At 73.0% G+C, this 56,175-nt stretch carries 55 protein-coding genes (1 of these 55 running past the window's edge); 42 read left to right on the top strand and 13 right to left on the bottom strand.

Annotated features, from left to right (window positions below):
- Positions 1-62: 62 nt before the first annotated feature.
- Complete coding sequence (locus ACYVDA_RS15235) at positions 63-1,343, bottom strand: HNH endonuclease signature motif containing protein (RefSeq protein ID WP_460819268.1); 1,281 nt, start codon at positions 1,341-1,343, stop codon at positions 63-65.
- A 252-nt stretch (positions 1,344-1,595) separates the two neighbouring features.
- On the opposite strand from ACYVDA_RS15235, the gene ACYVDA_RS15230 reads away from it, so the two are divergent.
- From ACYVDA_RS15230 to aqpZ, 8 genes are all read left to right on the top strand, one after another.
- Positions 1,596-2,132, top strand: coding sequence for a TetR/AcrR family transcriptional regulator (locus tag ACYVDA_RS15230; RefSeq protein WP_460819267.1), 537 nt, complete (start codon positions 1,596-1,598; stop codon positions 2,130-2,132).
- On the top strand, positions 2,129-2,611 hold the full coding sequence (locus ACYVDA_RS15225) for an FBP domain-containing protein (RefSeq protein WP_460819266.1): 483 nt from the start codon (positions 2,129-2,131) through the stop codon (positions 2,609-2,611). The genes ACYVDA_RS15230 and ACYVDA_RS15225 overlap by 4 nt, the downstream gene beginning before the upstream one ends.
- 130 nt (positions 2,612-2,741) lie before the next feature.
- Positions 2,742-3,362: a dihydrofolate reductase family protein gene (locus ACYVDA_RS15220; RefSeq protein ID WP_460819265.1), complete on the top strand. Its 621-nt coding sequence runs from the start codon at positions 2,742-2,744 to the stop codon at positions 3,360-3,362.
- A 19-nt stretch (positions 3,363-3,381) separates the two neighbouring features.
- Entirely contained in the window at positions 3,382-4,614 is a 1,233-nt protein-coding gene (locus tag ACYVDA_RS15215) for a D-arabinono-1,4-lactone oxidase (protein WP_460819264.1), read from the top strand.
- A 60-nt stretch (positions 4,615-4,674) separates the two neighbouring features.
- Positions 4,675-5,289, top strand: coding sequence for a sulfite oxidase-like oxidoreductase (locus ACYVDA_RS15210; protein WP_460819263.1), 615 nt, complete (start codon positions 4,675-4,677; stop codon positions 5,287-5,289).
- 7 nt (positions 5,290-5,296) lie between these two features.
- The gene (locus tag ACYVDA_RS15205; RefSeq protein WP_460819262.1) at positions 5,297-6,010 is read left to right on the top strand and encodes an FAD-binding oxidoreductase; all 714 of its coding nucleotides are present in this window, start codon (positions 5,297-5,299) and stop codon (positions 6,008-6,010) included.
- 154 nt (positions 6,011-6,164) lie between these two features.
- Positions 6,165-6,332: a hypothetical protein gene (locus ACYVDA_RS15200; protein WP_460819261.1), complete on the top strand. Its 168-nt coding sequence runs from the start codon at positions 6,165-6,167 to the stop codon at positions 6,330-6,332.
- 117 nt (positions 6,333-6,449) lie between these two features.
- Positions 6,450-7,235 carry an aquaporin Z gene (aqpZ, locus tag ACYVDA_RS15195; protein ID WP_460819260.1) on the top strand — a complete coding sequence of 262 codons (786 nt, stop codon included), beginning with the start codon at positions 6,450-6,452 and terminating at the stop codon, positions 7,233-7,235.
- Positions 7,236-7,251: 16 nt separating this feature from the next.
- Here the strand turns inward: aqpZ and ACYVDA_RS15190 are convergent, their stop codons facing one another.
- The gene (locus ACYVDA_RS15190) at positions 7,252-7,935 is read right to left on the bottom strand and encodes a M23 family metallopeptidase (RefSeq protein ID WP_460819259.1); all 684 of its coding nucleotides are present in this window, start codon (positions 7,933-7,935) and stop codon (positions 7,252-7,254) included.
- Between the two features lie 458 nt (positions 7,936-8,393).
- On the opposite strand from ACYVDA_RS15190, the gene ACYVDA_RS15185 reads away from it, so the two are divergent.
- Together ACYVDA_RS15185 and ACYVDA_RS15180 are read left to right on the top strand one after the other, a co-directional pair.
- The gene (locus ACYVDA_RS15185) at positions 8,394-8,756 is read left to right on the top strand and encodes a hypothetical protein (protein WP_460819258.1); all 363 of its coding nucleotides are present in this window, start codon (positions 8,394-8,396) and stop codon (positions 8,754-8,756) included.
- A 28-nt stretch (positions 8,757-8,784) separates the two neighbouring features.
- Entirely contained in the window at positions 8,785-10,107 is a 1,323-nt protein-coding gene (locus ACYVDA_RS15180) for a M20/M25/M40 family metallo-hydrolase (RefSeq protein WP_460819257.1), read from the top strand.
- Between the two features lie 10 nt (positions 10,108-10,117).
- Here the strand turns inward: ACYVDA_RS15180 and ACYVDA_RS15175 are convergent, their stop codons facing one another.
- Together ACYVDA_RS15175 and ACYVDA_RS15170 are read right to left on the bottom strand one after the other, a co-directional pair.
- Complete coding sequence (locus tag ACYVDA_RS15175) at positions 10,118-10,363, bottom strand: DUF5703 family protein (RefSeq protein WP_460819256.1); 246 nt, start codon at positions 10,361-10,363, stop codon at positions 10,118-10,120.
- Positions 10,360-11,322 carry an aldo/keto reductase gene (locus ACYVDA_RS15170; RefSeq protein WP_460819255.1) on the bottom strand — a complete coding sequence of 321 codons (963 nt, stop codon included), beginning with the start codon at positions 11,320-11,322 and terminating at the stop codon, positions 10,360-10,362. Before ACYVDA_RS15170 ends, ACYVDA_RS15175 begins: the two co-directional genes overlap by 4 nt.
- A gap of 89 nt (positions 11,323-11,411) precedes the next feature.
- Here ACYVDA_RS15170 and ACYVDA_RS15165 point away from each other — a divergent pair, with 89 nt between their 5' ends.
- Positions 11,412-12,239 carry an undecaprenyl-diphosphate phosphatase gene (locus ACYVDA_RS15165; RefSeq protein WP_460819254.1) on the top strand — a complete coding sequence of 276 codons (828 nt, stop codon included), beginning with the start codon at positions 11,412-11,414 and terminating at the stop codon, positions 12,237-12,239.
- A gap of 3 nt (positions 12,240-12,242) precedes the next feature.
- Here ACYVDA_RS15165 and corA read toward each other — a convergent pair whose 3' ends face one another.
- Entirely contained in the window at positions 12,243-13,223 is a 981-nt protein-coding gene (corA, locus tag ACYVDA_RS15160; protein WP_460819252.1) for a magnesium/cobalt transporter CorA, read from the bottom strand.
- A 39-nt stretch (positions 13,224-13,262) separates the two neighbouring features.
- On the opposite strand from corA, the gene ACYVDA_RS15155 reads away from it, so the two are divergent.
- The 4 genes from ACYVDA_RS15155 to mshC are packed head-to-tail and all read left to right on the top strand — an operon-like array spanning position 13,263 to position 16,719.
- Positions 13,263-13,988, top strand: coding sequence for an MSMEG_4193 family putative phosphomutase (locus ACYVDA_RS15155; protein WP_460819251.1), 726 nt, complete (start codon positions 13,263-13,265; stop codon positions 13,986-13,988).
- A gap of 10 nt (positions 13,989-13,998) precedes the next feature.
- The gene (locus ACYVDA_RS15150; RefSeq protein WP_460819250.1) at positions 13,999-14,610 is read left to right on the top strand and encodes a DUF3090 family protein; all 612 of its coding nucleotides are present in this window, start codon (positions 13,999-14,001) and stop codon (positions 14,608-14,610) included.
- Positions 14,611-14,626: 16 nt separating this feature from the next.
- Positions 14,627-15,412, top strand: coding sequence for an SCO1664 family protein (locus ACYVDA_RS15145; RefSeq protein WP_460819249.1), 786 nt, complete (start codon positions 14,627-14,629; stop codon positions 15,410-15,412).
- 26 nt (positions 15,413-15,438) lie between these two features.
- Positions 15,439-16,719 (top strand): cysteine--1-D-myo-inosityl 2-amino-2-deoxy-alpha-D-glucopyranoside ligase, encoded by a 1,281-nt coding sequence (gene mshC / locus ACYVDA_RS15140; RefSeq protein ID WP_460819248.1) that lies wholly within the window; start codon positions 15,439-15,441, stop codon positions 16,717-16,719.
- A gap of 1 nt (position 16,720) precedes the next feature.
- On the opposite strand, the gene ACYVDA_RS15135 is transcribed toward mshC, so the two are convergent.
- Entirely contained in the window at positions 16,721-17,578 is an 858-nt protein-coding gene (locus tag ACYVDA_RS15135; RefSeq protein WP_460819247.1) for a PAC2 family protein, read from the bottom strand.
- 206 nt (positions 17,579-17,784) lie between these two features.
- Between ACYVDA_RS15135 and metH the strand changes: the two genes are divergently transcribed.
- Both metH and ACYVDA_RS15125 read left to right on the top strand, forming a co-directional pair.
- Positions 17,785-21,585, top strand: coding sequence for a methionine synthase (gene metH, locus ACYVDA_RS15130; protein ID WP_460819246.1), 3,801 nt, complete (start codon positions 17,785-17,787; stop codon positions 21,583-21,585).
- A gap of 31 nt (positions 21,586-21,616) precedes the next feature.
- Positions 21,617-22,282 (top strand): HAD family hydrolase, encoded by a 666-nt coding sequence (locus ACYVDA_RS15125; RefSeq protein WP_460819245.1) that lies wholly within the window; start codon positions 21,617-21,619, stop codon positions 22,280-22,282.
- A 51-nt stretch (positions 22,283-22,333) separates the two neighbouring features.
- Here ACYVDA_RS15125 and ACYVDA_RS15120 read toward each other — a convergent pair whose 3' ends face one another.
- Positions 22,334-23,218, bottom strand: a complete 885-nt coding sequence (locus ACYVDA_RS15120) for a RecB family exonuclease (RefSeq protein ID WP_460819244.1) — start codon at positions 23,216-23,218, stop codon at positions 22,334-22,336.
- Between the two features lie 84 nt (positions 23,219-23,302).
- Between ACYVDA_RS15120 and ACYVDA_RS15115 the strand changes: the two genes are divergently transcribed.
- The 15 genes from ACYVDA_RS15115 to ACYVDA_RS15045 all read left to right on the top strand — a co-directional run bounded on the left by ACYVDA_RS15115 (position 23,303) and on the right by ACYVDA_RS15045 (position 40,253).
- Positions 23,303-24,469 carry a M50 family metallopeptidase gene (locus ACYVDA_RS15115; protein WP_460819243.1) on the top strand — a complete coding sequence of 389 codons (1,167 nt, stop codon included), beginning with the start codon at positions 23,303-23,305 and terminating at the stop codon, positions 24,467-24,469.
- A gap of 44 nt (positions 24,470-24,513) precedes the next feature.
- Positions 24,514-25,545, top strand: a complete 1,032-nt coding sequence (locus tag ACYVDA_RS15110) for a tRNA (adenine-N1)-methyltransferase (RefSeq protein ID WP_460819413.1) — start codon at positions 24,514-24,516, stop codon at positions 25,543-25,545.
- 140 nt (positions 25,546-25,685) lie between these two features.
- Positions 25,686-27,428: a proteasome ATPase gene (arc, locus tag ACYVDA_RS15105; protein ID WP_460819241.1), complete on the top strand. Its 1,743-nt coding sequence runs from the start codon at positions 25,686-25,688 to the stop codon at positions 27,426-27,428.
- Positions 27,429-27,480: 52 nt separating this feature from the next.
- Positions 27,481-28,989, top strand: a complete 1,509-nt coding sequence (gene dop, locus ACYVDA_RS15100) for a depupylase/deamidase Dop (RefSeq protein WP_460819240.1) — start codon at positions 27,481-27,483, stop codon at positions 28,987-28,989.
- 109 nt (positions 28,990-29,098) lie between these two features.
- Positions 29,099-29,299 carry a ubiquitin-like protein Pup gene (locus ACYVDA_RS15095; protein ID WP_460819239.1) on the top strand — a complete coding sequence of 67 codons (201 nt, stop codon included), beginning with the start codon at positions 29,099-29,101 and terminating at the stop codon, positions 29,297-29,299.
- A gap of 6 nt (positions 29,300-29,305) precedes the next feature.
- Complete coding sequence (prcB, locus tag ACYVDA_RS15090; protein ID WP_460819238.1) at positions 29,306-30,148, top strand: proteasome subunit beta; 843 nt, start codon at positions 29,306-29,308, stop codon at positions 30,146-30,148.
- Positions 30,145-30,915: a proteasome subunit alpha gene (gene prcA / locus ACYVDA_RS15085; RefSeq protein WP_460819237.1), complete on the top strand. Its 771-nt coding sequence runs from the start codon at positions 30,145-30,147 to the stop codon at positions 30,913-30,915. Before prcB ends, prcA begins: the two co-directional genes overlap by 4 nt.
- Before the next feature lie 34 nt (positions 30,916-30,949).
- The gene (gene pafA, locus ACYVDA_RS15080) at positions 30,950-32,311 is read left to right on the top strand and encodes a Pup--protein ligase (protein WP_460819236.1); all 1,362 of its coding nucleotides are present in this window, start codon (positions 30,950-30,952) and stop codon (positions 32,309-32,311) included.
- Positions 32,308-33,264, top strand: coding sequence for an FKBP-type peptidyl-prolyl cis-trans isomerase (locus ACYVDA_RS15075; RefSeq protein ID WP_460819235.1), 957 nt, complete (start codon positions 32,308-32,310; stop codon positions 33,262-33,264). Before pafA ends, ACYVDA_RS15075 begins: the two co-directional genes overlap by 4 nt.
- Before the next feature lie 17 nt (positions 33,265-33,281).
- A complete protein-coding gene (locus ACYVDA_RS15070; RefSeq protein WP_460819234.1) occupies positions 33,282-34,277 on the top strand; it encodes a helix-turn-helix transcriptional regulator in 996 nt (331 codons plus the stop codon).
- Entirely contained in the window at positions 34,274-35,239 is a 966-nt protein-coding gene (locus ACYVDA_RS15065; protein ID WP_460819233.1) for a helix-turn-helix transcriptional regulator, read from the top strand. Before ACYVDA_RS15070 ends, ACYVDA_RS15065 begins: the two co-directional genes overlap by 4 nt.
- Positions 35,240-35,314: 75 nt before the next feature.
- Positions 35,315-35,629: a Sec-independent protein translocase subunit TatA gene (tatA, locus tag ACYVDA_RS15060; protein ID WP_460819232.1), complete on the top strand. Its 315-nt coding sequence runs from the start codon at positions 35,315-35,317 to the stop codon at positions 35,627-35,629.
- Positions 35,630-35,648: 19 nt separating this feature from the next.
- Entirely contained in the window at positions 35,649-36,485 is an 837-nt protein-coding gene (gene tatC / locus ACYVDA_RS15055; protein WP_460819231.1) for a twin-arginine translocase subunit TatC, read from the top strand.
- A gap of 36 nt (positions 36,486-36,521) precedes the next feature.
- Positions 36,522-37,394 carry a diacylglycerol/lipid kinase family protein gene (locus ACYVDA_RS15050; RefSeq protein WP_460819230.1) on the top strand — a complete coding sequence of 291 codons (873 nt, stop codon included), beginning with the start codon at positions 36,522-36,524 and terminating at the stop codon, positions 37,392-37,394.
- Positions 37,395-40,253 carry a DEAD/DEAH box helicase gene (locus ACYVDA_RS15045; protein ID WP_460819229.1) on the top strand — a complete coding sequence of 953 codons (2,859 nt, stop codon included), beginning with the start codon at positions 37,395-37,397 and terminating at the stop codon, positions 40,251-40,253.
- On the opposite strand, the gene ACYVDA_RS15040 is transcribed toward ACYVDA_RS15045, so the two are convergent.
- Positions 40,250-41,254 carry an NAD(P)/FAD-dependent oxidoreductase gene (locus tag ACYVDA_RS15040; protein WP_460819228.1) on the bottom strand — a complete coding sequence of 335 codons (1,005 nt, stop codon included), beginning with the start codon at positions 41,252-41,254 and terminating at the stop codon, positions 40,250-40,252. The genes ACYVDA_RS15045 and ACYVDA_RS15040 overlap by 4 nt on opposite strands.
- Before the next feature lie 103 nt (positions 41,255-41,357).
- Between ACYVDA_RS15040 and ACYVDA_RS15035 the strand changes: the two genes are divergently transcribed.
- Positions 41,358-41,939, top strand: coding sequence for a helix-turn-helix domain-containing protein (locus ACYVDA_RS15035; protein WP_460819227.1), 582 nt, complete (start codon positions 41,358-41,360; stop codon positions 41,937-41,939).
- 62 nt (positions 41,940-42,001) lie between these two features.
- On the opposite strand, the gene ACYVDA_RS15030 is transcribed toward ACYVDA_RS15035, so the two are convergent.
- The gene (locus tag ACYVDA_RS15030; RefSeq protein ID WP_460819226.1) at positions 42,002-42,952 is read right to left on the bottom strand and encodes a 5'-3' exonuclease; all 951 of its coding nucleotides are present in this window, start codon (positions 42,950-42,952) and stop codon (positions 42,002-42,004) included.
- 83 nt (positions 42,953-43,035) lie between these two features.
- On the opposite strand from ACYVDA_RS15030, the gene ACYVDA_RS15025 reads away from it, so the two are divergent.
- The gene (locus ACYVDA_RS15025) at positions 43,036-43,473 is read left to right on the top strand and encodes an Lrp/AsnC family transcriptional regulator (RefSeq protein ID WP_460819225.1); all 438 of its coding nucleotides are present in this window, start codon (positions 43,036-43,038) and stop codon (positions 43,471-43,473) included.
- Here the strand turns inward: ACYVDA_RS15025 and ACYVDA_RS15020 are convergent.
- Positions 43,470-44,732 (bottom strand): GAF domain-containing protein, encoded by a 1,263-nt coding sequence (locus ACYVDA_RS15020; protein ID WP_460819224.1) that lies wholly within the window; start codon positions 44,730-44,732, stop codon positions 43,470-43,472. The two genes, ACYVDA_RS15025 and ACYVDA_RS15020, sit on opposite strands and share 4 nt — an antisense overlap.
- A gap of 141 nt (positions 44,733-44,873) precedes the next feature.
- On the opposite strand from ACYVDA_RS15020, the gene ACYVDA_RS15015 reads away from it, so the two are divergent.
- Complete coding sequence (locus tag ACYVDA_RS15015) at positions 44,874-46,763, top strand: NAD(P)-binding domain-containing protein (protein WP_460819223.1); 1,890 nt, start codon at positions 44,874-44,876, stop codon at positions 46,761-46,763.
- Between the two features lie 63 nt (positions 46,764-46,826).
- On the opposite strand, the gene ACYVDA_RS15010 is transcribed toward ACYVDA_RS15015, so the two are convergent.
- Positions 46,827-47,828 (bottom strand): DNA topoisomerase IB, encoded by a 1,002-nt coding sequence (locus tag ACYVDA_RS15010; RefSeq protein WP_460819222.1) that lies wholly within the window; start codon positions 47,826-47,828, stop codon positions 46,827-46,829.
- A 31-nt stretch (positions 47,829-47,859) separates the two neighbouring features.
- Between ACYVDA_RS15010 and ACYVDA_RS15005 the strand changes: the two genes are divergently transcribed.
- On the top strand, positions 47,860-48,330 hold the full coding sequence (locus ACYVDA_RS15005; protein ID WP_460819219.1) for an SRPBCC family protein: 471 nt from the start codon (positions 47,860-47,862) through the stop codon (positions 48,328-48,330).
- A gap of 19 nt (positions 48,331-48,349) precedes the next feature.
- Here ACYVDA_RS15005 and ACYVDA_RS15000 read toward each other — a convergent pair whose 3' ends face one another.
- Positions 48,350-49,234 (bottom strand): hypothetical protein, encoded by an 885-nt coding sequence (locus tag ACYVDA_RS15000; protein ID WP_460819218.1) that lies wholly within the window; start codon positions 49,232-49,234, stop codon positions 48,350-48,352.
- Between the two features lie 14 nt (positions 49,235-49,248).
- Complete coding sequence (locus ACYVDA_RS14995) at positions 49,249-50,661, bottom strand: KamA family radical SAM protein (RefSeq protein ID WP_460819217.1); 1,413 nt, start codon at positions 50,659-50,661, stop codon at positions 49,249-49,251.
- 117 nt (positions 50,662-50,778) lie between these two features.
- Here ACYVDA_RS14995 and kdd point away from each other — a divergent pair, with 117 nt between their 5' ends.
- The 6 genes from kdd to ACYVDA_RS14965 all read left to right on the top strand — a co-directional run.
- Positions 50,779-51,822: an L-erythro-3,5-diaminohexanoate dehydrogenase gene (gene kdd / locus ACYVDA_RS14990; RefSeq protein WP_460819216.1), complete on the top strand. Its 1,044-nt coding sequence runs from the start codon at positions 50,779-50,781 to the stop codon at positions 51,820-51,822.
- A gap of 2 nt (positions 51,823-51,824) precedes the next feature.
- On the top strand, positions 51,825-53,390 hold the full coding sequence (kamD, locus tag ACYVDA_RS14985) for a lysine 5,6-aminomutase subunit alpha (RefSeq protein WP_460819215.1): 1,566 nt from the start codon (positions 51,825-51,827) through the stop codon (positions 53,388-53,390).
- A complete protein-coding gene (kamE, locus tag ACYVDA_RS14980; RefSeq protein ID WP_460819214.1) occupies positions 53,387-54,160 on the top strand; it encodes a lysine 5,6-aminomutase subunit beta in 774 nt (257 codons plus the stop codon). The genes kamD and kamE overlap by 4 nt, the downstream gene beginning before the upstream one ends.
- Complete coding sequence (gene kal / locus ACYVDA_RS14975; protein WP_460819213.1) at positions 54,157-54,600, top strand: 3-aminobutyryl-CoA ammonia lyase; 444 nt, start codon at positions 54,157-54,159, stop codon at positions 54,598-54,600. Before kamE ends, kal begins: the two co-directional genes overlap by 4 nt.
- A gap of 436 nt (positions 54,601-55,036) precedes the next feature.
- On the top strand, positions 55,037-55,855 hold the full coding sequence (locus ACYVDA_RS14970; RefSeq protein ID WP_460819212.1) for a polyprenol monophosphomannose synthase: 819 nt from the start codon (positions 55,037-55,039) through the stop codon (positions 55,853-55,855).
- A gap of 35 nt (positions 55,856-55,890) precedes the next feature.
- A protein-coding gene (locus tag ACYVDA_RS14965) for an FxsA family protein (RefSeq protein ID WP_460819211.1) crosses the window boundary here: on the top strand, positions 55,891-56,175 show its 5' portion. It continues 276 nt past the right edge of the window; 285 of the gene's 561 nt are visible here — the first part of the coding sequence; it begins with the start codon at positions 55,891-55,893; the stop codon falls past the right edge of the window.

Below are 56,175 nucleotides of genomic sequence, written 5' to 3'. Positions count from 1 at the left end.
AGCAGGGCGCTCTGCGCCCGTCGTCGAGGCCACGGTCGTGTGGCGTTGGAGCGGAGCGTGGCTCACTCGCGCCGGTGGAAGCGGATGGTGCCGTCGGGGTGCCGTTCGTGGCGGTAGGCGGGGTCGTGGACTCGTCTGTGGTGGTGGCCGCAGAGGAGGCGTCCGTTGGCGAGGTCGGTCGCTCCGCCGGTGGACCAGGGCTGGTCGTGGTGGGCGTGGCACAGGGCGGGTGGGGTGGTGCAGCCGGCGGCGGTGCAGTGCTTGTCGCGCTGCTGCAGGGCGATGCGCTGCTGGGCTGAGTAGAGGCGTCGGGTGCGGCCGGCGTCGAGCGGGACCGAGGCGCCGCCCAGGACCAGGGGGATGACGCCGGCGCGGGCGGCGAGCCGACGGGCTTCGGCGGCAGTGAGTCTTGCGCCGGTGTCCAGGGTGCAGACCCCGGCGGTGTCGAGGCGGGCCAGGAGCTGGTCCAGGGTCATCGTCACCACGACGGTCGCTCCCACGCCGCCGCTCGTGGGCAGGGCGGTGGCCGGGATCCGCTCGATCAGGTCGGTGAACGCGATCCCCAGTCGAACCGGCAGCGGCTGCGACTCCACGTCTGCGGCGTTGCTGGGTGGCGGGGTCAGGGACTGCAGCATCTTGGTCAGCATGTGGCCGTGCCGGGTCGGGATCCGGAACCGCCCGTGGCAGGTGCCCTGGTCGTCCTCGCGCATCGTGAAGGTGGTCCGGCGCGCGGCGGCTGCTTCTTCTGCTTCGAGGAGGCGTCCTTCGATCTCCTCGGCCCGGTCCGGAACGATCACCTCGAGCAGGTGCCGGCCCAGGGTGCGCAGGGCGGTGGCGTCGTGGTGCGCGGCCTGACCGATCAACCACTCCTCGGCCTCGCGGCGCTCCTCGGGGGTGACGGCGAGGTCGCCGGTAGACGGGAGCAGGTCGAGGGAGGTGATGATCGCGCGGGCCTGGTCGATGCTCACGCCCCCTGCAGCCACGGCGTCGTGCAGCGGCCGGTGGGTTTCGAGGTGGGAGGCGAGGCTGAGATCGGCGCGAGCGTGGGCACGGCGCTGGCGGGTCTCGATCGCGACCCAGTCCGCGGCCGACCGGGCACCGGAGGCGTCGGTGGCGCCGGTCCGCTCGGCCTCGGCGAGGACGTCGAGACGGACTGCGTCGAGCTGGTTGGTGATGGCGGCGAGCTCGACCAGGACGTGGCGCTTCTCGGGGTCGGTGAGGCCCCACACGGGTCGCGCCCCTGGCCCGGTGAGGCGGTCCAGCCGGGTGCGCAGCCGGTCCACGAGGTCGACCAACGGGTGCGCGGGGGCACCGGTCGGGTCGTCGTGGGGGTGGCTGCTCATGGGTCCATTCTGGCAGCGACCACCGACAAGACGACGGGGTCGAGATGGCCGCTGACCTGGTCGTTCGTGGTGATCACCGGGTTTCGACGTCGGGCCTTCGGCCCTGCGAGACCGACGGGGGACCCGACCGGGGAGCGCGCCCCGGCCGAGGAGGGCGCCCCGGCGATTGACTGCACGGCATCACCTATAGGCTGTAGGCACCAGACTACGGAGGGCAGGCACGTGCGGGCGGGGTTGACGGTGGAGCGGCTGGTGACGGCGGGGGCGGAGCTGGCAGACGCGGAGGGGTTCGCGGCGGTGACGGTGTCGGCGCTGGCGCGCAGGTTCGGGGTGCGGCCGGCGAGCATCTACTCCCACCTCGCGAGCTCCGACGACCTCCGCACGCGGATCGCGCTGCTGGCGCTGGAGGAGCAGGCCGACCGGGCGGCGTACGCGCTCGCGGGCCGGTCGCGCCGGGACGCGCTGGTGGCGCTGGCCGACGTCTACCGTGACTACGCCCGGGAGCACCCGGGGCGCCACGCCGCCGCCCAGCTCCGGCTCGACCCGGAGACCGCACGGGCCAGCGCCGGGCCGCGGCACGCGGCGATGGCGCGCGCCGTCCTGATCGGGTACGCCGTGCCGGAGCCGGACCGCACCCACGCCGTGCGCCTGATCGGGGCTCTCGTGCGGGGCTTCGTCGACCTCGAGCTCGGCGGCTCCTTCGACCACAGCGAGCCCGACGCGGAGTCGTCCTGGCGGCGCTCGATCGACGCGCTCGACACCCTGCTCAGCCACTGGGAGACCCGATGACACCCCTCACCGAGCGCGAGATCCGAGCGTCGTTCGTCAACTGCTCCAAGGGCGAGGCGACCCGCGCGGGCCTGCCCGACCTGGAGACCGTGCCGTGGGCCGACCTCGACTTCCTGGGGTGGCCGGACCCCTCGGGCTCCCAGCGGGCCTACCTGGTCCTCGAGCGCGACGGGGGACTCGTCGGCCTGCAGCTGCGCCAGGGGAGCGGGGGAGGGGCGCGCAGCTCGATGTGCCAGATCTGCATCACCGCGCACTCCGGTGGCGGGGTCGCGCTGAACGTCGCCCGCAGGACCGGGGCGGCGGGGAGGAAGGGCGACTCGACCGGGCTGTGGATCTGCCGCGACCTGGCGTGCTCGCTCTACGTCCGCGGTCGCAAGGTCTCCGGGGCCGCCAGCCTGCGCGAGACCCTCTCGGTGGAGGAGGCGGTCGCCCGACTGCGTCGCAACCTCGACCAGTTCGTCGACCGGGTCCTCGCCTAGGGGAGGACCCGGGTAGGACCGGCGCCACGACCGGCCGGCGCCGGTCCTACCGCACTGTCAGTCCCGTCTGCCACCATCACGAGACACGTCGTCGGGAGGAGCAGCGGTGAGCCAGCAGGTCAGGGTCCCCATGATCGGAGTGTCCCGCGACGGCTACGCCGCCGGCCGCGACCAGTCCCTCGAGCAGCCCTTCGGCCACGCCGACCCGCGCGACCTCATGGGCTGGGCGTTCGGCACCGCCAGCTTCCCGGGTCGCACCGAGCCGGGCGGCAGCCGCGGGCTGGAGGACCTCCTGGTGCGCGAGTGGGGTCGCGACGTCGGCGCCGAGATCATGGGCCGCAACAAGTTCGGACCCCAGCGCGGGCCGTGGACGGACGAGGAGTGGCGGGGCTGGTGGGGCGACGAGCCGCCGTTCCGGACCCCGGTCCTCGTGATGACCCACCACGAGCGGCCCTCCTTCACCCTGGGGGAGACCACCTTCCACTTCGTCGCGGGCACCCCGCAGGAGGTCCTGGCGCAGGCGCTCGAGGCCGCCGACGGGCGCGACGTACGCCTCGGGGGCGGCGCCGACACCGTCCGCCAGTTCCTCGACGCCGGCCTCGTCGACTCCCTCCACGTCTCCGTCGCGCCGGTCGAGCTCGGCGGCGGGTCCCGGCTCTGGGCGTCGCCCGAGGACCTGGAGGACCGCTACCACCACGAGACCGTGGCCGGCTCCCAGGGCGTCGTGCACCACCTGTTCTGGCGCGACTGAGACGACCCGAGGAGCCTCGATGAGCACCACGACCGGCACCACCACCTGGACCAACTGGGTCGGCAACCAGACCTCGACCCCGGCCGCCACCGCCGCCCCCCGCGACGAGGCCGAGGTGGTCGCCCGGGTGCGCGAGGCCGCCGAGCGCGGGTGGGGCGTCCGCGTCGCCGGTGCCGGTCACTCCTTCACCCCCGTCGTGCCGACCGACGGCCTGCACCTGGACCTCTCGGCCATGCGCGGGGTGCTCTCGACCGACGCGGTCCGTCGACGGGCGACCGCGCTCGCCGGGACCCGGATCCACGACTTCTACGAGCCGCTGTGGGACGCGGGCCTCGCGCTGCTCAACCAGGGCGACATCGACACCCAGCACATCGCCGGGGCGGTGGCGACCTCCACGCACGGCTCGGGCACGCGCTTCACCAGCCTGTCGGGCGCCGTGCGCGGCCTGCGCGTCGTCACCGCGAGCGGCGACGTGCTCGAGATCGGCGAGGACCGACCCGACCTGCTGCACGCCGCGCAGACGTCGGTGGGGATGCTCGGCGTGGTCACGCAGGTCGAGCTCGCCGTCACCGAGGCCTACCGCCTGCGCCAGGACGTCGGGCTGCGGCCCTTCGAGGACGTGATGGAGCACTGGGACGAGCTGGTCGCCGAGCACCGCCACTTCGGCATGTTCTGGCTGCCCAGCGAGGAGTCCGGCGCGCTCTACAACCTCGACGGGCACGGCGAGCCGATGGCCGACCGGTGCTACGTCAAGGTCTACGACGAGGTCGGTCCGGAGGTCCCCGACAGCGACCTGGAGGGTCACCGCGTCGACCGGTGCTACCGGATCTTCCCGATGGTCTACGACGCCAACTTCCACGAGCTGGAGTACTTCGTCGCGCTCGACCGCGGTCCCGACGCCGTCCGGGCCATGCGGGAGCTCATGCTCACGCGGCTGCCGGAGTCGGTCTACCCGCTCGAGGTCCGCACGGTCGGCGCCGACGAGGCATGGCTCTCCCCGCAGCACGAGCAGGCCACGACCGTGATCTCGGTGTCCGGCGCCCCGGGCACCGACTACTGGGACTACCTGCGCTCGGTCGACGCGCTGCTGGCCGACTTCGGCGCCCGGCCGCACTGGGGCAAGCTGCACTTCCTCACCCCCGAGCGGCTCCACGAGCTCTACCCCCGCGCCGCCGACTTCGTCGCCCTGCGCCGCGAGCTCGACCCGCACGGGATGTTCCTCAACGACCACCTGCGCCCACTGTTCGGCTGAGGGATGCGGCGTCTGGGAGGATCGGACCATGCGCGCAGCGACCTCCCCCAGGGCCCTCCGGTGAGCGGCCGCGTCACCCGCGGCTTCCTCGGCAAGCGCCGGGGGCAGCAGGGCGACCGCCTCCCCCCGGGGCAGTACGACGTGGGCGACGGCTGGCCGACCCTGACCGCCGAGGCGACGCCGCGGGTCTCGACCGAGGAGTTCGAGCTGCGTCTCGACGGTCTCGTCGAGCACCCGAGCACGTGGTCGTGGGAGGAGCTGCGGGCGCTCCCGCGGTCGACGTACGCCGGGGACATCCACTGCGTGACCACGTGGTCGAAGTTCGACATGACCTGGACGGGCGTGAGCCTGGACCTCCTGCTCGACCAGGCCCGGCCGCGCCCCGAGGCGGCGTACGCCCTGGTGCACTCGAGCAGCGGCTACACCACCAACCTGCCGCTCGCCGACCTGCGCGACGCGAAGGCCTGGGTGGCCTGGGAGGCCGACGGCCAGCCGCTCAGCCGCGAGCACGGCGGGCCGGCGCGCCTGCTCGTGCCGCACCTCTACTTCTGGAAGTCGGCCAAGTGGGTCTCCCGGATCGAGCTGCTCGACACCGACCAGCAGGGCTTCTGGGAGCGCAACGGCTACCACGACCGCGGGGACCCGTGGGCCGAGCAGCGCTACCAGGGCGACTGAGGGCCTCATGAGCACCATCGACGAGGTCACCGCGCGGCCCACCGCCTGGACCGAGGCGCGCGTGGTCGAGATCGACCACCCGACCGCCGACACGGTGCGGCTGCGCCTGGAGCCCTCGCAGCGGCAGCGGCACCGGCCCGGTCAGCACCACCTGGTGCGACTGCGCGCGCCCGACGGCTACACGGCGCAGCGCTCCTACTCCCTGGCCTCCGACCCCGAGGACCCGCTGCTCGAGCTGCTGGTGGAGCGGCTCCCCGACGGCGAGGTGTCGGAGTTCCTCGCCGACGTGCTCGAGGTCGACGACGTGCTCGAGGTCCGCGGCCCGCTGGGTCGTTGGTTCGCCTGGGACACCACCACGCCGGCGCTCTGCCTGGTCGGCGGCACCGGCGTCGTGCCGGCGGTGAGCATGCTGCGCGCCGCCCGTCGCCTGGGTCGCGAGGACCTGCTGCGCGTCGTGGCGGTCGGGCGCGCCCCCGGCCACCTGCCGTACGCCGAGGAGCTCGCCGCCGGCGGCGCCACGATCGCCTGGACGCGGGAGCACGTGGCCGGCCGCCGGGCCGGGGCCCCCACGCGCGAGGAGGTCGCGCCGCTGCTGGCGGGCGTCGAGGTCGCGTTCGTCTGCGGGTCGGCCCGGTTCGCGGCGTACGCCGAGACGTTGCTGCAGGACTGCGGGCTCGACCCCGCCGCCATCCGCGTCGAGCGGTTCGGGCCCACGGCCTGACCGGCCGACCGGCTGCTCCGAGCGCGGTCGCTGTGGGGTGGCTCACACCCACGTGAGGATCGGGCCCCGGCGGCCGTCTCATCCTCGGTCGCGCACCACGACGGTGCGCACCCGGCCCGCCCCGCGGGCCGCGGTCGAGAGGAAGAGAGCCGTCGTGGCCCGCACCAAGCGCAACCTGTTCACGCTCCTGGGATGGGTGCTGTGGAAGCTCCTGGCCCTGGTCGGGCTGCCGATCGCCCGGCGCAAGCTCGACGAGCGTCGTGAGGCCCGCGGCCACGGGAGCCGTCGCGGACGCATCCTCGGACGCTCGCGTCGCCGCTGACGACGACGCCGTAGCCACCCGGTCCGAGCGACCCGCGGACCGACCCACCCACCCGCGCCCCGGGAACCACCCGGCGCGGCGCCAGCCTGCCCCAGCGCAGGCGGAGAGGACGACGAGATGAGCACCACCACCGACACGGGCGTCGAGCCCACCACCGAGCCCACCACCAGGACCGACGCCCCCACCTACCCCCTGCGGGCCCGCCTGGCCGCCGAGGCCTTCGGCACCCTGTGGCTGGTCCTGGGCGGCGTGGGGGCGGCCGTTCTGGCCGGTGACCAGATCGGCAACGCCGGCATCGCGGCGGCGTTCGGCCTCAGCGTGCTCACCGCGGCGTACGCCGTGGGGCACGTCTCGGGCGGCCACTTCAACCCCGCCGTCACGGTCGGCCTGGCCGTCGCGCGCCGGATCTCCTGGCGCGAGGTGCCGGCGTACGTCGTGACGCAGCTGGTCGCCGCGCTGGCCGGCGCGGGGATCGTGCTCGCGCTGGCCGAGGGCAAGGCCGGCTACCAGGTCTCGCAGGGCCTGGGTGCCAACGGCTACGGCGCCGAGTCGCCCGGTGACTACGCCTGGTGGGTCGCGGCCGTCGCCGAGGTGGTGCTGACCGCGATCTTCGTGCTGGCGATCCTGGGCGCCACCGACACGCCGGCGGCCCGCGGCTTCGCGCCCCTGAGCATCGGCCTGACCCTGACGCTGATCCACCTGGTCTCGATCCCGGTGGACGGCACCTCGGTCAACCCGGCCCGCTCGTTCGGGCCCGCACTGCTCAGCGGGGGCACCGCCCTGGGGCAGCTGTGGCTGTTCGTGGTCTTCCCGCTGGTCGGCGCGCTGTCTGCCGGGGCGGCGTACTCCTGGTTGTTCGGGCGCCGCGCCGTCGCCTCGATGGAGGAGGCGACCCGAGCCTGAGCCCGGGTCGTGCGGCTCAGGGGTGCAGGTGGTGCTCGGGCAGCCAGATCGCCGGGTCGATCGCCTGGTCCTGGCCGTGCGGGTGCACCTCGAGGTGCAGGTGGGCGCCGGTGACGTTGCCGGTCGAGCCGACGTAGCCCAGCAGCTCGCCGGCGGCCAGGCGCTGACCGGCCTCGACCCCGAAGCGGCTCTGGTGGCAGTACCAGAGCACGGTGCCGTCGTCGAGCTTCACGACCGTCTTGTTGCCGTAGGCGCCCTCGTAGCCGGTCGAGACCACGACCCCGGGACCGATCGAGTGGATCGGGGTGCCCTCGGGCGCGGCGAAGTCCAGGCCGGTGTGCACGGTGGCCCACAGGCCGCTGACCTGGCCGAAGCGGCCCGTCAGGTGGTAGCCGGTGACCGGCAGCACCCACGGGGGCGGCGGCGGGGGCTTGGCCACCAGGCGCTGGCCGGCCACGACCGTGGCCGGCGGGACCAGGCTCGCGAGGCCGACCGGGGACAGGACCCGCGACTGCGACGGGGTCCGGTCGTCGGGGGAACCGCCCGCGTTGCTCGCGTTGGCCGTCGCGGCCGCAGCGGGCACGACCAGGCAGGTGGCCACGGCGCCGGCGACGACCGTGGCCGCCGAGAGGCGGGGGCGGCGCGAACGCCGGTGGGTCGGACGGTAGGAGGGCGTGGTGGGACGAAGATGAGGAGGCATGGCAGGTGAGTTCCTCGCGGCGCCGCGGCGGCTGTGTGCGTCCCGAGACGCCGGCGCGCCAGAGGCGCGCAGCCTGCTCGTCAGAGGTCTCCATCGGGGGCACCGCGGGCGGGGACGAGCAGAAGGCGCTTCCCGCACCGGGCTGGGTGTCATGTCGCGTCGTGCGCCGCTGGGTGCGGCTGCACGGTCATCCAGTGAGCCAGGTGGGGCGGGGGAGTGCAAGTTGAGGCGTCAACCAAGGTGACCGCAGTCACGTCGTGGCGGGCGGTCCACGCTCAGCCTCGGTGCGGAACGCGACGGAGGTCACACCGGCCGGGACGCATGATCTGGCTGGGACCTCCTCCGAGGTGCCCAGGGACCTCCGCCACAAACATCCGGGCCCAGCCGGGCTAGACAGGTGGCGGGTCTTCGCCGTCCGGAGGCCCCGTCGCGGGCGCCGGAGCCCTAGCCTTTCGTCCATGGACGACACGTACACGCCCGCCTCGGGGCCGGGCATCGGCAGCACCGCCCTCGGGCGGCTGCAGATGCGTGTACCCGAGGACGACGGTTTCGAAGAGGTGATGGTCGAGCGCCGCTGGCCCGACATGGCCTCGGCCCGCGCGTGGTGCGAGCGCACCGTGCAGCGGTCCGTGCCCGGCACCACCGTCCTGGAGATCCAGGTCTTCGAGGAGAGCTGGCACCACGCCAAGTCGTGGGAGACCACCCGCCACCGTCCCGTCGCCGAGGTGCTCCAGCTCGGGGTGATCACCCAGCAGGGGTCGATCCACTGGGCCGCGCCCCGCTCGATGACCGCCCGCGCCGGGGCCCGTCACCTGATCTAGGGGCCCACCGCTGGGGCAGGATGGGTCCATGAGCACTCCCTCTCCCGACCCCTCCGGCGCCTACGACCCGGCGGGTGAGGTCACGGAGATCTGCCGCGACCTGATCCGCATCGACACCACGAACTACGGCGACGCCGAGGGTCCCGGCGAGCGCAAGGCCGCCGAGCACGTCGCGTCGCTGCTCGACGAGGTCGGCATCGAGGCCGAGCTGTGGGAGTCCGAGCCCGGGCGCACCAACGTCCTGGCCCGCTGGGGTGGCGGCACCGGTGATCCCGTCCTGGTCCACGGCCACCTCGACGTGGTCCCCGCGGACGCCGCCGACTGGCAGGTCCACCCGTTCAGCGGGGAGGTCCAGGACGGCATGGTGTGGGGCCGCGGTGCGGTCGACATGAAGGACTTCGACGCCATGCTGCTCTCCACGGTCCGGGCACGCGCCCGGGCCGGCGTGGTCCCCGACAGGCCCCTGGTGCTGTGCTTCACCGCCGACGAGGAGGCGGGTGGCCACCGTGGCGCCGGTCCGCTGGTCGAGGCCAAGCGGGAGTGGTTCGAGGACTGCACCTACGCCATCGGCGAGGTCGGCGGGTTCTCCACGACCGTGCGGGGCCGACGGCTCTACCTGGTCGAGGCGGCCGAGAAGGGGATGGCCTGGATGCGCCTGACCGCGCGCGGCCACGCCGGACACGGCTCGATGCGCCACCCCGACAACGCCGTCACCTCCCTGGCCGAGGCCGTGGCCCGGGTGGGCCGCCACGTCTGGCCGGTGCAGCTGACCCCGACGATGCGCACCCTGCTGGCCTCGGTCGGTGAGCTCGCCGGCGTCGAGGCGACGCCCGACAACGCGCTCGAGCTGGTCGAGGAGTTCGGACCCGCCGCCAGGATGATCGGCGCCGTGCTGACCCACACGACCAACCCCACGATGCTCGAGGCGGGCTACAAGGTCAACGTCGTCCCCGGCCAGGCCACCGCTCGGATCGACGGCCGCTTCCTGCCGGGCCTCAAGGACGAGTTCGTGGCCACGATGCAGGAGCTGGTCGGTCCCGACGTCGAGATCACCTTCGACAGCCTCCAGGACGGTCTCGAGACGGCGTACGACGGAGCGGTGGCCGACGCGATGACGGCCTCCATCCTCGAGGAGGACCCGGAGGGGATCGTGGCCCCCTACCTGATGAGCGGCGGCACCGACGCCAAGCACTTCACCAAGTTGGGCATGCGCGCGTTCGGGTTCGCGCCGCTGCGCCTGCCCGACGACCTGGACTTCACCGGGCTCTTCCACGGTGTCGACGAGCGGGTCCCGGTGGACGCGCTCGAGTTCGGCGCCCGGGTCTTCGACCGCTTCCTCGGCAAGCTGTAGGGCGGCGCCCCTAGAGGACGAAGGCGATCGGCTGCTGGCGGATGATCCGCCGCCGCAGCTGGACGCGCCGGGTGCCGTCGGGGGTGATCCGGAGCCGGTCCAGCTCCCACCCGCCGTGCTCGGCCCGGTCCACGAGCATCCGGGTGACGGCGCTGCGGGAGTGCTCGCGGGAGATCAGCAGCTTGTCGAACTCGTACTCCACGCCGGGGCGCAGGGCGCGACGGTGCTCGAGCTTGCGGGCCTTGGCCGAGGTCATGCGGGGTCCTTCCGTGAGGAGGAGACGTCGTCGAGAGCCAGCGATATCTCGGGGGGCAGGGTCAGGCCCTCGGTCTCGAGGGCACCGCGGAGCTGGGCCGCGGTGCGCGACCCGACGACGGGTGCGGTGACGCCGGGGCGGTCGCGCACCCACACCAACGCCACCTGGAGCGGAGTCCATCCCAGGCCGTCCGCGGCGCGGCACACCGCCTCGACCACCCCGTGCGAGCCGGGGTCGAGGTAGCGCCCCACGAAGGAGGAGAAGTGCGGGGAGGCGGCCCGCGAGTCCGCGGGCGTGCCGTGGCGGTACTTCCCGGTCAGCACCCCCCGGCCCAGCGGCGACCAGGGCAGGACACCCAGCCCCAGGGCCCGGGCCGCGGGGAGCACCTCGGCCTCGGCCGACCGGTTGAGCAGGGAGTACTCCACCTGGTGGGAGGCCAGTCCGGCGCGACCGTGGACCGCCCGCTGCCAGGTGGCGGCCTGCGCCGACTGCCAGCCGGTGTAGTTGCTGATCCCGACGTACGCCGCCCGCCCGCTGCTCTGCGCCAGGTCGAGCGCCGACAGCGTCTCCTCCAGCGGCACGTCGTCGGACCAGGTGTGCACCTGCCACAGGTCGACCGAGTCGACGCCGAGCCGGGCCAGCGACGCGTCCAGGGAGCGAAGCAGGTGACCGCGGGAGGCGTCGGTGAAGCGCTCGCCGGCACGCCGGCCGATCCCGGCCTTGGTGGCGAGCACGACCTCGTCGCGGGGCACCACGTCGCCCAGCAGCGAGCCGATCAGGCGCTCGGAGTCGCCGTCGGTGTAGCCGGCCGCGGTGTCGAGCAGGGTGCCGCCGGCCTCGTGGAAGGCGACGAGCTGCTCGCGCGCCTCGTGCTCGTCGGTGTCGCGGCCCCACGTCATCGTGCCCAGGCCCAGGCGCGACACGGACAGGCCGGTGGCGCCGAGGAACCGCTGCTGCATGGCGAAAAGGTATCCACCGGGCCGTCACCGGCGTGCCGCGGCTCGCCGTCATGTTCTCGCAAGGCGCCGGCCCTAGGGTGTGGACCGCCATGAACTACATCGACGCCGTCATCCTCGGGATCGTCGAGGGACTCACCGAGTTCCTCCCGGTCTCCAGCACCGGACACCTGACCATCGTGGAGAAGATGCTCGGCCTCAAGGTCGACGACCCGGGCGTCACGGCCTACACCGCCGTGATCCAGATGGGCGCGATCTTCGCGGTGATCCTCTACTTCTTCCGAGACATCTCCCGCATCGCGGTGGCCTGGGCCAAGGGCCTGGTCAAGCCGGAGTACCGCGGCCACTTCGACCACCGCTTCGGGTGGTACATCATCGTCGGCTCGATCCCGATCGGGATCATCGGCTTCCTGGGCAAGGACGTCATCTCCGGCCCGCTGCGCTCGCTGTGGTGGGTCGGTGGTGCGCTGGTGGTCTGGAGCGCCGCGATGGTGTACGCCGAGCGCCACGGCCGCCAGGAGCGCGGCGAGCGCGAGCTGACCATGAAGGACACCATCGTGGTCGGCCTGATGCAGTGCCTCGCGCTGGTCCCCGGCGTCTCGCGCTCCGGCGCGACCATCTCCGGCGGCCTGCTGCGCGGCCTCGACCGCGTCACCGCCACCCGGCTGAGCTTCTTCCTCTCGATCCCGGCGCTCACCGCCGCCGGGCTCTACGAGCTCAAGGACGCCCTGCACAGCTCGATCGGCGTCGGCCCGACCGTGGTCGGCACGCTGGTCAGCTTCGTCGTGGCGTACGCCGCCGTCGCGTGGCTGCTGCGCTTCGTCGCCGGGCACGCCATCACCTGGTTCGTGCCCTACCGCGTCGTGGTCGGCCTGGGCCTGCTGGTCCTGCTCGGCGCCGGCGTGGTCTCGGCGACCTGAGGGCTACAGCCAGCCGGCGCGGCGACTGATCACGAACACGGTCAGCGAGCTGAGCAGCATCAGTCCCAGCGCCATCGGGTAGCCGTAGAGCCACCCCAGCTCGGGCATGTGCGTGAAGTTCATGCCGTAGATGCCCGCCACCAGGGTGGGGGCGGCCACCAGGCCGACGGCCGCGGAGATGCGACGCATGTCGTCGTTCTGCTGGATCGAGATCTGCGCCAGGTGGGCGTCGAAGGCGGTCGAGAGCAGCTGGTCGAGGCCGTCGATCTCGTCGGCGACCCGGCTCAGGTGGTCGGCCACGTCGCGGAAGTACGGCGCCGCCTCCTCGTGCACCCCACGCACGGCGCCCACCGAGAAGCGGTTCATCGGCTCGCGCAGCGGCATCACCGCGCGGCGCATCTCGGCCAGCTCGCGCTTGAGGACGTAGATGCGGGCGGAGTCGTTGGTGCGCTCGGTGGAGAACACCGACTGCTCGACCTCGTCGACGTCCTCCTGGAGCTCGGCGGCGACCCGCTCGTAGCGGTCCACCACCTCGTCGCACACCGCGTAGACCACGGCGGAGGGACCGTGCTGGAGCACGCTGCTGGTCTCCTCGAGGTGCTGGCGGGCTCCGGTCAGCCCGCCGCCCTCGCCGTGACGGACGCTGATCACGAAGTCGTGGCCCACGAAGAGGCTGATCTCGCCGGTCTCGACGGCGTCCTGCTCGTCGACGTACCAGAGGGTCTTGAGCACGATGAACAGCGACTCGTCGTACTTCTCCACCTTGGGGCGCTGGTGGGCGCGCAGGGCGTCCTCGACCGCGAGGGGGTGCAGGTCGTAGAGCTCCTGGACGGCCGCGAGCTCCTCGGCCGAGGGGTCGTGCAGGCCCACCCAGGCGAAGTCGTCGGCCTCGGTCGCACGGCGGCGAACGCTCGCCAGGTCGTGGGTCTCGCACCCGACCTCGACCCGCTCGCCCCGGCGGTACAGCGCGTTGTCCACGATCACAGGCAGCAGGCTAAGGGGTGGGACGTACGCTCTGGCCCCATGGCCACCGTGATCCTCGCGCGTCACGGACGCACCGCCGCCAACGCCACGGGCGTGCTGGCCGGTCGCAGTCCGGGCGTGCACCTCGACGAGACCGGGCAGCAGCAAGCCGCCACCGCCGCCGGACGCCTGACGGGGCTGACCCTGAGCGCGGTCGTCTCCAGCCCGCTCGACCGCTGCCAGGAGACCTCGGCCCTGCTGGCCCCCGACCACGTCGCCCAGCTCGAGGACCGGCTGCTGGAGTGCGACTACGGCGACTGGACCGGGCGCGAGCTCAAGGTCCTGGCCAAGGAGAAGCTCTGGCGCACCGTGCAGGCCCAGCCCTCGGCCGTGCGCTTCCCCGGCGGGGAGTCGATGCCGGAGATGTCGGCGCGGGCCGTGTCGGCCGTGCGGGACCGCGACGCCGCCCTCGACGCGGAGGTCGGCGAGCACGCGGTCTGGCTGGCGGTCTCCCACGGCGACGTGATCAAGGCGATCCTGGCCGACGCGCTCGGGATGCACCTCGACGCCTTCCAGCGGATCACGGTCGATCCCGCGAGCCTGTCGGTCGTCCGCTACACGCCCCACCGGGCGTTCGTGGTCACCATGAACTCCCACTCCGGGTCCCTGACGCACCTGGCCTCCAAGCCGCGCCGCCGGCGCTCGCGCACCAGCGACGCGGTGGTCGGCGGGGGAGCCGGTCCGGAGACGCCGACCACCTCGGGCACCGCCGCCCCCACCGCCTAGAGTCGAGCCCATGCCCGTCATCCACCGCTACGACCCTCCCGAGCGCTTCGTGCCCGGGACCGTCGGCGAGCCCGGTGCCCGCACCTTCTTCCTGCAGGCCCGCTCCGGCGCCCAGGTCACCTCGGTGGCCCTGGAGAAGCAGCAGGTGCAGATCCTCGGCGAGCGCGTCGCCGAGCTGCTGGACGAGCTGATCGCCACCGAGGACACCCGCGGGACCGTCCCGGCCATGACCCCCGTGGACCTGATCGACGTCGAGCCCCTCGAGCAGCCGATCGAGGAGGAGTTCCGCGCCGGCACGATCACGCTGTCGTGGGACCTCGAGGACGAGCGCGTGGTCATCGAGGTCTTCCCGGTGGTCGAGGTCGAGGTCGAGCTGCCGGTCGAGGCGGCGGAGCAGGAGCTGATCGACCTCCCGATCGAGGAGCCCGAGCCCGACGAGGTGCTGCTGGTCCGGCTGCCGGCCGCGATGGCGCGCTCGTTCGCGGCGCGGGCCGAGTCGGTCGTGGCCGCCGGACGCGCGCCCTGCCCGTTCTGCGGGGGGCCGGTCGACGCGGGGGGCCACCTGTGCCCGCGCGCCAACGGGTTCCGGCGCACCGCAGGCCCCCTCGGCCCGAACAGCTAGGTCGGGGACCGCTGCGATGGCGCCCGACCCGGGGGTCCTGCTCGACGGCGAGCTGACCGTGGTGGGCCGGATCATGCCGGCCTCCAACCAGACCTTCCTTACCGAGCTGGGCCCGCTGGGCCTGCGCTGCGTCTACAAGCCGCGCTCGGGTGAACGGCCGCTGTGGGACTTCGCCGACGGCACCCTGGCCTCGCGGGAGTACGCCGCCTGGGTCGTCTCGGACCACCTCGGCTGGGACGTCGTCCCGCCGACGGTCCTGCGTGACGGCCCGGTCGGTCCCGGGATGGTGCAGCTGTGGATGGACACCGAGGAGGACGTCGACGCCGTCGACGTGATCGCCGAGGGACCGCTGCCCGAGGGCTACCTCCACGTCCTGGACGCCACCGGCGCCCGCGACGAGCCGGTGATGCTGGTCCACGAGGACTCGGCCCCGCTGCGGCGGATGGCGGTCTTCGACGTGATCACGAACAACACCGACCGCAAGGGCGGACACGTGCTGCCGATCGCGGGCGGCCACCGCCACGGGGTCGACCACGGGGTCTGCTTCCACGTCGATGACAAGCTGCGCACGGTGCTGTGGGGCTGGGCCGGCTACGCCCTCTCCGAGGAGGAGCGGGCCGGGGTGGAGTCGGTCCTGGACGGCCTGACCGGCCCGGACGCGCAGCTGCGGGACCGGCTGGAGGACCTGCTCGCCGTGGCCGAGGTCGACGCCGTGGCGCGGCGCTGCCAGCGGCTGCTGCGGGCCGGCGGGTTCCCGGTGCCCGAGGGCGGCTGGCCCGCCATCCCCTGGCCCCCCTTCTGAGGTGACCGGCCGATAGTCTCGGGCGCATGCGTGCCTGGACCTCCCCGACCGTCCCGTCCCTCCCCGACGGCCCCGGCGGCTCGGGCGGCCCCGGTGGGGTCGTCGGTCCCGCGGTCCGGGTGCACGACAGCGCGACCGGCGCCCTGCGCGAGGTCACGCCGATGGAGGGCCCGGCCCGCTTCTACGTCTGCGGGATCACGCCGTACGACGCCACCCACATGGGCCACGCCGCGACGTACGTCGCCTTCGACCTGCTCAACCGGGCCTGGCGCAGCGCCGGCCACGAGGTGCGCTTCGTCCAGAACGTGACCGACGTCGACGACCCGCTGCTCGAGCGTGCCCAGCGCGACGGTGAGGACTGGGTCGCGCTGGCCGAGCGCGAGACCGAGCTGTTCCGCACCGACATGGAGGCCCTGCGGGTGCTCGCCCCCGACGCCTACGTCGGCGCCGTGGAGTCGATCCCGCTGGTGGTCGCGATGGTGGAGCAGCTGCGCGAGCAGGGCAGCGTGTACGCCGTGCCGTCCGACGACGGGGCCGCCGACGACCTCTACTTCTCGGTCACCCACGACCCCGCCTTCGGGCAGGTCTCGGGCTGGGACCGCGACCAGATGGCGGTCGTCTTCGCCGAGCGTGGGGGAGACCCCGAGCGCCCCGGCAAGAAGGACCCGCTGGACTGCCTGCTGTGGCGCGCCGAGCGCCCCGGCGAGCCCGCGTGGGACACCTCCCTGGGCCGCGGCCGTCCCGGCTGGCACGTCGAGTGCGCCGCGATCGCCCGCGACCACCTCGGGGCCGCCTTCGAGGTGCAGGGCGGCGGGTCCGACCTGGTCTTCCCCCACCACGAGATGAGCGCCTCGGAGGCCCAGGTCGCCGACCCGGAGCACCCGTTCGCGCGGGCCTACGTCCACGCCGGGATGGTCGGCCTGGACGGGGAGAAGATGTCGAAGTCCAAGGGCAACCTGGTCCTGGTCTCCCGGCTGCGCGAGTCGGGCCTGGACCCCCGCGTCATCCGCCTGGCCCTGATGTCGCACCACTACCGCCGCGACTGGAGCTGGACCGACGCCGACGTCACCACGGCCCAGGAGCGCCTCCACGCCTGGTCCGAGGCGGTCGACCGGCCCGAGGGCGCGGCCACGGCCGAGCTGGTGACCGGGGTGCTGGGCGCCCTGGCCGAGGACCTCGACGCCGCCTCGGCCCTGGACCTCGTCGACGGGTGGGCCCGGCGCACGCGGGAGGGCGACGCGTCCGAGGCCGGTGCCGGCGACGTCGTGCGCCGGATGGTCGACGCCGCGCTGGGCGTCGACCTCTGACTCACTCGGGGCGCTCGGGCCGGTCGCGGCGCTTGAGGTAGCGCTCGAACTCGCGCGCGATCGCCTCGCCGCTGGCCTCGGGCAGGTCCGAGGCGTCCTGGCTCTCCTCGAGGTTGCGGACGTACTCCGCGACGTCCTCGTCCTCCTCGGCGAGCTCGGCCACGCCACGCTCCCAGGCCCGGCTGTCCTCGACGAGGTCGCCGAGCGGGATCGTGGTCTCGAGCATGTCCTCGACGTGCTGCACGAGCGCCAGCGTCGCCTTGGGGCACGGCGGCTGGGGGAGGTAGTGGGGGACCGCCGCCCAGAACGACACCGCCGGGATGTCCAGGCGCTGGCAGGCGTCCTGGAGCACGCCCACGATCCCGGTGGGCCCCTCGTACGTCGCGGGCTCGAGCGTGAGCCGGTCCTCGAGGTCCAGCTCGGTCGCGGTGCCGCTGACCTGGATCGGGCGGGTGTGCGGCGTCTCGGCGAGCAGGGCACCCAGGGTCACGACCACCTGAACCCCCAGGTCGTCGGCGCAGGCCAGCAGCTCGGCGCAGAACTGGCGCCACCGCATGTTGGGCTCGATGCCGCGCAGCAGCACCACGTCGCGCTTGGAACCGGGCGGCCGCGCGACGTAGACCTGCGTCGAGGGCCAGGTGATCCGGCGCATCCCGGCGTCGTCGAGGCCCACGACCGGCCGGTTGACCTGGAAGTCGTAGAACTCGTCGGGGTCGATCACCGACACGACCTGGGCGTCCCAGACGTCGATCAGGTGGTCCACGACCCCGGTGGCCGCGCCAGCGGCGTCGTTCCACCCCTCGAAGGCGGCGATCATGACGGGGTCGGTGAGGCGCGGCACGTCCTCGATCTCGATCACCCCGACACCCTAGGCCGCCGGGGAAACCACCCGCAGCACGACGCGGCGCCCGTCACGGCGCCGTCCTCGGGCACCGAGCGCCGCTCACGTCGGGGTCATGATGTGGGAGCGGTCGGGCACTCCTCGGTCCAGTGCCTACCCTGGAGGGTGCCCGACACCCTCGGCGCGCCCCGCTCGACCACCGCCCCCAGCGATCCGGAGACCACGTGACCGACCTGTCCACCACCGAACGCCCCGGCGTGCGCGACGAGCAGCGTCCCGACGCCACCGAGGACCTGTCGCGCATCCTGGCCGAGCGCATCCTGGTCATCGACGGCGCCATGGGGACGATGATCCAGGGGCACGGTCTGGACGAGGGCGACTACCGCGGCGAGCGCTTCGCCGACTGGGACAGCGACGTGCGCGGCAACAGCGACCTGCTCAGCCTGACCCAGCCCGAGGTGATCCGGTCCATCCACCGGGAGTACCTCGAGTCCGGCGCCGACGTGGTCGCCACCAACACCTTCAACGCCCAGCGGATCTCCCAGGCCGACTACGGCATGGAGGAGCTCGCCTACGAGATGAACCTCGCCGCGGCGCGGCTGGCCCGCGAGGCCGCCGACGCGGTGACCGCCGACCAGCCCGACCGGCCCCGCTTCGTCGCCGGCGGGCTCGGTCCGACCAACCGGACCGCCTCGATCTCGCCCGACGTCAACGACCCGGGGTTCCGCAACGTCAGCTACGAGCAGCTCGTCGCGGCGTACGCCGAGCAGGCCGCCGGCCTCGTCGACGGCGGCGTCGACCTGCTGCTGGTCGAGACCATCTTCGACACCCTCAACGCCAAGGCGGCGATCTTCGCCCTGGAGACGCTCTTCGAGGAGCGCGGCCGCCGCTGGCCGGTGATCCTGTCGGGCACCATCACCGACGCCTCGGGCCGCACGCTGTCGGGCCAGGTCACCGAGGCCTTCTGGAACTCCGTGCGCCACGCCCGCCCGCTGGCCGTGGGCCTCAACTGCGCCCTCGGCGCGGCCGAGATCCGGCCCTACCTCGCCGAGCTCTCCCGGGTGGCCGACTGCTTCGTGTCCTGCTACCCCAACGCCGGGCTGCCCAACGCCTTCGGTGAGTACGACGAGACCCCCGACCAGATGTCCCAGGTGCTGGCCGAGTTCGTCGACGCCGGCCTGGTCAACCTGGTGGGCGGCTGCTGCGGCACCACCCCGGACCACATCCGCCGCATCGGCGACGTCGTGTCGGGCGCGGCACCCCGCGAGCGCGCCGACGTGCGCCCGGCGATGCGGCTCTCGGGCCTGGAGCCGCTGACGATCGACGGGGACTCCCTGTTCGTCAACATCGGCGAGCGCACCAACATCACCGGCTCGGCCCGGTTCCGCAACCTGATCAAGGACGGCGACTACGACACCGCGCTCTCGGTGGCGGCCCAGCAGGTCGAGGCCGGCGCGCAGGTCATCGACGTCAACATGGACGAGGGCATGATCGACGGCGTCGCGGCGATGGACCGCTTCACCAAGCTGATCGCGGGCGAGCCCGACATCAGCCGGGTCCCAGTGATGGTCGACTCCTCCAAGTGGGAGGTCATCGAGGCCGGTCTGCGCTGCATCCAGGGCAAGCCGATCGTGAACTCGATCTCGATGAAGGAGGGCGAGGAGAAGTTCCGCGAGCAGGCCCGCCTGTGCCGCAAGTACGGCGCCGCCGCCGTCGTGATGGCCTTCGACGAGCAGGGCCAGGCCGACGACCTCGAGCGCCGCAAGGAGATCTGCGGCCGGGCCTACCGGATCCTGGTCGAGGAGGTCGGCTTCCCGGCCGAGGACATCATCTTCGACCCCAACTGCTTCGCCCTGGCCACGGGCATCGAGGAGCACGCCAACTACGGCGTCGACTTCATCGAGGCCACCCGGTGGATCAAGGCCAACCTGCCCGGGGCACTGGTCTCGGGCGGCATCTCCAACGTCTCGTTCTCCTTCCGGGGCAACAACCCGGTGCGCGAGGCGATCCACTCGGTGTTCCTCTTCCACGCCATCCAGGCGGGTCTGGACATGGGCATCGTCAACGCGGGCGCGCTGGTGGTCTACGACGAGATCGAGCCCGCCCTGCGCGAGCGCATCGAGGACGTCGTGCTCAACCGGCGCCCCGACGCGGCCGAGCGGCTGCTCGAGATCGCCGAGGAGCACCGGGGGAGCGGGGAGAAGCAGGAGGCCGCTGCGCTGGAGTGGCGCTCGCTGCCCGTCGAGGAGCGGATCACCCACGCGCTGGTCAAGGGTCTCGACGCCGACGTCGAGTCCGACACCGAGGAGCTCCGTGCGCTGATCGCCGGACGCGGCGGCCGCCCCATCGAGGTCATCGAGGGCCCGCTGATGGCCGGCATGAACGTCGTCGGCGACCTCTTCGGGGCCGGCAAGATGTTCCTGCCCCAGGTGGTGAAGTCCGCGCGCGTGATGAAGAAGGCCGTGGCCTACCTGATCCCGTTCATCGAGGAGGAGAAGGCCGCCCTGATCGCGGCCGGCGACTCCGCGCTCGCCGACACCAAGGGCACCAACGGCACGATCGTGATGGCCACCGTCAAGGGCGACGTCCACGACATCGGCAAGAACATCGTGGGCGTGGTGCTGCAGTGCAACAACTACGAGGTGATCGACCTCGGCGTGATGGTGCCGGCGCAGAAGATCCTCGACAAGGCCAAGGAGGTCGGCGCCGACCTGATCGGCCTCTCCGGCCTGATCACCCCCTCGCTGGACGAGATGGTCAACTTCGCCTCCGAGATGGAGCGCCAGGGCTTCGACATCCCGCTGCTGATCGGTGGTGCGACCACCTCGCGGGCCCACACGGCCGTCAAGGTGACCCCGCGCTACAAGGGTCCGGTGCTCTGGGTCAAGGACGCCTCGCGCTCCGTCCCGGTCGCCGCGGCGCTGCTCTCGCCCGACCGGCGCGGCAAGCTGCTCGCCGACACCGAGGCCGACTACGACTCGCTGCGCCAGCGCCACGCGGGCAAGACCCAGCGCAAGCTGCTGCCCCTCGAGGACGCCCGGGCCGACCGCACCGACGTCGACTGGTCGGCGTACACCCCTCCGGTGCCGGCGCTGGTCGCCGAGGGCGACGGCGGGCCGGTCACGCGCCTGTTCGAGGACTACGACCTCGCCGAGCTGCGGCAGTACATCGACTGGCAGCCGTTCTTCAACGCCTGGGAGATGAAGGGCAAGTTCCCCGACATCCTCAACAACCCGGCCAGCGGCGAGACCGCGCGCAAGCTCTACGAGGACGCGCAGACGATGCTCGACACGATGATCGCGGAGAAGTGGGTCACCGCCACCGGGGTGATCGGCTTCTTCCCGGCCAGCGCGGTCGGCGACGACATCGAGGTCTACCGCGACGCCGGGCGCACCGAGGTCCTCACCGTGCTCCACCAGCTGCGCCAGCAGGGCGAGCACCGCGAGGGCGTCCCGCACCGCAGCCTGGCCGACTACGTCGCCCCGAAGGAGACGGGTCTGCTCGACCACGTCGGTGGGTTCGCGGTGACGGCCGGCCTCGGCAGCCGCGAGCGGGTCGAGGCGTTCCGGGCGGCCCACGACGACTACAGCGCGATCCTGCTGGAGTCCCTGGCCGACCGGCTCGCGGAGGCGTTCGCCGAGCGGATGCACCAGCGGGTCCGCACCGAGCTGTGGGGCCACGCGCCCGACGAGCAGCTGGCCGGCGCGGACCTGATCGCCGAGCGCTACTCCGGCATCCGACCCGCCCCCGGCTACCCGGCGTGCCCCGAGCACACCGAGAAGCTGACCCTGTGGGACCTGCTCGACGTGCGCGAGCGCACCGGGATCGAGCTGACCGAGTCGATGGCGATGTGGCCGGGCGCGTCGGTCAGCGGCTGGTACTTCTCCCACCCGCAGTCGCAGTACTTCGTCGTGGGTCGCCTGGGCCGCGACCAGGTGCAGTCCTACGCCGAGCGCAAGGGCTGGACCCTGGCCGAGGCGGAGCGCTGGCTCTCGGCCAACCTCGGCTACGACCCGGAGGACTGAGGGCGCGTCGGGCGCTGAGAGGATGCTCGCCGTGAGCACCGACCACGCCCGTGCGCTGCCCCCGGCCGTCCTGTGGGACATGGACGGGACGCTGGTCGACACCGAGCCCTACTGGATGACGTGCGAGTGGCGCCTGGCCGAGAAGTACGGCGGTTCCTGGAGCGACGAGCACGCCCTGGCCGTCGTGGGCGGTGACCTGCTCGACTCGGCGACCTACATGGCCGAGCACATGGGCATCGACCGCACCCCGCGCCAGATCGTCGAGGAGCTCCTCGACGGCGTGATCGAGATGGTCGAGCAGGAGATCCCCTGGCGCCCCGGTGCGCGCGAGCTGCTGGCCGCGCTCGGCGAGGCCTCGGTGCCGTGCGCCCTGGTGACCATGTCGTGGCGACGTTTCGTCGACCCCGTCCTGGCCGCCCTGCCGGACGGGTCGTTCGAGGTCCTGGTCTGCGGCGACGAGGTGTCCCACGGCAAGCCCCACCCGGAGCCCTACCTCCGCGCCGCCGAGCTCCTCGGCGTCGAGCCGGCCCACGCGGTGGCGGTCGAGGACTCCCCGACGGGCGCCGCCTCCGCCGCGGCCGCCGGCTGCCACGTCCTCGTCGTCCCGCACCACGTGCCGGTGCCCACCGGCGACCGACGCGTCCACCGTGACTCCCTGGTGGGTCTCGGCCCCCAGGACCTCCTCGGCCTGTTCTGACGCAGGCGGTCCTGGCCCCTGCTCCCGGACGTCAGGCGGGGCGTCGCCGGGTCAGCCCGCCCGGGGCACCACGGGAACCGGGAGGGGCGGCGGGGTGCCGCCGTACGCCGGGCAGAGCTCGGTGAAGCTGCACCACCGGCAGGCGGGGCCGGGGTTGGGCAGCCACTCGCCGGTCTCGTGGGCGTGCCCGACCGCCACCCACAGCGCGTCGAGCAGCCGCTCGGTCGCCAGCAGGTCCTCGACGTCGGGGCGGTAGCCGAGCACCTGGCCGTCGGCGAGGTAGAGCAGCTGGAGCAGGGTCGGCACCACGCCGCGCGAGCGCCAGAGCACCAGGGCGTAGAACCGCATCTGGAACAGCGCCCGGCCCTCGAACCCGGGGGAGGGGGAGCGTCCCGTCTTGTAGTCCACGACCCGCACGGCCCCGTCGGGCGCCACGTCGACCCGGTCCACGATCCCGCGCAGCAGCAGCCGCGAGTCCAGCACCGTCTCGACGTAGGTCTCGCGCTCGGCCGGCTCCAGCCGCCGCGGGTCCTCCAGGTCGAAGTAGGACCTCAGGCTGCTCCGGCAGGTCTCCAGCCACGACCCCTCCTCGTCGGGGGTCCCGGCGAGCGGCCCCGGGGAGTCCGCGAACAGGGTGTCCGCCCCGGGCTCGGCGGCGCGGACCTCGGCCCACGCGGCCGGCACCATCGCGGCGGCGCGCTCGGGCGTGCGCTCGGGGACCGGCAGGTCGAAGAGCAGCTCCAGGACCCGGTGCACGACCGTCCCGCGCAGCGCCGCCGCTGAGGGGCGCTCCGGGAGCCGGTCCACCGTGCGCAGGCGGTAGAGCAGCGGGCAGGTCCGGAAGTCGCCGGCCCGGCTCGGGGAGAGCGAGCCGACCACGTCCACGCCGTCCACGTGCGTGCGGCCGTCGCCGAACGGGGGTGCTGACTCGTCCACCCCGTCACCGTAGGGCCCACCCCCGACAGCTGCGCCCGACAGGGCGCCCCCGCTCCCGGAGGCCCGTCGCGCTAGCGTTGGCCCGTGAGCGACGACGGTGAGGGGGGCGGCAGCGGTCCCGCGACGCGGGCGGTCCGTCCACCCGGCACCTGGCGGATCGGCACCATCGCCGGCGTCGACGTCCTCGTCCGCTCCTCCTGGCTGATCGTCGCAGCGCTGATCGCGGTGCTGCTGGCCCCGCGCATCGAACAGGTCCAGCCCGGGCTCGGCGCGCTGCGCTACGTCGCCGGCCTGGCCTTCGCCGTCCTGCTCTACCTCTCCGTGCTGCTGCACGAGGTCTCCCACGCGGTCGTCGCCCAGCGCTTCGGGCTCGGCGTGCGCTCGATCAGCCTGCACTTCCTGGGCGGCGCCACCGAGATCGAGCGCGAGGCCAGCCGCCCCGGCCAGGAGTTCCTGGTCGCCGTGGTCGGCCCGATCACCTCCCTCGTGGTCGGCGGCCTGGCGCTGGCCGTGCTCCCGGTCACGCCCCCGGGGCTGCTGCAGGTCGCCGTCGAGGGACTGGCCGGGGCCAACCTGGTCGTCGGCGTGCTCAACCTGGTGCCCGGCCTCCCCCTGGACGGCGGCCGCGTCCTGCGCGCCGGCGTCTGGCGCCTGACCGGTGACCAGCACCGCGGCACCATCGCCGCGGCCTGGGGCGGTCGGGTCGCCGCGGTGCTCGTGCTGCTCTGGCCACTCGGCTCCCGGGTCCTGCTCGGCACCCGGCCCGACGTCCTGGACTACGTCATGGTCGTGGTCGTCGCCTCCTTCCTGTGGACCGGCGCGACCGCGTCGATGGTCAACGCCCGCCTGCGCCGCCGTCTGCCGGCGCTCCAGGCCCGCCCCCTGGCCCGCCGAGCAGTGCTCGTGCCCGGCGACCTCCCCCTCTCCGAGGCCGTCCGCCGGGCGCAGGAGCGCGGTGCCGGCGCCATCGTCGTCCAGGCCCCCGACCAGCGGCTCTCCGGCGTCGTCAACGAGTCGGCCCTGCTGGCCCTGCCCGAGGAGCGGCGCGCCTGGGTGCCCGTGTCCTCCCTCGCCCGATCCGTCGAGGACGGCCTGCTGCTGCCGGCCGACCTCGCGGGCGAGGACCTGCTCCGAGCCATGTCGTCCACGCCGGCCGAGGAGTACCTCCTGGTCGAGCCCGACGGCACCATCCTCGGCGTCCTCGCCACCGCGGACGTCGACCGTGCCTTCGAGGAGGGCCCGCGCACGTGACCGACCAAGTGACCGACCCGGTGACCACCCCGGTGACCACCCCGGTGACCGACCCGCTGGACGACCAGGGGGCCGGCCCGGGCCCCCAGCCCGACTGGTCCGGCGTACGCCGAGGTCCGCTGCAGGTGGGGGAGTGGGTGCGCCTGCTGGACGCCAAGGGCCGGCGGCACAACATCTGCCTCGAGGCCGGCAAGAGCTTCCACACCAACAAGGGCGCGCTCGAGCACGACGACATCATCGGTCGTGACGAGGGCTTCACGATGGTCTCGACCAACGGCGGCGAGTACCTCGTCTTCCGCCCGCTCCTGAAGGAGTTCGTGGTCTCCATGCCGCGCGGCGCGGCCGTGGTCTACCCCAAGGACGCCGCCCAGATCGTGGCGATGGCCGACATCTTCCCCGGCGCCCGCGTCGTGGAGGCCGGTGCGGGCTCCGGGGCGCTCACCTGCTCGCTGCTGCGCGCCATCGGGCCCACCGGTCACCTGTCGTCCTTCGAGCGCCGCGAGGAGTTCGCCGACGTCGCCCGCAAGAACGTGCACCAGTTCTTCGGCGCCCCCGAGGGCGGCTCCCACCCGGCGTGGACCCTCACCGTCGGTGACCTGGTCGAGGAGCTGCCGCGGGCCGAGCGCCCCGGCTCGGTGGACCGGGTGGTCCTGGACATGCTCGCGCCCTGGGAGTGCGTCGACGCGGTGGCCGAGGCGCTGGCGCCGGGCGGCATCGTGGTCGCCTACGTCGCCACCACGACCCAGCTCGGCAAGGTCGTCGAGACCCTGCGGGCCCACGGCGAGTTCACCGAGCCCGAGCCCTGGGAGACCCTGGTCCGCGACTGGCACGTCGAGGGGCTGGCCGTGCGGCCGGGTCACAAGATGAACGGGCACACCGGCTTCCTGGTCACCGCCCGCCGGATGGCGCCGGGCCAGAGCGCGCCGGTGAAGAAGCGTCGCCCGGCCCCCGGTGCCTACGGGGTCGACTACGACGGTCCCCGGCCCTCCGGGTTGCCGCCGCTGCCGTTGGACGGCGTCGAGGCCGCCGCCGACGCCGGCGAGCGGCCCACCCGGCGGACCACGCAGCTGCCCTGAGCCGAGGGCTCTGGGGGCCGCGACGGGCCGCCGCGGGTCACGACTTCGCATCCGCCTCGCCGGACACGACCGCATCCCCTTGGGATCTCGCCGCTGCCGAGTAGGGTCGCAATCCACGACCTTCCACGGAGGTGGTTCTTGTGTCCGAGTCCGCAACGCCCGACCCGAGCGCGGCCCAGCTGAGGACGCAGGTGTCCTACCTCGAGGCCGAGGTGGTCGAGCTCCGCCGCCGGCTGGCCGGTGCCCCCGGCAGCTCCCGCGCCCTCGACCAGCGCCTGCTCGACACCCAGCGCTCGCTGGCCGCCGTCACCTCCCAGAACGAGCGGCTCGCCTCGACCCTGCGCGAGGCGCGCGACCAGATCCTCACGCTCAAGGAGGAGGTCGACCGGCTGGCGCAGCCGCCCACCGGCTTCGGCACCTTCCTCCAGCGCAACGAGGACGACTCGGTCGACGTGTTCACCGGGGGTCGCAAGCTTCGCGTGACCGTCAGCCCCTCGGTCGAGCTCGACGCGCTCACCCGCGGCCAGGAGGTCATGCTCAACGAGGCCCTCAACGTCGTCGCCGCGCTGGAGTTCGAGCAGGTCGGCGAGGTCGTGATGTTCAAGGAGCTGCTGGCCGACCAGGAGCGCGTCCTGGTCATCGCCAACGCCGACGAGGAGCGCGTCGTGCGCCTCGCCCAGCCGCTGCGCGAGCAGACCCTGCGCGCCGGCGACTCCCTGCTGCTGGACTCCCGCTCCGGCTACGTCTACGAGAAGGTGCCGAAGTCCGAGGTCGAGGAGCTCGTCCTCGAGGAGGTCCCCGACATCGACTACAGCGACATCGGTGGTCTGTTCGGCCAGATCGAGACCATCCGCGACGCCGTCGAGCTGCCCTACCTGCACCCCGACCTGTTCGTCGAGCACGAGCTCAAGCCGCCCAAGGGCGTGCTGCTCTACGGCCCTCCCGGCTGTGGCAAGACCCTGATCGCCAAGGCCGTGGCCAACAGCCTGGCCAAGAAGGTCGCGGCCAAGACCGGCCAGGAGGGCAAGTCCTACTTCCTGAACATCAAGGGCCCCGAGCTGCTCAACAAGTACGTCGGTGAGACCGAGCGCCACATCCGGCTGGTCTTCCAGCGGGCCCGGGAGAAGGCGTCGGAGGGCACGCCCGTCATCGTCTTCTTCGACGAGATGGACTCGCTGTTCCGCACCCGCGGCTCCGGGGTCTCCTCCGACGTCGAGAACACGATCGTCCCGCAGCTGCTCAGCGAGATCGACGGCGTCGAGCTGCTCGAGAACGTGCTGGTGATCGGCGCCTCCAACCGCGAGGACATGATCGACCCCGCGATCCTGCGCCCCGGTCGGCTCGACGTGAAGATCAAGATCGAGCGCCCCGACGCCGAGGCCGCCCGCGACATCTTCTCCAAGTACCTCACCGCCCGGCTGCCGCTGCACGCCGACGACCTGGCCGAGTTCTCCGGCGACCGCGAGGCCTGCGCCGCCGGGATGATCCGGGCGACCGTGGAGCGGATGTACACCGAGACCGAGGAGAACCGCTTCCTGGAGGTCACCTACGCCAACGGTGACAAGGAGGTCCTCTACTTCAAGGACTTCAACTCCGGCGCGATGATCCAGAACATCGTCGACCGGGCCAAGAAGATGGCCATCAAGGACTTCCTGGACCAGGACCAGAAGGGGCTGCGCGTCTCCCACCTGCTCCAGGCCTGCGTCGACGAGTTCAAGGAGAACGAGGACCTGCCCAACACGACCAACCCCGACGACTGGGCGCGGATCTCGGGCAAGAAGGGGGAGCGGATCGTCTTCATCCGCACCCTGATCACCGGTAAGCAGGGCACCGAGCCGGGTCGGTCCATCGACACCGTCGCCAACACCGGCCAGTACCTCTGAGCACACCCGGACGCGGCGCACCTCCTCGCGGACCCGCACGTAGGGTCGCGGCATGAGTGTGCGCCGCGTCATGGGGACCGAGACCGAGTTCGGCATCTCGGTGCAGGGGCATCCCCACGCCAACCCGATGGTGGCCAGCACCCGCCTGGTCAACGCCTACGCGAGCTCCACGCTCAAGGCCCGCCGCGCGCGGTGGGACTTCGAGGAGGAGTCGCCGCTGCGCGATGCCCGCGGCTTCGAGATGTCGCGCCAGGTCGCCGACACCAGCCAGCTCACCGACGAGGACCTCGGGCTGGCCAACATCATCCTCACCAACGGCGCGAGGCTGTACGTCGACCACGCCCACCCGGAGTACTCCTCCCCGGAGTGCACCAACCCGCTCGACGTCGTGACCTGGGACAAGGCCGGGGAGCAGGTCGCGCTCGACGCCTGCCGGTTCGCCTCGGTCCACGGCGAGGGCGACCTGCTGCTCTACAAGAACAACACCGACAACAAGGGCTCCTCCTACGGCTCCCACGAGAACTACCTGGTGCGCCGCTCGACCCCGTTCGGCGACATCGTGCGGCACCTGACCCCCTTCTTCGTCAGTCGGCAGGTGGTCTGCGGCGCCGGTCGGGTCGGGATCGGGCAGGACGGCCGCTCCGACGGCTTCCAGCTGACCCAGCGCGCGGACTTCTTCGAGGTCGAGGTCGGCCTGGAGACGACGCTCAAGCGGCCGATCATCAACACCCGCGACGAGCCGCACGCCGACCCCGAGAAGTACCGCCGCCTGCACGTCATCATCGGCGACGCCAACCTGGCCGAGACCTCGACGCTGCTCAAGGTCGGCACCACCTCGCTGGTGCTCTCGATGATCGAGGACGGCTTCCTCACCGCCGACCTCGCGGTCACCCACTCCGTGGCCTCGCTCAAGCAGGTCTCCCACGACCCGACCCTGACGCACCTGCTCGACGTGGGCGCCGGGCGCAAGATGACCGCGGTGCAGCTGCAGTGGGAGTACCTCCACACCGCCCAGCGCTACCTCGACGAGCGGCTCGGCGGCGAGGTCGACGAGCCCACCCGCCAGGTGATGGAGCTGTGGGAGTCGGTGCTGACCCGCCTCGAGCGCGACCCGATGGAGTGCGCCGAGGAGCTCGACTGGGTCGCCAAGCTCAAGCTGCTGCAGTCCTACCGCGACCGCGACGGCCTGGACTGGTCGGACGCCAAGCTGCACCTGATCGACCTGCAGTACTCCGACCTGCGTCCCGAGAAGGGGCTCTACCACCGCCTGGTCGGGCTGGGCCGGATGAAGCGCCTGGTCACCGACGCCGCCGTCACCGAGGCCATGCACGAGCCGCCGACCGACACCCGGGCCTACTTCCGCGGTCGCTGCCTGAGCCAGTACGCCGACAGCATCGCCGCCGCGTCCTGGGACTCGGTGATCTTCGACCTGCCAGGTCACGACTCTCTCCAGCGCGTGCCGACCGTCGACCCGCTGCGCGGCAGCAAGGCCCACGTCGGCCAGCTCCTGGACCGTCACGACACCGCCCTGGGGCTGTTCGAGGAGCTCACCCGCCGCTAGACGAGCGGGCGCGCACGAGCGGGCCTGTCACCCCCGCACCCCGAGGCCCGGGCCGCTAGGGTCGAAGCACCGACGAAACCGGTCGTCCCCGCAGGCCCAGGAGGTCGTCATGGCTCAGGAGCAGAAGCAGCCGCGCAGGTCCCACGAGGAGGAGCAGGCCGACGACACGGCTGCTCCCGCCGAGTCGACCGCGGAGCGCAAGGACAAGCTCGACAACGACATCGACGCGATCCTCGAGGACATCGACGACGTCCTGGAGGTCAACGCGGAGGACTTCGTGAAGTCCTTCATCCAGAAGGGCGGTCAGTGAGCGCCGATGGCTGACGCACGCCTGCCCGAGGCCTACCTGGCGCCGGGCACCTCCTCCTTCACCGACTTCCTCACCGGCGTGGCCCCCGACCTCCTGCCCGCGCGTCGCGCCCTGCCCCCGGGCAGCGCGGCCGACCTGGCCCCGCACGGCACCACCATCGTCGCGGCGACGTTCGCCGGCGGCGTGGTGATGGCCGGCGACCGCCGCGCGACGATGGGCAACGTGATCGCCCAGCGCGACATCGAGAAGGTCTTCCCGGCCGACGAGTACTCCTGCGTCGGGATCGCCGGCACCGCGGGCCTGGCCGTCGAGATGGTCCGGCTGTTCCAGACCGAGCTCGAGCACTACGAGAAGATCGAGGGCACCACGCTCTCGATGGACGGCAAGGCCAACCGGCTCTCGGCGCTGATCCGCGGCAACCTCGCCATGGCGATGCAGGGCCTCGCGGTGGTGCCGCTGTTCGCCGGCTTCGACCTGCGCCGCGAGCTCGGCCGGATCTTCTCCTACGACGTCACCGGCGGTCGCTACGAGGAGACCGCCTTCCACTCGGTCGGCTCGGGCTCGATGTTCGCCCGCGGCGCGCTGAAGAAGCTCTACCGCGACGACCTCGGCCGCGACGGCACCGTCACCGCGGTCATCCAGGCCCTGTACGACGCCGCCGACGACGACTCGGCCACCGGGGGGCCCGACCTCGCCCGTCGGATCTTCCCGATCGTCAGCGTGATCACCGCCGAGGGCCAGGAGCGGCTCACCCAGGAGGAGGTCGCCGCCGTGGCCGACGAGGTGGTCGCCGCCCGGATGCAGCGTCCCGACGGTCCCAACGCACCCCTGACCGGAGGTCGCTCATGAGCATGCCGTTCTACGTCTCGCCCGAGCAGCTGATGAAGGACCGGGCCGACTTCGCGCGCAAGGGCATCGCCCGCGGCCGCTCCGTCGCAGTGGTCCGGTACGCCGACGGCATCCTGTTCGTCTCGGAGAACCCGTCGGCCGCGCTCCACAAGGTCAGCGAGATCTACGACCGGATCGCGTTCGCGGCGGTGGGCCGCTACAACGAGTTCGAGAACCTGCGGATCGCCGGCGTGCGCCTGGCCGACATGCGGGGCTACTCCTACGACCGGCTCGACGTCACCGGCCGCGGCCTGGCCAACGCCTACGCCCAGACCCTGGGGTCGATCTTCTCCAGCGGCGGTGAGAAGCCCTACGAGATCGAGATCTTCGTCGGCGAGGTCGGCGACGGCCCCGAGGACGACCAGGTCTTCCGGCTCACCTTCGACGGCCAGGTCGTGGAGGAGCACGACTTCGCCGTGATGGGTGGGGCGGCCGAGTCGGTGACGACGTACCTGCGCCAGCGCTACGCCCCCGGCCTGTCCCGCGACGAGGCGCTACGGCTGACCGTGGCCGCCCTGGGCCACAACGACTCCGGTGATCGTCGGATACCGGCGGGCGACCTCGAGGTCGCGGTGCTCGACCGCACCCGCACGCAGACGCGGAAGTTCCGCCGCCTGACCGATTCCGCGCTGGTCACGCTGCTGGAGGCGGCGCCGGCGGGGGAGCAGGCCGAGTCCGGGTCCGCCCACTCGATCTCGCCCGGCGAGGAACCGCCCGTCGCGCCCTGAGCCGATCTTGCGCCCCGCCCCCTAGGGTGGAGAGGTGGACCGGCGAATCTTCGGGATCGAGAACGAGTACGGCGTCACGTGCACGTTCAAGGGGCAGCGCCGGCTCTCGCCCGACGAGGTGGCCCGCTACCTGTTCCGCAAGGTGGTCAGCTGGGGACGCAGCAGCAACGTGTTCCTCGGCAACGGGGCGCGGCTCTACCTCGACGTCGGCAGCCACCCGGAGTACGCCACCCCCGAGTGCGACGACGTGCTCGACCTGGTGGCCCACGACAAGGCCGGCGAGCGCATCCTCGAGGGGCTGCTGCTCGACGCCGAGCGGCGGCTGCACGACGAGGGCATCTCCGGGGACGTCTACCTGTTCAAGAACAACACCGACTCGGCCGGCAACTCCTACGGCTGCCACGAGAACTACCTGGTCAGCCGGCAGGGGGAGTTCTCCAAGCTGGCCGACGTGCTGATCCCGTTCCTGGTCACGCGGCAGATCATCGTGGGTGCCGGCAAGGTGACCCAGACCCCGCGAGGGGCGTCGTACGCCGTCAGCCAGCGCGCCGAGCACATCTGGGAGGGCGTCTCCAGCGCGACCACCCGCTCGCGGCCGATCATCAACACCCGCGACGAGCCGCACGCCGACGCCGAGCGCTTCCGCCGGCTGCACGTGATCGTCGGCGACTCCAACATGAGCGAGACCACCACCATGCTCAAGGTGGCCAGCTGCGACCTCGTGCTGCGGATGATCGAGGAGGGCGTGGTGATGCGCGACCTCACCATGGAGAACCCGATCCGCGCGATCCGCGAGATCTCCCACGACATGACCGGGCGCCGCAAGGTGCGCCTGGCCAACGGCCGCGAGGCCAGCGCGCTGGAGATCCAGGGGGAGTACCTCGCCCGTGCCCGTGACTTCGTCGACCGCCGCGAGCTGCACACCCCGGTGATCGAGCAGACCCTCGACCTGTGGGAGCGCGGGCTCAAGGCGGTCGAGTCCGGCGACCTGTCGCTGGTCGAGCGCGAGATCGACTGGGTGATCAAGTACAAGCTCATCGAGCGCTACCGCGAGAAGCACGGCCTGCCGCTGGGGCACCCGCGCGTGGCCCAGCTCGACCTGGCCTACCACGACATCCACCGCGACCGCGGGCTCTACTACCTGCTGGAGAAGCGGGGAGCGGTCAAGCGCGTGACCACCGACCTCGAGGTGTTCCGCGCCAAGACCGTCCCCCCGCAGACCACCCGCGCCCGGCTCCGGGGAGACTTCATCAAGAAGGCCCAGGAGCGGCGACGCGACTTCACCGTCGACTGGGTCCACCTCAAGCTGAACGACCAGGCGCAGCGCACGGTGCTGTGCAAGGACCCTTTCCGTTCGCACGACGAGCGGGTGGAACGACTGATCGAGGGAATGTGACCCGACGCCACCGCGCCGCCCGCAGCCTGCTGGTGGCGACCCTGGCGCTCGCCGCGACCGCGACGGCGTGCGGCAGCAGCGGCCAGGCGCAGGAGCCGGCGCCCAGCCTGAAGGAGCAGGTCACGGTCAGCGGCGGCTTCGGTCAGCGGCCGGTCATCAGGGTCAAGGCACCGCTGACGCTGAAGGAGACCTCGTCGTGGGTGACCCGGGCGGGCACCGGTGACGTCACGGTGGGGGCCGACTCGACCGCGATCCTCCAGCTCACCATCGCCGACGCCCGCACCGGGAAGACCGCGATCTCCACCCGGGACCCCGGCCAGCGCGCGCTCGAGGTCAAGATGGGCGACCAGGTGTTCCCCTCCCTGGCCCAGGCCCTCACCGGCAAGGCCACCGGCAGCCGGGTGGTGGTCGCCTCGACCGCCAAGGACGCCTACGGCTCGCAGGGGTCGCCGCAGATCGGCATCCGGCCCGGCGACCCGGTCGTGATCGTGGCCGACGTGCTCTCGGCCGACCCCACGACGCTGGTCCGGTCACCGAGCGGGGCCAGCCACGCGCTGCCGCGCGCGCTGCCCCGCATCGTCGAGACCCGGGGCCTGCCCGCCCGCCTGGACTTCGGCCGCCTGCGCAAGCCCGCGCGCTTCCGCGCCGTCGTGCTGCGCGAGGGCACCGGCAAGGCGGTCACCGACCCCAGCCGGGTCTCGGTGTCCTACGTCGGTCAGGTGTGGGGCGCCGCCAAGCCGTTCGAGGACACCTTCACCGCCCAGCCGTCCCTGGTCTCGATCGGCCTGGGCAGCGTCATGAAGGCCTGGGACCGGGGTCTCGTGGGTCTCCGCGCAGGCAGCCGGGTGATGCTGGTGTGCCCGCCCGCCACGGCGTACGGCGCGACCGCCCAGGGCGCGATCCCGGCACGCTCCACGCTGGTCTTCGTCATCGACGTCCTCGGCGTCGGCTGAGGACGGGGAGGAGCGTCGTGCCGCCCACCACCGCCAAGTCCGAGCGCCTGCTCAACCTGGTCATCCTGCTGCTCGTGGCCCGCAACTACACGACCAAGGAGCAGATCCGCGCGCTGATGGAGCCCTACCGGGCCAGCAGCGACGAGGCCTTCGACCGGATGTTCGAGCGCGACAAGGACGACCTGCGCGCGCTCGGCATCCCCCTGGAGACGGGGTTCGTCGACAAGTTCTTCGAGGACGAGCAGGGCTACCGGATCAAGCGCGACGCCTTCGAGCTGCCGGCCGTCGACTTCTCCGCCGAGGAGGTCGCCGTGCTCGGGCTCGCCGCCCGGGTGTGGCGCCACGCCGGCCTCGCCGCCGCGACCTCCGACGCGCTGGTCAAGCTCAAGGCCGCCGGCCTCTCCTTCGACCGCGAGCAGCTCGAGCAGGTGCAGCCCACGCTGGCGGCCGAGGAGCCGGCCTTCGAGGCGACCTGGCAGGCCACGGTGGACCGGACCCCGGTGCGGTTCGACTACCGACGCGCCGGCCAGGCCGAGGCCACCACGCGTGACCTCCAGCCGTGGGGCGTGGTCACCGCGCAGGGCCGGTGGTACGTCGTGGGCCTGGACACCGGCCGCGGGGAGCCCCGGATGTTCCGGCTCAGCCGGATCACCTCCGACGTCGTGACCACCGGGGAGCCCGGCTCCTTCACGGTCCCCGAGGGCACCGACCTGCGGGCCCTGTCGGAGTCGCTGGCGCCGCCGCAGCCCGACACGACCGCCGTGCTGCTGGTCCGGGCCGGGGCGGCCGTGGGGCTGCGCCGGCGCGCCGAGGTGCGGGCCACCGGGGTCACCGGCCCCGACGGCACCCCCGGGTGGGACGAGGTCGCCGTGCCGTACGCCTCGCGCTCCGGGGTCGTGGGGGAGCTGCTCGAGCACGCCGGCTCGGTCGTGGTGGTCTCGCCCCCCGAGCTGCGCGACGCGGTGCTCACGCGGCTCCGCGGCCTCCTCGCGGCGCAGGGGGTGGACCGGTGAGCAACGCGCGCGAGCAGGTGGCCCGGCTGCTGGCCCTGGTGCCCTACCTCCAGACCCAGGGCGAGGTCCCGCTGTCCCAGGTGGCCGCCGACTTCGGGGTCACCCCGGCGCAGGTCCGCAAGGACCTGGGGGTGCTGTGGATGTGCGGGCTCCCCGGGCTGACCCCGGACCGGATGATCGACGTCGACATGGAGGCGCTCGAGGACGACCCCGACGGGGTGGTCCACATCGACAACGCCGAGTTCCTGGCCCGCCCGGTGCGGCTGGGCAGCTCGGAGGCCTCCGCGCTGATCGTGGCGCTGCGAACCCTGCGCGAGTCCGGGCGGGGGGCCTCGCACGAGGTCGTGGACCGGACCCTGGCCAAGCTGGAGGAGGCCGTGGCGACCGGTGCGGCCCCCGCCGCCGTCGAGGTCCGCCTGGGGGACCGGGCCCCCTCCGAGCACGCCGACGCCCTCCGTCGCGGCATCGCCGAGGACCGGCAGGTCCGCCTGACCTACCACGTCCCGCGGCGCGACGAGAGCACGCTGCGCACGGTCGACCCGGTCGCGGTGGTCTCGCGCGACGGGCACGACTACCTCGACGCCTGGTGCCACCTGGCCCGGGCACGCCGGCTGTTCCGCCTGGACCGGATCGAGGCCGTCCAGGTGCTCGAGGAGCACCGCGTCGAGCCCGACCTGGCCCCCCGCGACCTCTCCGAGGGCCTCTTCGAGCCCGGACCGGACGCCGTGAGCGCCGTCCTCCACCTCGACCGTCCGGCGCGCTGGGTCGCGGACTACCACCCCGTCGACCGGGTCGAGGAGCTCGGCGACGGTCGTCTCGAGGTGCACCTGCGCTCCGACGACCTGCGCTGGCTGGTGCAGCTGGTGCTGCGCCTGGCCCCCGACGTGCGCGTCGTGGAGCCCGCGTCGCTGCGCGCGGACGTCGTGGCGGCCGCCCGGCGGGCCCTCGACCTGTCCTCCTGACCGACCACCGCGACGCTCGCGGCCACTCCTGGTGTCGACAGGACCGGTTCAGCAAGTGCGCGTAGGGTGGAGGGCATGACGCACGTGCTGGCACTTCCCCTGCTCGCCGACCTCGGCCCGGCTGAGCTGCTGATCATCTTCGGCATCATCGTGCTCCTCTTCGGCGCCTCCAAGCTCCCCGACCTCGCGCGCGGCAGCGGTCGTGCCCTGCGCATCTTCAAGGCCGAGACCAAGGGCCTCCACGACGACGAGGAGACCCCCGAGCAGCGCCAGGTCGCCGCACGCCAGCGGGAGGCCGAGGAGCTGCGCGAGGCCGAGCAGCGCGTCGCCGACCTCCGCGCCCGCTCGAAGCACGACGAGCCCGGCTCGGGCACCTCCCCGACCCTCTGACGACCCCGGGACGCCTCCCATGGCCCTGCTGGACGTCGTCGGTCTCTTCCGGGCCCGCCCGCACGACCCCGTCGGCGACGGCGGCCGGATGTCGTTGGCCGACCACTTCCGCGAGCTCCGCGCGCGGGTGCTCCGCTCCGTGCTCTACCTCGTGGTCGCCACGATCGTGGCGTTGTTCTTCTACCACCAGCTCTTCCAGCTGATCCTCGATCCCTACAACCAGGCCCGCCGGCTGCTGGGGCAGGGCACCCAGACCCAGGCCGTGATCACCGGCGTGGGCACCCCGCTGATGCTGCAGCTCAAGATCTGCGGCGTCGCCGCGGTGGTGGCCACCTCGCCGCTGTGGCTCAGCGAGATCTGGGGCTTCATCGTCCCCGGCCTGCACCCGCACGAGAAGCGGTGGAGCCGGGTCTTCGTGCTCACCGCCGGGCCGCTGTTCATCGCCGGCGTCCTGCTGGGCTACTACGTGCTGCCCAAGGGGATCGCGGCGCTGATCGGCTTCACCCCGGCCGGGCTGACCCAGCTCACCGAGTTCGGCGACTTCTTCACCTTCATCACCCGGATGCTGCTGGTCTTCGGGGTCGCCTTCGAGATCCCGCTCTTCGTGGTGCTGCTCAACCTCGCCGGCCTGGTGTCGGGCGCCTCCCTGGCCCGGCACCGTCCCTTCATCATCGTCGGGGTCTTCGTCTTCGCCGCCGTCGCGACCCCCTCGACCGACCCCTACTCCATGCTCATGCTGGCCTTCCCCATGCTGGCCCTGGTGCTGGTCTCGGAGTTCGTGGCCCGGCTGCTCGACCGCCGCAAGGCCGCGCGGTCCCACCCCGAGTGGGACGACGACACGGCCTCGCCGCTCTGACCGGAGGGCGGGGCGGGGGCCGCTAGGGTCCTGTGCGTGCCCGAGATCGCGCTGCTGACCAACCCGACGTCCGGGCGGGGGCACGGCACGGCGGTGGCCGCCCGGGCCGTGGCACGGCTGCGCGACGCGGGCTTCGTGGTGCGCAACTTGGCCGGTCGCGACGCCCACGAGGCAGAGGACCTGTCCCGCCAGTGCGTCGCCGACGGCGTGGAGACCCTGGTCGTGGTGGGCGGCGACGGCCTCGTCCACGCGGCCGTGCAGGCCCTGGCCGGGTCCGGCACCCGCCTGGGGGTGGTCCCGGCGGGCACCGGCAACGACGTCGCGCGCTACCTCGGGGTCAGTCGCGACGACGCCGACGCCGCGACCGACGTCGTGGTCGGCGGCCGCGAGCGCCTTATCGACCTGGCCTGCGCCGGTGGGCGCTACTACGTCACCGTGCTGGCCGCCGGCTTCGACGCCGTGGTGAACGAGCGCGCCAACCAGATGCGCTGGCCGCGCGGCCAGATGCGCTACAACCTGGCCACGGCCGCCGAGCTGCGCACGTTCCGGCCACTGTCGTACACCCTCGACCTCGACGGCACCCAGCACCGGTTCGAGGCGATGATGGTCGCGGTGGGCAACGGGCCGTCCTTCGGCGGCGGCCTGCGGATCACCGAGGGGGCCGTGCTGGACGACGGCCTCCTCGACGTCGTGACCATCCTCCCGATGAGCCGCGTCGAGCTCGTGCGCACCTACCCCAAGCTGTTCAAGGGCACCCACGTCCACCACCGCGACTACCGCCACCACCTCGCACGTAAGGTGACGATCGCGGCGTCCGGAGTCACGGCGTACGCCGACGGTGAACGCATCGCCGCCCTCCCCCTGACCGTCGAGGTCGCGCCCCTGGCGCTGAAGGTCCTGGTGCCCTGAATGAGCAGTCACGACGAGCTCCCCGAGGAGTCGCCCTCGGCGCGCTACGCCCGCTACCGCCGCAACCGCGAGCACCCGATGCTCGCCGACTTCGCCTCGCGCCTCGACTTCGCGCTCGACGACTTCCAGGTGCGGGCCTGCCGCGAGCTCGAGGAGGGACGGTCCGTCCTGGTCGCCGCGCCCACCGGGTCGGGCAAGACCATCGTCGGCGAGTTCGCGGTCCACCTGGCCCTGGAGTCGGGTCGCAAGGCCTTCTACACCACCCCGATCAAGGCGCTGTCGAACCAGAAGTTCAACGACCTGGCCAAGCGCTACGGCGCCGAGAACGTCGGCCTGCTGACCGGCGACAACAGCATCAACGGCGAGGCCCCGGTGGTCGTGATGACCACCGAGGTGCTGCGCAACATGCTGTACGCCGGCTCGCGCACCCTCGACACCCTGGGCTTCGTGGTCATGGACGAGGTGCACTACCTCGCCGACCGGATGCGCGGTGCGGTCTGGGAGGAGGTGATCATCCACCTGCCCGAGTCGGTGGCGGTCGCCTCGCTCTCGGCCACGGTGAGCAACGCCGAGGAGTTCGGCGAGTGGCTCGGGACCGTGCGGGGCGAGACCACCACGATCGTGGAGGAGCGCCGCCCGGTGCCCCTCTACCAGCACGTGATCGTGGGCCGGCGGATGTTCGACCTGTTCGCCTCCGAGGGCGGCATCGACCCCGCCCAGCTCGAGCGCCGCGACCACGAGCCGCGGGTCAACCCCCAGCTCGAGCGCGTGGCCCGCGACGACTTCGCGCGGGGCCGGATCAAGGACCGGCGCACCCCCAAGGGACAACGCCGGCCGCAGGGGGGCGGCTCCGGCCAGGGCACCCGCGGGGTCTGGACCCCGAGCCGGGCCGACGTCGTCCAGCAGCTCGACCGCGCGGGCCTGCTGCCGGCGATCGTGTTCGTCTTCAGCCGCGTCGGCTGCGACGCCGCGGTCCAGCAGTGCCTCCAGGCCAACCTGCGCCTGACCTCGCCGGCCGAGCGCGACGAGATCTTCGCCTTCGTCCAGGAGCGGTGCTCCGACCTGCCCGACGAGGACCTCCAGGTGCTCGGCTACCACGAGTTCCTCGACGGCCTCACCCGCGGGATCGCCTCCCACCACGCCGGCATGCTGCCGAAGTTCAAGGAGTGCGTGGAGGAGCTGTTCCTGCGCGGCCTGTGCCGGGTCGTCTTCGCCACCGAGACGCTGGCGCTGGGCATCAACATGCCCGCCCGCTCGGTGGTCATCGAGAAGCTCTCGAAGTGGAACGGCGAGACCCACGCCGACCTGTCGCCGGGCGAGTACACCCAGCTGACCGGCCGTGCGGGCCGTCGTGGCATCGACGTCGAGGGCCACGGCGTCGTGCTCTGGCAGCAGGGCCTGGACCCCAAGGCGGTGGCCGGTCTGGCCTCGACGCGCACCTACCCCCTCAAGTCGAGCTTCCGGCCGTCGTACAACATGGCGGTCAACCTGGTGCAGCAGTTCGGTCGCGACCGTGCCCGGGAGCTGCTGGAGTCGTCGTTCGCCCAGTTCCAGGCCGACAAGGCCGTCGTCGGGCTGGCCCGGCAGCTGCGCAAGAGCGAGGACGCGCTGCAGGGGTACGCCGACGCCGCCGCGTGCGACCGCGGCGACTTCATGGAGTACGCCGGGCTCCGCGCCCGCCTGTCCGAGACCGAGAAGGACCTCGCCCGCTCACGCCGCTTCGACCGCCGCCAGGAGGTGCTCGACTCCCTGGCCGCCCTCAAGCCCGGTGACGTGATCGAGGTGCCGGGCGGCCGCTTCGCCGGGATGGCCGTGGTGATCGACCCGGGGGTGAGCGCCACCGCCTCGGGCACCGGGCGCGACGACCCGCGGCCCTACGTCCTGACCGCCGACCGGCACGCCCGCCGGCTGAGCATCACCGACTTCCCGACGCCGGTCGGGTCGATCACCCGCGTCAAGGTGCCGCGCAACTTCAACGGTCGCAACCCCCAGGAGCGGCGCGACCTGGCCTCGACGCTGCGCAACCGCACCCACAACCTGACCCCGCCGCCGCCCGGCACGGGGGAGTGGAAGGGCCGCAGCGGGACCGGCCGTCGCGACCAGGTCGAGGACCACCGGATCGAGGACCTGCGCCGCCGGCTGCGCAGCCACCCCTGCCACGAGTGCCCCGACCGCGAGGACCACGCCCGCTGGGCCGAGCGCCACCACAAGCTCGACCGCGACGCGCGCACCCTCAAGCGCCGCATCGAGCAGCGCACCAACACCATCGCCCGGCAGTTCGACCGCGTCTGCGACGTCCTGACCGCGCTGGGCTACCTCGAGGGCGAGGACCGGGACTCGGTGGTCACCGACCGCGGCCGCGTCCTGATGCGGATCTACAACGAGATGGACCTGCTGACCGCCGAGTCGCTGCGCGCCGGGCTGTGGGACGGCCTGGACCCCTCCGAGCTCGCCGCCGTGCTCTCGACCCTGGTCTACGAGTCCCGGCGCCCCGACGACGCGGCCGCTCCGCGCCTGCCCGGTGGCGCCGTCCGCGAGGTCCTGGCCGAGATGGTGTCGATCTGGTCCGACCTCGAGGCGCTCGAGCGCGAGCACCACCTCGACCAGCTGCACGAGCCCGACCTCGGCTTCGCCTGGGCGGCCTGGCGCTGGGCCGAGGGCGACGAGCTCGACGACATCCTGCACGCCACGGGCCTGGCGGCCGGCGACTTCGTGCGCTGGGTCAAGCAGCTGCTCGACCTGGCCGACCAGGTCGCCGACGCCTCCGGACGGACCAACCCCGGCCTGCGCCAGGCCGCCCGCGAGGCCGCGGGCCGGCTGCGCCGCGGCGTCGTGGCCTACTCGTCGGTGAGCAGCTAGCGACGTGAGCCCCTCGTCAATCGGGGTTGGAGACGCTCCACCCGGGTCGCGCCGCCGTCGGACCGTCCACGAGCCTCGCCGAGTCGGGCCGCGACGTCGACCTCCATCAGCTCGCCGTTGATCCCGGCGCCGGCCATCAGCCCGGCGGCCGCGGCCCCCATCACCTGGGCGCCGAGGTCGGTGACGTTGCCGGCCACCCAGACACCCGGGACGGCGGTGCGGCCCATCGGGTCGGCCGGGTAGTGCTCCCCCAGGCCCGAGGGGTGGTCCGCGGCGGTCATCCCGAGGGACTCCAGCAGCGGGGAGCGCGCCACCATGCGCGGCGCGACCACGACCGCGTCCAGGTCGACCAGCGTGCCGTCGACCAGACGGACACCCTGCAGCGCCCGCTCGGGCCCGACCAGGGCCTCCACCTCGCCCGCCACCACCCGCACCCCGGCGGCACCCAGGCGGGCGACGTCGTCCGGCGAGGGAGGCGCCAGGTGGGCGAGCACGGTCACCCGGTCGCTGAGCTGGGAGAACAGCAGCGCCTGGTGCACCGCCGCCGGCCCGGTCGCCAGCACCCCGATGCGCTGGTCGCGCACCTCCCAGCCGTGGCAGTAGGGGCAGTGCAGGACCTGGTGGCCCCACCGCTCGGCGACCCCGGGCAGGTCGGGCAGCTCGTCGACCAGGCCCGAGGCGACCAGCACGCGGCGGGCCCCGACCTGCGTCCCGTCGTCGACGGTGAGGACGAAGCCGTCGGCGACCGCGGCACCCGACACGACCGTGCCGACCCGCAGCTGCCCGCCGTACGACCGGAGCGTCTCGCGTCCCCGTGCCACCAGCTCGGCGGGGGCGAGGCCCTCCTGGCCGAGCAGGTTGTGCACGCCCTCGGCGGGTGCGTTGCGGGGCCGACCGCCGTCGACCACCAGCACCCGTCGCCGCGACCTCGCCAGGGCGATCGCCCCGCTCAGGCCGGCGGCACCCCCGCCGACCACCACCACGTCGTACGCCTCGTGCATGCGCTGCTCCTCTTCTCGGCGCCGCTCGCTGCGGCCCGTCCAGCGTGCGACGGCGGTCCGGGGCCTGGCAACTCTCGTTGCCGGTGTGGCAAACTCACGTCTCGTGGAACCCGCTCTCGACACCGTCCTCGACTCCGTCGGCCCGCGGCTGCGCGCCCTGCGGCTGGAGAAGGAGATGACCCTGGCCGACCTCGCGGAGGCCACGGGCGTCTCCACCAGCACCCTGTCGCGGCTGGAGTCCGGCGGACGCCGGCCGACCCTGGAGCTGCTGCTGCCGATCGCCCGGGTGCACGGCGTCGCCCTGGACGACCTGGTCGGTGCCAGGTCCGCGGAGGACCCGAGGGTGCCGCAGAGAGCGGTCACGCGCGGCGGGATGACGATGGTCCCGCTGAGCCAGCGCGCCGGTGGGCTGCAGGCCTACAAGCTCACCATCCCGCCGGGGAAGCGCCGGCGACGCCCCGACCCGCAGACCCACGAGGGCTACGAGTGGCTCTACGTGCTCGACGGACGCCTGCGGATGGTGCTGGGTGACCTCGACCTGGTGGTCACCCCGGGCGAGGTCGTGGAGTTCGACACCCGCACCCCGCACTGGTTCGGCGGCGCCGACGAGCGGCGGGTGGAGTTCCTCTCGATCTTCGGTCGCGAGGGCGAGCGGATGCACCTGCGAGCGCGGACCAAGCCCTAGCGCCGACGAGGAGAGCACGCCGCCCGTCGCGCGGCCGTCCTCGACGGCCTCCGGCCCGGGCGTCAGTCGAGCGCGGCCAGGGTCGCGGTGAGCCGCTCCACGGGGCTCGTCAGGCCCCACTGCTCGGCGATCGCCGCGAGCATCTCGGGGTCGGCGGGCTGCCGCGGGAGCGTGAGGTCGGTGGTGTCGAGGTCGAGGTCGCGCACGACCGCCACGACCCGGGGTGCCACCTCGAGGTAGTCCAGGGCGGCCTTGATCTTGCCGCGCGGGCCCGGCCCCATCTTCTGGTCCGGGTCGGTGTCGGGGTCCACGGCGGCCGACACGATGGCCTCGAGGGTGCCGAACCGGCCCAGCAGCGTGGCCGCGGTCTTGTCGCCGATCCCGGCCACCCCCGGCAGTCCGTCGGAGGCGTCGCCGCGCAGGGTGGCGAAGGCGGCGTACTGGTCGGCGTCGACGGCGTACTTCTCCCGGACGACGTCGTTGGTGACCCGCTCGTGCTTGCCCACGCCGCGGGCGATGTAGAGCACCCGGACCTGCGCCTGGTCGTCGACGAGCTGGAACAGGTCGCGGTCGCCGGTGACGACGTCGACGGGCATGCCCGCGTCCGTGGCGAGGGTGCCGATCACGTCGTCGGCCTCGTGGTGCGCGGCCCCCACCACGGCGATCCCGAACGCCTCGAGCACGGCCAGGATGATCGGGACCTGCTGCTCGAGGGGATCGGGGACCTCCTCGACGTCGGGGGTGTCCCCGGGGCGCTCGGCGACCACGCGGTGGGCCTTGTAGGTCGGCAGCAGGTCGACCCGCCACTGGGGGCGCCAGTCGTCGTCCCAGCAGCAGACCAGGTGGGTGGGCCGGTACTCCTCCACGAGGCGGTTGATGAAGTCGACCAGCCCGCGCACGGCGTTGACCGGCGTGCCGTCCGGCGCCGTGACGGAGTCGGGGATCCCGAAGAAGGCACGGAAGTAGAGCGAGGCGGTGTCCAGGAGCATCAGTCTCGAGGTGGTGTCGACCATGCGAGCACGCTAGCGGTCACCGCCGACGTCGCCGAGCAGGAACTCGGGGGCGCTCGCTTCCCCCGCGCCGCTAGGCTCCCGGCGTGGAGAAGACCGACCGGCAGATCCTGCGGCTGCTCGCCGCGGACGGACGCATGTCCTTCACCGACCTCGGCAAGGCCACCGGCCTGTCGACCAGCGCGGTGCACCAGCGGGTCAAGCGCCTCGAGGAGCGCGGCCTGATCCTGGGGTACGGCGCCACGGTGGACCACGCCGCCGCCGGCAAGCCCCTGACCGCCTTCATCAGCATCACGCCGTTCGACGCCGCGCAGACCGACGACTACCCCGAGCGGCTGCGCGAGATCACCGAGATCGAGTCGTGCTGGTCGGTCGCGGGCGAGGAGTCCTACATCCTCAAGGTGCGGGTCGGGACGCCGGGCGACCTCGAGGAGCTGCTCGCCCGGGTGCGCGCGCAGGCCGGGGTGTCCACCCGGACCACGATCGTGCTCTCCACGCCGTACGAGAACCGGCCGGTCGACTAGAGCCCCGCCGAGGCGCGCGGGGTGCCGGCGGCCGGCGGGGTGTGGAGCCGGCGCACGACCGGCGCGCTCGAGCCGGGCAGCACCGAGCGGACGTCGTCGGGCAGTGCGGTGCTCGCGGCCACGGTCGGGGCGACCCGGTAGGGGCCCGAGAGCAGCACGCTGCCCAGGACGCGTCGCAGCCGGGACATCTCGGCCCGCGCGGTCACCACGCGGGAGGCGTCGTCGAAGAGGTCCTCGGCCAGCGCCGACGCCGTCCGCCCCTCCGGCCCCGCCTGCACCAGCGCGAGCAGGATCTCGGCGTGCCGGGGCGACAGGCGACGCGACCAGTCGCCGGAGGGACCCGACACCCGCAGGCACGGCTCGTCGAGCAGGTCGAGGACCAGCGAGGTGCCCTCGTCGTCGGCACCCGGCCGGGTGCCGGTGTCCAGGCGCAGCAGCCAGCCGCCGGCCAGGGGCTCGGCGTGCGCGGCGCCGAGGCTGGGCAGCCAGACGGGTCCACCGGCGAGGTCGGTGGGCAGGGCCACGCGGTCGGGCAGCCGGGAGCCGACGCCCGCGGCGAGGTGGCCGTGCCGGTCCACGGCCAGGACGTCGCCGGTGGTGCCGGCCAGGAGGGGGGCGGCGCGCGCCCGCAACCGGTCCAGCTCGCCACGTCGGTGCTCCACGATCTGCATCGCGGTGAGGCGGGCGGCGGTCTCGACCAGGGCGAGCTCGGCCGGGTGCATCCCGCGCGAGGGTCCGCTGACGTCGACGACGCCCAGCGTGCGGCCCGACCAGGGGTCGCGCAGGGGGGCGGCCGCGCAGCCCCAGGCGGTGTGGGACTCCACGAAGTGCTCGGGGCCCCGGATGTGCACGCCCTCGCCCAGCACCAGGCTGGTGCCGATCGCGTTGGTGCCGACGTTGCCCTCGGTCCAGGCCGAGCCGGTCACGAAGCCGAGACCGTCGGCCATCCGTCGTACGCCGGCCGAGCCGGACCGCCACAGCACCCGGCCGTCCGCGTCGGCCACCACCACCATCTGGCCCGCGTCGACCACCGAGGCCAGCGTCTGCTCGAGCCGGGGGACGAACGCCGCCAGCGCGCTCGTGGCGCGACGACGCTCCAGCTCGTCCTCGGCCAGGGGCGGCACGTCGGGCGACGAGCCCGGCTCCAGCCCGCAGGCGGCGACCCGGCGCCAGGAGGCCGCCACCGTCGTGCGCGGCGACCCGCCCTGACGCGCCAGCGCGTGCTCGCGCAGCCGGTGGCGGCGCAGCTCGTCGGTCATGGCCGGCTCCAGTGGGACGGGTGGTTCGGTCGGGTGGACGGCAGCCGCGCGGCACGGGGCCGTTGCAACGCGCTGCAACCCTGGCGTCGCCGGGCCGGAGGCTGTGTCCTCGGTCACACCAGCCTAGTCGAGGAGACCGACATGACCCAGGCGCCCGAGCGCGAGACCACCGACCCGACGACCGACGCCGGCACCACCCCCGACACCGCGCCCGGCACCACCCCCGACGCAGTCTCCGACGCCCAGCGGCGCGCGGAGGCGTGGCTGGGGGCCTTCGAGCAGGCGCTGACCGCCCGCGACGTGGACGCGGCCGCCGGGATGTTCGCCGCGCGCAGCTTCTGGCGCGACCTGGTGTCGTTCAGCTGGAACCTGGTCACCGTGGAGGACCCCGCCGGGGTCCGCGAGCTGCTCACCGAGACCCTCGAGCACACCGCCCCCTCGGGCTTCGCCACCGAGGAGCCGGCCGAGGAGGCCGACGGCGTCGTCACGGCGTGGATCCGGTTCGAGACCGCCGTGGGCCGCGGGCGCGGCCTGGTGCGTCTGGTCGAGGAGGACGGTCAGGACAGGGCGTGGACCCTGCTGACCACCCTGTTCGAGCTCACGGGTCACGAGGAGCCCCGCGGGACCCAGCGTCCGATGGGGGCCGAGCACGGGGCCACCAAGCAGCGCACGACCTGGAAGGAGGCCCGCCAGGCCGAGGCCGAGAGCCTGGGGTCGACCACCCAGCCCTACGTGCTCGTCGTCGGCGGCGGCCAGGGCGGCATCGCCCTCGGGGCCCGGCTGCGCCAGCTCGGGGTGCCGGCGCTCGTCATCGACAAGCACCCCCGGCCCGGTGACCAGTGGCGCAACCGCTACAAGTCGCTGTGCCTGCACGACCCGGTCTGGTACGACCACCTGCCCTACCTGAAGTTCCCCGACAACTGGCCGGTCTTCGCCCCCAAGGACAAGATCGGCGACTGGCTGGAGAGCTACGTGAAGGTCATGGAGGTGCCCTACTGGTCCTCCACGACCGCGAGCAGCGCGACGTACAGCGAGGAGACCGGGACCTGGACCGTCGAGGTCGAGCGCGAGGGCAAGCCGCTCACGCTCAGGCCCACGCAGCTGGTCTTCGCCACGGGCATGTCGGGCAAGGCCAACGTGCCCGAGATCCCGGGCCGCGAGCGCTTCCGCGGGGAGGTGCACCACTCCTCGGCGCACCCCGGCCCCGACGCGTACGCCGGCAAGAAGGTCGTCGTGATCGGCAGCAACAACTCCGCCTTCGACATCTGCGGCGCCCTGTGGGAGCACGACGCGGACGTCACGATGGTGCAGCGGTCCTCGACCCACATCGTCAAGAGCGGCAGCCTGATGGAGCACGGGCTCGGCGACCTCTACTCCGAGCGGGCGCTGGCCGCGGGCGTCACGACCGAGAAGGCCGACCTGATCTTCGCCTCGCTGCCCTACCGGATCATGCACCAGTTCCAGATCCCGGCGTACGAGGCGATGGCGGAGCAGGACAAGGACTTCTACGAGCGCCTCGAGGCGGCCGGGTTCCGCCACGACTGGGGCGACGACGGCTCGGGCCTGTTCATGAAGTACCTGCGGCGGGGCTCGGGCTACTACATCGACGTCGGCTCGGCCGAGCTGGTGGCCGACGGCGAGGTGAAGCTCGCGCACGGCCAGGTCACGCACCTGACCGAGGACGCGGTCGTGCTCGAGGACGGCACCGAGCTGCCCGCGGACCTGGTCGTGCTGGCGACCGGCTACGGCTCGATGAACGGCTGGGTCGCGGACCTGGTCGACCCCGGGACCGCCGACCGGCTCGGCAAGGTGTGGGGCCTGGGGTCCGACACCACCAAGGACCCGGGTCCGTGGGAGGGCGAGCAGCGCAACATGTGGAAGCCGACCCAGGTCGCGAACCTGTGGATGCACGGCGGCAACCTGCACCAGTCGCGGCACTACTCGCTCTACCTCGCGCTCCAGCTCAAGGCCCGCTTCGAGGGGATCGACACCCCCGTCTTCGGCCTGGCCGAGGTGCACCACACCGGCTGAGCCTCCCCACCCCCGACTCGCGTGCCGCCCGGTGACCCCCGCCCGGGCGGCACGCGGCGGCACTCACCGCAGCAGGTCCAGCACCGCCTTCTCCAGGCGTCGCTGACGGGCGGCGGGGGAGCGGGTGGGGCCGCGGACGAGGGCGGGGTCGATGGTGGTCCCGCTCTCGTAGAGGTCGATGACGCGCGGGTCGATGTAGGAGGCCTTCGCGATGGTCGGGGTGTTCCCGAGGTAGTCCGACACCTCGAGCACCGCCTCCTTGACCGCCCGCTGGCGCGACCGCCTGGTGTCGCCCGGCTCCTCGCTGGCCGCGAGGGCGGCCGCGGCGATCACCGTGGCGTGCCAGGTGCGGAAGTCCTTGGCCGTCAGGTCCTCCAGGAGGGTGCCGAGGTAGGTGTTGACCGCGGCTCCGTCGAGGTCCTTCCAGACCCGCTCGAGCCGGTAGGCGAGCAGCCGCTCGGTCCCGCCGCGGCGTCGGCGCAGGCTGTCCAGGGCGTCCAGCACGTCGGGGTCGTCGATCTCGATGCTGTGCTCGATGCCGGACTTGCCGACGAAGGTGAAGTGCAGGACGTCGCCCTTGCGACGCACGTGCCGCTTCTCCAGCGTGGTCAGGCCGAAGGAGCCGTTGGCGTCGGCGTACACGTCGCTGCCGATGCGGAAGTAGCCGAGGTCCAGCAGGCGCACGGCGACCGCGTCGGCCCGCTCCAGCGGCATCCCCTCGAGACCGAGGTCGCGGGTGATCGCCCGCCGGGCGGCCGGGAGCTTCTCGGCCGCCCGCAGCACCCGGTCGAACTTCAGCTTGTCGCGCTTGGCCCGCCAGTCGGGGTGGTAGAGGTACTGCCGCCGACCGGCCGCGTCGGTGCCGACGGCCTGGATGTGTCCGTTGGGCCAGGGGCAGATCCACACGTCCTGCCACGCCGGCGGGATGGCCAGGGACTTCAGGCGCTGCACCTCCTCGGCGTCGGTGATGCGCTCGCCGGTCTGGTCGAAGAAGGTCCAGCCACGACCGGCGCGACGTCGGGTGCCGCCCCTCGTGCTCGGGTAGACGGTCCGCAGGCGTGCCATGGCACCCTCGTTCCCCGGCTAGCCTCAGCCCATGCAGCCCGTCCTCTTCAGCGCCGACGAGACCTTCGCCTCCTCACCCTCGGCCGCCTTCGGCGCCGTGCTCCGGGCGCCCCTGCCGGGCCTGTTCGACCGCAGGTACGCCGCGCTCCCGCCCATCACCCAGGTCCAGGACCAGACGGGGGAGTGGGAGCACGTGGGCCAGACCCGCACGATCGTGCTCTCCGACGGGGGCACGATGCTCGAGCGGCTGGTCGCCGTCGAGGCGCCCGACCGGTTCGACTACGAGCTGACCCGGTTGCGCGGCCCGCTCGGCCTGCTCGTGCGCCGGGTCGAGGGCCGCTGGGCCTTCGACGCCGCCGGGGGCGGCACCCGGGTGACGTGGAGCTGGCAGGTGCACCCGCGCACGCCGCTCGCGGTGCCGGCGGTGCTGGCGATCCGCACGATGTGGCGCGGCTACGCCCGGCTCGGGCTGCAGCGGGTCGGGCAGCTGCTCGCCGGCTGAGGCCGCGGACCCGCCCGGGTCAGCTCGCGAACCCGACGTGGACGTGGTCGTGGTGGGTGCGGTCGCTGAAGAACTGGGGCGCGGCGCCCAGCAGGTAGGGGCCGCCGACGTTGTGGGCGCCCGTGTCGGCCGCGGCCCGCATGAGGTCGGTGACCAGCCGACGCGGGGTCGCCGGGTCGACGACCGCGCGGCCCGCGATGCGCCACACGTCGAACGCGCGGCCCCGCGGGTGGTCGCTGGGGCGGGTGGTGCCGAAGACGTCGAGCGGGTGGCCCGAGCGGACCACGCTGATCCCGATGGGGTGCTGCTGCGCGAGCGCGAGGATCCCGGCGAGCGTCGTGGACGAGACCCGACCCGAGGCCACGTCGGCGGCGGCGGCCGGCGGGAGGTCGACCCGGTCGGACCCGAGCACGCGCCGCGCGACCCGCGGCAGCGCGGGGGCCGGCGGACCCGGCCGCGACGGCAGCACGCGCTCGACCACCCAGCGGCTCCCGCTCGCGCTCAGCCGCACGTCGAAGGTGCGTCCTCCGGCCAGGACCCGGCCCCGTGAGCGACGCCAGGCGCGGGTGGCCACCAGGACGCTGGCGCTGGCGGGGAGCAGCCCGCCGTACTGCGCGTCGACGACCTCGGTGACCTGGTCCGCGGAGGTGGTCCGTCGCAGCACCTCGGTCACCGTCGCCTGCTTGCAGGCCGGCTCGAGGTCACCCGCGGAGGGCCGCCACCGGCGCACGACGGGCAGGGCGGGGGTGGACGGCCCGGCCGACGGCGTGCTCGACCCGCTGCTGGACCCGCTGGGCGAGGACGACCGCGGCGCGGTGGTCGTGGTCGGTCCCGCCCCGGAGCAGCCGGACACGAGCGGCCCCGTTAACCCCAGGGCCAGCAGTCCGCGCCGCGACAGGTCCACCGCTCCAGGCTAGGTCAGCCGGGGGAGAGCACCCCCGCGGCCTGCTCGGCCCACCAGGCCTGGCCCTCGGGGGGCAGGGTGTGGATCGGGTCGTAGTAGGAGAAGGTGCGGGTGAGGGCCTCGGGGTCGGTGGCCTCGATCGAGGTGCGGTAGTTCTTGGTCCACTCCGAGACCCCCCGCACCGTGTCGTACGCCGCGACCTGGTGCACCCACCGCTTGCCCACGAACGGGACGTCGCACACGATCCGCGGGGTGGCGAAGCCGGGCAGGTAGCCCATGATGTGGTGCTGGAGCCGCTGGGCGTCGGCGACCGAGACCCGCCAGTGCTCCGCGGCCGGGATCATGTCGCACATGTAGAAGTAGTAGGGCAGGATCTGCGCCCCGTCGAGCAGGCGGAAGCACAGGTCGAGCAGGGCGTGCGGGTCGGCGTTGACGCCGTCGAGGAGCACCCCCTGGTTGCGCACGTCGCGGACGCCCGCGTCCAGCATCGCCCGCGCGGCCCGCGCCACCAGCGGGGTGACGGAGTTGGCGTGGTTGACGTGGGTGTGGATGGCCAGCGAGACCCCGCGCGAGCGGGCCAGCCCGGCGACCCGGCCCATGCCCTCGACGACCTCGTCCTGGAGCCAGTGCTGGGGCAGGCCGGCGAGCGCCTTGGTGGCGAGCCGGATGTCGCGGACGTTCTCGACCTCGAGGACCTTGGTCAGGAACTCCTCCAGGCGTGCCCACGGCATGTTGGCCACGTCGCCGCCGGAGACCACCACGTCGCGCACCGACGGGGTGCGGCGCAGGTAGTCGAGCATCTCGGCGTGACGGTCCACGGGCTTGCCGAGGAACTTCAGCTTCTCCACCGCGGGGGTCGAGTTTCCGACCAGGTCCATGCGGGTGCAGTGGCCGCAGTACTGCGGGCAGGTCGGCAGCAGCTCCGCCAGCACCTTGGTCGGGTAGCGGTGGGTGAGGCCCTCGACGGCCCACATGTCGTGCTCGTGCAGGGAGTCGCGGCTGGCGTGCGGGTGCGAGGGCCAGTCGGTGCGACGGTCGGAGAACACCGGGATCATGTAGTGGCGCACCGGGTCGGCGTAGAACGCCTCCGTGAGCGACCCCGGGCCGCGCGGCTCGTCGTGGGGCGCCATCGTGTTCATCATCTGCGGCGGCACCAGCATCGACATGGTGGCCCGCTCGGCCTGGTCGCGCTCGAGGTCGGCGAAGAAGCGCTCGTCCACGAGGTCGCCCAGCAGCGCGCGGAGCTGGCGGGTGTTCTTGATGCAGTGGGAGCGCTGCCACTGGGCGGACTCCCACTGCTCCGTGGTCACGTCCTTCCACCCCGGGAAGCGGGTCCAGTCGGGCTCGACCAGCTCGACGCGGCGGTAGGGGTAGGGCTGACCGGTCTCGCCCTCGACCAGGGACGCGATGGACGTCTCGACACTCATGACAGCAGTATGAACACGAATGTTGCGGTGCATCAAACCAATCGCCGTAGGATTTACGGTGTTGTCATCATCGATCAGGAAGGAACGCCATCCGTGGGACGCATGACAGGGGATCCGGTGGGACTGCACCGGGTCCTGGAGCCCGCCGGGGTGCTGCCGCAGGCCGCCCTGCGGCTCGACACCGACCCGGAGGTCCGTGACGACGAGGTCCGGGTGCGGGTCGAGCGGCTCAACCTGGACGCCGCGTCCTTCCGGCAGCTCGAGACCGCGCACGGGCCGGTCGAGGACGGCGGCAGCGGCGAGGGCCCCGACGGCGTACGCCGGGAGGTGCTGGAGATCGTCCGCGCCCGCGGCAAGATGCACAACCCGGTGACCGGCTCGGGCGGCATGCTGGTCGGCACCGTGGAGGAGGTGGGGGAGTCCTCCCCGCTCGGCCTCGCGGCGGGGGACCGGATCGCCACGCTGGTCTCGCTCACCCTGACCCCGCTGGTGGTCACCGACGAGCTGCGCGACTGGGACGGTCGCAGCGAGCAGGTGCCGACGCAGGGCCACGCGATCCTGTTCGGCCGCAGCATCGCGGCCCGCCTCCCCGACGACCTCGCCCCCGAGCTCGCGCTGGCCGTGATGGACGTCTGCGGGGCGCCCGCCCTGGTCGAGCGCCACGTGCGCAGCTACGACGCGCCGGTCGTCACCGTCGTCGGCGGCGCCGGCAAGTCCGGGTCGCTGTGCCTGGCCGCGGCCCGCCGCGCCGGGGCCCGCCGCACGATCGCGGTGGTCCCGCACGAGGCCGAGGCCGAGCTGCTGCGCGCGGACGGGCCCGGCGCCGGTCTGGCGGACGCGGTCGTGGTGCAGGACGCCCGGGACCCGGTGGGGCTGCGCGACGCCGTGCGGGCGGCCGGTGGACCCGCCGACCTCACGATCGTCTGCGTGGACGTGCCCGGCTGCGAGGGCGGGGCGATCCTGTCCACCGCCGAGGGCGGCACCGTGGTCTTCTTCTCCATGGCCACCTCGTTCAGCGCCGCCGCGCTGGGCGCCGAGGGGCTTGCCGCCGACGTGACCATGATCGTCGGCAACGGCTACGTGCCCGGTCACGCCGACCTGGCGCTGGAGCTGCTGCGCTCCGAGCCGGCCGTGCGGGCGATGTTCGAGCGGAGGCTCTGATGGTGGATCGCAAGCTCGACCTCGACCCGGCCGCGGTGGCGCGGGCCCGGGGGCTCGCGGCCACGGTCGGGCAGCCGATCGTGGACCTGGCCCGGGCCCACACCACCGTCTCGGTGGAGCGCGCGACCCTGCGCCTGGCCGGGCTGAGCGGGGCCGACCCCGACGGCACGCCGTGGGTCAACCGCCTGGCCGACGCGGTCCGCGCCGACGTCGGCCTCGAGCACGGGCTGGCGCTGCCGGTGTGGGACGCCCTCGGCCGCGGCGAGGCCGAGGACCTGCTGACGCTGGCCCAGAAGGCCTCCGCCGGCTCGGTGCGGTTCCGGCTCCCGGAGGGGGACCGGGCCCGCGAGGTGCGCCGGGCGGCGCACGCCCAGGTCGCGGCCGGCGTACGCCGGGTGGACGAGCGTCGCGTCGAGCGCGAGCGGATGGTGGCCGAGATCGGCGACGCCCCACGCCAGCCCTGGATCTACCTGATCGTGGCCACCGGCGACATCCACGAGGACATCCCGCAGGCCCAGCAGGCCGCCCGGGAGGGAGCCGACGTGATCGCGGTGATCCGCTCGACCGGCCAGTCCCTGCTCGACTACGTCCCCGAGGGCGCGACCCGCGAGGGCTTCGCCGGCACCTACGCCACCCAGGAGAACTTCCGCCTGATGCGCGCGGCGCTCGACGAGTCCAGCCGCGAGCTGGGCCGCTACGTGCGCCTGACGAACTACGCGTCCGGGCTGTGCATGCCCGAGATCGCGGCGCTGGCGGGTCTCGAGCGGCTCGACATGATGCTCAACGACTCGATGTACGGCATCCTCTTCCGCGACATCAACCCGGTGCGCACCTTCGTCGACCAGCGGTTCAGCCGCCAGGTGCACGCCCGGGCCGGGATCATCATCAACACCGGCGAGGACAACTACCTCACCACCGCCGACGCCGTGGAGGCCGCCCACACGGTCACCACCTCCCAGCTGCTCAACGAGTTCTTCGCCCGCGAGGCGGGCCTCGAGGACTGGCAGCTCGGACTCGGGCACGCCTTCGAGATCGACCCGTCGGTCCCGGACTCCTTCCGCCTCGAGCTGGCCCACGCGCTGCTCGCGCGGGAGCTGTTCCCCGACGCGCCGCTGAAGTGGATGCCACCCACGCGGCACATGACCGGGGACATCTTCAACGGCTACCTGCTCGACGGGTTCTTCAACCTGGCCGGGGCGCTGACCGGCCAGGGGATCCTGCTGGTGGGGATGATGACCGAGGCGGTGGTGACCCCGTGGATCAGCGACCGCGACCTGGCGCTGCAGAACGTCCGCTACGTCATGAACGCCGCCGGCTCGCTGCACGAGGACTTCCGGCCTGCCCCCGACGGCCTGATCGCCCGACGGGCGCGCCAGGTGCTGGGGGAGTCCACCGACCTGCTCGAGCGGATCCGGCAGCACCCCGACGGCCTGCTGGACGCGATCGCCGACGGCACCTTCGGGCTGATGAAGCGCCCCGCCGACGCGGGCCGCGGCCTCGACGGCGTGGCGGCCAAGGCCGAGGGCTACTACAACCCCGCGACCGACATCCTGGAGGAGGAGCAGTGACCGAGGTCCCGACCGGCCCGACGGAGGGCAAACGGCTGCTCAGGCCGTACGGCGACACGACCGGCGACGGGATGGTCCAGCTGTCCTTCACCCTGCCGATGCCGCACTCGAAGGTGGCCGAGGGGTCGGCGGTGCAGCTGGCCAACAAGATGGGGATGGACCCGGCCCTGGTCGTGCACGCGCGCCCGATGGGACCGGACTTCACGTTCTTCGTGGTCTACGGCCGCGTCCACCACCTCGTGGACCCCTCGGTGGTCGAGGTCGTGGAGCGCGACTACGACCTGCTGACGCCGAAGGAGGTCAACGCGGCGGTCAAGGCCTCGCTGCGACGCCGCCTGGTCGTCGTGGGGGCCTGCATCGGCACCGACGCCCACACCGTGGGCATCGACGCGATCCTCAACATCAAGGGGTTCGCCGGCGAGAAGGGCCTGGAGTACTACCGGGAGCTGAAGGTGGTCAACCTCGGCGCCCAGGTCTCCGTGCCGCAGCTCGTCGACCGCGCCGTGGCCGAGAAGGCCGACGCCGTCCTGGTCTCCCAGGTGGTCACGCAGCGGGACGCCCACCTGCTCAACACCCGCGAGATGTCGGCGGCCTTCCGGGAGGCGTTCCCGGCCTCCCGACGACCGCTGCTGGTCGTGGGGGGACCCCGCTTCGACGAGAAGATGGCCGGCGAGCTCGGCGTCGACCGCGTGTTCAGCCGCGGCACCACCCCCGGGGAGGTGGCCAGCTTCCTGGTCCACCGCCTGGCCGTCCAGCAGGAGGCGTCGTGAGCGACCCGACCACGACCGGCACCGGTCCGACCGAGGAGACCGCCGACGCCGTGGCGCTGGTCGGGACCGAGGTGGTGCACCGCTGCTACGTGTCCTTCACCCACGCCCACTACGCCGGCAACCTGGTCGACGGTGCCTGGGGGCTGGGTCTCTTCGGCGACGTGGCCACCGAGATGTGCATCCGCACCGACGGCGACGAGGGCCTGTTCGCGTCGTACGACGACGTGCAGTTCCGGGCCCCGGTGCGCGCTGGCGACGTCGTCGAGGCGGTGGCCCGGCTCGTCCGCGTGGGGCGCCGCTCGCGCCGCATGGACTTCGAGCTCCGGGTGGTGGCGCGAGGGGTGCCGGACGCCGACGGCGGGACCGGCGGCTCGACGGCGCGGATGCTGCCCGAGCCCCTGGTCGCGACGACGGCGAGCGGCACCGTCGTCGTCCCGTGAACGATCCAATTGGACCAGTGGTGGACCACTGACCCGCGTGTCGGGGGCGACACGCCGGAGTACCAGAAAATCCGGGAATTACCCGTTTGCCACGCCGACATGCGCCGTGACCTGCGCGTTCACCGTGTCCCAGCAGGTCACGTGACGGTTGACACCACCAGCACGAGAAGGAATGGTCCTGTCTCGTTACTCCGGGCAGAACGTCGCTCCAAGGCACACGACGGTTGCCCTCTCGGACCATCTCGCCATGATGGGTTCGGGCGGGCACGTGGCGGGTCGGATGTCGTGGGACGACGGGAGGACACGGGGGGAGCTGGTCCACCAGTAGACAACGCCCACGATCCTGGCAGCCGGCCAGGACGCGAGCGGTCCGAAGGTCGCATCGGCTCCCCCCGTCCTGCCTCGACCCGCGACGGGGCCCACTAGGTTGGCCCCCGTGACGCACCCACGGAGCCCCCGGGACGGCGACGCCGCCCGGGGGATCCCGGGGCTGGGCCGTGTCGTCGTGGTCGTCCCGACGTACGACGAGATCCTCAACCTCGAGCCGCTCGTGCAGCGGCTGCGGACCGCCCAGCCGGACGTGGACGTCCTCGTCGTCGACGACGGGTCCCCGGACGGCACCGGAGCCCTGGCCGACCGCCTGGCCGCCGCCGACCGCGCCGTCACGGTCCTGCACCGCACGGCCAAGCAGGGCCTGGGCGCTGCCTACCTGCACGGCTTCGCGGTCGCCCTGGACCGCGGCTACGACGTCGTCGGGGAGATGGACGCCGACGGGTCGCACCAGCCCGAGCAGCTGCAGCGGCTCCTCGACGCGTTGGGCACCGCCGACCTGGTGATCGGGTCGCGCTGGGTGCCCGGCGGCAGCGTCGTGAACTGGCCGTGGTCGCGGCAGCTGCTCTCCCGCGGGGGCAACCTCTACACCCGGCTCCTGCTCGGGATGCCGCTGCGCGACGCGACGGCCGGGTTCCGGCTGTTCCGCCGCAGCGCGCTGCAGACCGTCCGCCTGGAGTCCGTGGACTCGCAGGGGTACGTGTTCCAGGCCGACCTGGCCCACCGTGCCTGGCAGGCCGGGCTGCGCGTGGTGGAGGTGCCCATCGAGTTCGTCGAGCGCGAGCGCGGGGAGTCCAAGATGAGCCCGTCGGTCGCGACCGAGTCCCTGCGCCGCATCACCCGGTGGGGGCTGCAGGAGCGGCGTCGACAGCTGCGCCGCGTCCTGCGGCGGCACCCGCACCCGCGCGAGCCGGGTCGCTGCTGAGGAACAGCCGCTCGGCACCGTTCGTTGGACCGGGCATGAGACGACGCTTTCCGTGGTGGCTGCTGGTCGTGGCGTTCGTGGTGGTGCCCCTGGTGGAGATCTACGTGATCATCCAGGTCGGTCAGGTGATCGGCGCGTGGTGGACCATCGTGCTGCTGATCGCCGACAGCGTCCTGGGCTCCTGGCTGGTCAAGCGCGAGGGCGGACGGGCCTGGGAGGCCCTCCGGGTCGCGCTCGAGCAGCGCCGGATGCCCCACCGCGAGCTCGCCGACGGCGTGCTGGTCCTGGTGGGTGGCCTGCTGATGCTGACCCCGGGCTTC

It is taken from the genome of Nocardioides korecus, from assembly GCF_054778395.1.
The sequence above is the reverse complement of the archived record's forward strand: the minus strand, read 5'-3'. Positions and strand labels throughout refer to the sequence as shown.

Excerpts from the sequence above, each read along its gene's own strand:
- ACYVDA_RS15235 (WP_460819268.1), bottom strand. The coding sequence starts at position 1,343 with ATGAGCAGCCACCCCCACGACGACCCGACCGGTGCCCCCGCGCACCCG.
- ACYVDA_RS15225 (WP_460819266.1), top strand. The coding sequence starts at position 2,129 with ATGACACCCCTCACCGAGCGCGAGATCCGAGCGTCGTTCGTCAACTGC.
- ACYVDA_RS15220 (WP_460819265.1), top strand. The coding sequence starts at position 2,742 with ATGATCGGAGTGTCCCGCGACGGCTACGCCGCCGGCCGCGACCAGTCC.
- ACYVDA_RS15215 (WP_460819264.1), top strand. The coding sequence starts at position 3,382 with ATGAGCACCACGACCGGCACCACCACCTGGACCAACTGGGTCGGCAAC.
- ACYVDA_RS15205 (WP_460819262.1), top strand. The coding sequence starts at position 5,297 with ATGAGCACCATCGACGAGGTCACCGCGCGGCCCACCGCCTGGACCGAG.
- aqpZ (WP_460819260.1), top strand. The coding sequence starts at position 6,450 with ATGAGCACCACCACCGACACGGGCGTCGAGCCCACCACCGAGCCCACC.
- ACYVDA_RS15190 (WP_460819259.1), bottom strand. The coding sequence starts at position 7,935 with ATGCCTCCTCATCTTCGTCCCACCACGCCCTCCTACCGTCCGACCCAC.
- ACYVDA_RS15185 (WP_460819258.1), top strand. The coding sequence starts at position 8,394 with ATGGACGACACGTACACGCCCGCCTCGGGGCCGGGCATCGGCAGCACC.
- ACYVDA_RS15180 (WP_460819257.1), top strand. The coding sequence starts at position 8,785 with ATGAGCACTCCCTCTCCCGACCCCTCCGGCGCCTACGACCCGGCGGGT.
- ACYVDA_RS15175 (WP_460819256.1), bottom strand. The coding sequence starts at position 10,363 with ATGACCTCGGCCAAGGCCCGCAAGCTCGAGCACCGTCGCGCCCTGCGC.
- ACYVDA_RS15170 (WP_460819255.1), bottom strand. The coding sequence starts at position 11,322 with ATGCAGCAGCGGTTCCTCGGCGCCACCGGCCTGTCCGTGTCGCGCCTG.
- ACYVDA_RS15165 (WP_460819254.1), top strand. The coding sequence starts at position 11,412 with ATGAACTACATCGACGCCGTCATCCTCGGGATCGTCGAGGGACTCACC.
- ACYVDA_RS15155 (WP_460819251.1), top strand. The coding sequence starts at position 13,263 with ATGGCCACCGTGATCCTCGCGCGTCACGGACGCACCGCCGCCAACGCC.
- ACYVDA_RS15150 (WP_460819250.1), top strand. The coding sequence starts at position 13,999 with ATGCCCGTCATCCACCGCTACGACCCTCCCGAGCGCTTCGTGCCCGGG.
- ACYVDA_RS15145 (WP_460819249.1), top strand. The coding sequence starts at position 14,627 with ATGGCGCCCGACCCGGGGGTCCTGCTCGACGGCGAGCTGACCGTGGTG.
- mshC (WP_460819248.1), top strand. The coding sequence starts at position 15,439 with ATGCGTGCCTGGACCTCCCCGACCGTCCCGTCCCTCCCCGACGGCCCC.
- dop (WP_460819240.1), top strand. The coding sequence starts at position 27,481 with ATGAGTGTGCGCCGCGTCATGGGGACCGAGACCGAGTTCGGCATCTCG.
- ACYVDA_RS15095 (WP_460819239.1), top strand. The coding sequence starts at position 29,099 with ATGGCTCAGGAGCAGAAGCAGCCGCGCAGGTCCCACGAGGAGGAGCAG.
- prcB (WP_460819238.1), top strand. The coding sequence starts at position 29,306 with ATGGCTGACGCACGCCTGCCCGAGGCCTACCTGGCGCCGGGCACCTCC.
- prcA (WP_460819237.1), top strand. The coding sequence starts at position 30,145 with ATGAGCATGCCGTTCTACGTCTCGCCCGAGCAGCTGATGAAGGACCGG.
- tatA (WP_460819232.1), top strand. The coding sequence starts at position 35,315 with ATGACGCACGTGCTGGCACTTCCCCTGCTCGCCGACCTCGGCCCGGCT.
- tatC (WP_460819231.1), top strand. The coding sequence starts at position 35,649 with ATGGCCCTGCTGGACGTCGTCGGTCTCTTCCGGGCCCGCCCGCACGAC.
- ACYVDA_RS15045 (WP_460819229.1), top strand. The coding sequence starts at position 37,395 with ATGAGCAGTCACGACGAGCTCCCCGAGGAGTCGCCCTCGGCGCGCTAC.
- ACYVDA_RS15040 (WP_460819228.1), bottom strand. The coding sequence starts at position 41,254 with ATGCACGAGGCGTACGACGTGGTGGTGGTCGGCGGGGGTGCCGCCGGC.
- ACYVDA_RS15030 (WP_460819226.1), bottom strand. The coding sequence starts at position 42,952 with ATGGTCGACACCACCTCGAGACTGATGCTCCTGGACACCGCCTCGCTC.
- ACYVDA_RS15020 (WP_460819224.1), bottom strand. The coding sequence starts at position 44,732 with ATGACCGACGAGCTGCGCCGCCACCGGCTGCGCGAGCACGCGCTGGCG.
- ACYVDA_RS15015 (WP_460819223.1), top strand. The coding sequence starts at position 44,874 with ATGACCCAGGCGCCCGAGCGCGAGACCACCGACCCGACGACCGACGCC.
- ACYVDA_RS15010 (WP_460819222.1), bottom strand. The coding sequence starts at position 47,828 with ATGGCACGCCTGCGGACCGTCTACCCGAGCACGAGGGGCGGCACCCGA.
- ACYVDA_RS15005 (WP_460819219.1), top strand. The coding sequence starts at position 47,860 with ATGCAGCCCGTCCTCTTCAGCGCCGACGAGACCTTCGCCTCCTCACCC.
- ACYVDA_RS14995 (WP_460819217.1), bottom strand. The coding sequence starts at position 50,661 with ATGAGTGTCGAGACGTCCATCGCGTCCCTGGTCGAGGGCGAGACCGGT.